Genomic DNA, 56,447 nt, shown 5'->3' on the forward strand with positions numbered 1-56,447 from the left:
AAATGGTCGGGGTCGAACTCCCGGCCTTAAAAGTCGCAAACGGTTCCGAACCGACACTGCTCCCCGACCATTACAGGGAATGGAAACAAAAGTGGGAGGTGGCTAGAAACGCAACGCAAAAGCAAAACGAACGCGCCACAGAGGCTGAAATGGTCTCTGAGACCTTGCAAGATATTCCGGTGCCAATGAGCCCAAGTGTCAGAAAATTCGCTGAGCGCTATGAGAAGCTGGTAAGCTCGCCTCGATTGTTCGAGCAGCATTTCAAGGCTAACCGTGAGTTTCTGAAAAAAGCCGGCATTTCACCGTTTACTGAAAGCGGTGCCGACGACGATCAAAAGGATGACCGCGAATAGCGTACCTGGCGGTCAAGTCGATCGGGCTTTCCTACTCGTCTACCGCCGGCACCTTGGCGCGGACGCCGGGCCCATTGCCATCATCGGGCAAAAACGTACAGCCGGCCGCTTCAAGAGCACTCACAACGGCTTGGATGTGCCGGATATTACCCGACACTGTTGCACGCGCCTCCATCCGCTTCACCGTCTCAACCGACACACCCGCCTTTTCGGCGAGCTCTATTTGTTTCCAGTTAAGCAATGCCCGCGCGGCCCGCACCTGACCTGCTTCAACCATTTTTATCCCCCAAAAAGTTATACCTAGTATCACAATTGACACTCAGAGAGTCAATTTAGTATCTTTCAAGAGTGGCGGGGCCACATTGAGTCGGTCGATGTATTTCGTACCCTAACCGTCTTTCTATCACCATGAACCTTCAGGCTACCAGCTCATCGAGTTGGTGACGGGATATTCTGCGCTCGAAATTGGGGACAAGTACACAATGAACGCTATGGCGATTAAACTGAACGAGCGGGGCGCGATTGCCTTTGGAAACCTCAAAATGTGCGTTTCCGGAGTCTACGGTTCTCAGCGGTCACCAGCCACGGCCGAGTCATTCGCATGCCGACTGGCGGATGACTGGAGCTTTTTGCAGCCGCGGCATATTTTTGTCGGCTACAACGGCCAGACTTGGTCGCGACGCCTGCAACCTCTCGGGGACGTTTTGGACTGTTTTTGCAAGGAAAATGGCGTTACCCTAATAAAAGTGGCCACTGCCAGGTTCCAATCCAGAGTTGCTGGTCATCCGAGCACGAAAAATGAGCTATTCGCTCTGTTAAAAAATGCCGGGCCGCGGAGCATCCACGAGGCCGACGTTATGGCCCTTCTCGAATTCGGTTGTAGCTATCTGGCCGACCTGGCCGCAGCGGGAGGTTTGAAGCAATGACTGACTCCATCCACATCGGCCGCACGCCCACCGGAAAGCCAATTGCGCTGCCGCTCCGATTTGGCAATCGCCATGGTCTTGTGACGGGCGCCACCGGCACCGGCAAGACGGTGACGCTCCAGGCGCTCGCCGAGGGCTTTTCGAAAGCGGGCGTTCCCGTCTTCGCCGCCGACGTCAAAGGCGATCTGTCCGGCATCGCGGCCTACGGCGATCCGCAATCGACAGCCGCACAGCGCCACGGTGCCTTCCAGCCTCACCGATGCCCCGTGACCTTGTGGGACATCTTTGGCGACCACGGCCTGCCGATCCGCACATCGGTGCAGGCCCTTGGCCCCGAATTGCTGGCCTCGATGCTCCGTATCAACGAAACACAGCACGGCGCGCTGGCCATCGCCTTCCGCCGCGCCCGCGACAATCAGGAATTCATCCTCACCCTGGACGACCTGCGCTGGCACCTCAACGAAATGATCGACCTGCGCGAAGACATCTGCAGGCTCTACGGCAATGTCACGGCAGCATCGATCGCCGCCATCCAGCGCTCAATCCTCGCCCTCGAGGCACAAGGCGGGCACCACCTCTTTGGCGAGCCGCCGTTCCGCATCGCGGATTTTCTCCGCACCGAAAACGGCCAGGGGGTGGTCAATCTGCTGCATGCCGACCGATTGATGGAAGCCCCAAAGCTCTACGCAACCTTCCTCTTGTGGCTGCTCACTGAGCTCTTTCGGGAGTTGCCCGAAGTCGGCGACCTCGACAAACCGAAGCTGATTTTCTTTTTCGATGAATCGCACCTGCTTTTCAACGAGGCGCCGAAACCGCTGCTACAGCAGATCGAGCGGCTTGTCCGGCTTGTCCGGTCGAAAGGCATGGGCGTGTTCTTCGTCAGCCAGTCGCCAGCCGATATCCCCGACACGGTCCTGGCCCAGCTCGGCAATCGCGTGCAGCACGCCTTGCGGGCCTACGCGCCGCGGGACCAGAAACTGATCAAGGCCGCCGTTCAGGCCTTCCGACCGAACAAGGAGGTTGACGTCAAGTCCGAAATCATCGGCATGGGCATTGGCGAAGCGCTCGTCTCCGTCATGCTGGACGATGGGATTCCGTCACCTGTCGAGAAGGTCCGCATCACGCCGCCGCAGTCGCAGGTCGGGCCGATTTCCAATCTCGAGCGAGACATGCTGACCGCCGGCAATCCGCTGCGCCTCACCTACCCGGCCAGCGTCGATGCCAAGGCGATGCAGCGGCAATTCACCGATCGAATGCGAAACCTGCATGGCCTGGCGCCGATCCAATGGAGCGATGAGGCATGGCCGGAAGACGGCTGGAAGCAATTCCTTCCGAACATCGTCCCTCGGCCGGCGCAGGTCGCCAGGCCATGGCGCCGTCAGCTGGCGCAATCGGTCTGCTGCCTGGCGGTCGCCGTCGGCTGCTTTTGGTGGATCGGATTGTTTTAGGGATGTTGCGATTTGCCGGGTTTGCAGGATCCTCGATCGCACACAAGATGTGGGTCGCCTTCTCAAATTGTGCAGCATTTTCAGACGTTAACTTTTGCTTAATGCTACATCTTGATACTGCATGCACACAGATAATACGGTCTTGAGTCCTGTCCATCCGCCCCAATGTTCGCAGCTCGGTTTGGAACAGGTCGTTCGGCGTGATACAAATTTTTACAACTTAACCGGAGACCCAAAATGGCTGAATGGTTATCGATTGACGAAACTGCAGAACTGACCCGGTGCTCGCGGGCGACGATAAATCGCCGTCGTACCGATCCTGATTTTCCCCTTCCGTTCGCAGTCGGCGGGCGGGTGTATTTCGTTCGGGAAGATGTGGTCGCCTGGATGGCCAAAAAGCAAAACGCGCCGCGCCGACAGAGGATCCACCGGGACATTGGTGACAAGGTAGCCGCCTGACCAAGATGCGCAGGTTTTACTAAACATAAAAAAAACCCGGTCGCGGATGGCGGCCGGGTTTTTACTTGTAACCTAAAACTATTGCCTTATGCGCTGCAACGCTAACGGCAATGAAGGAATTCTGATGCAGGAACTTACTACACGTTTTCTTCTGTCGTCGCAAGGGGTTCAGCCACAAAATCTGGGAGAAGCGGCGGACCATTTTGTCTCGATGCTGGATTACAAAGCCCTCTGGCCCTGCCCTTGGGACAGCTGCTTGCCAGTGAGGGTTCTAATCGAAGACCGGGACCGGCGTTGCCACGCGAGCCGCGGAGCCCGCTTCCACCCTGATGGCCTCGCTGAGGCGTTCAAGGTGGCAGAAACTGTCGTTGCAGTTCTTTATCGCCGCCCCCTGCAAGTTGAGCCACTCGGCCACTGGCGTGCGTCAAACGAGCACACGTCGGCAATTGACGACATCTTAGCGACCTCTCAGTTCGCAGTGTTTATCAAGACCACCAACGACAGGTTGAGCTACTGGGCACAAATGGCGCGAACGCACGCACCGGCAAGCTGCGTATTTCAGTATACCGACCTCGACGGTGTTTCCGAAATCATCTCCCGCCGGAGGGCGGCGGCATGAGGGAAACGAAACAAACTCCGGGCAAGCTCGCCAACGCTCTCGCCCTCGCGGAACAGGGGTTCCGCATTTTCCCGCTGTCGCCCCGTTCCAAGAAGCCGCCGCGCGACTTCGCCTGGAAAGAGGAGGCGACCACCGACCCCGATCGCATTCGCGAGTGGTGGAAAGCCGACGCGAATTACAACGTCGGTGTGGCCACCGGCGGTGGTACGATCGTCGTCGATGCCGACACCAAGGAAGGCGCACCTGGACTCGCCAGCCTCGAAATGCTCGAGCTGGCTTGCGGGATGCCGAAGTCGTTTCGCGTCCAGACGCCGTCGGGCGGCATGCACGTCTACCTGCGCGTTGATCAGACCCATCGCAACCGCGTCCATTCGATCCCCGATTACCCCGGCATCGATATCCGCTCGGACAACGGCTATGTCGTCGGGCCCGGCTCGGTAGTCGACGGCAAGCCCTACGTCGCGATTCCCGGCGCGATCGAACCGGCCGGCGCCGAGGTCGAGGCCGCCCTCCTGGCCAACGCGCCGACGCACACCGTCGCCGACAGCAAAGCGCCAGCCGTTGAGCTTGATTTGCCCGCCCATGTCGAGCTGGCAAAGGAATACCTCGTCAACCGGGCGCCGGAGGCCGTGGAAGGCGCCGGCGGCAACGAGACGACCTACACCGTCGCCGCACGTTGTCGCGAATATGGCCTCACACAGGAGGCAACTCTCGAAATAATGCTTGAGCACTGGAACGAGACGAAAGCCTTTCCCGCCTGGCTGCCGGCCGACCTGCAAACTGTCGTGGCCAACGCCTATCGGTACGCCACAGGATCGTGGGGTGGCGGGATGGCTGTTGCGGAATTCGACGTGGTCGATCTGGGGGAACCTGTAAAGCGGTTGCTTCATAACGCACAGGTCACAGCAGGCGCCGCGGCTCGCGGGATGCCGAAGGGTGTCCTCGATTATTCTGCGATGGAAAGTTTGGTGACCCCAGAATGGTTGATCGACGGGTTGATCATGGAGAACCGGTCATCGCTCTGGTTCGGCAAGTCGAACGCGTTCAAATCTTTCCTCGCTATCGACGCCGCACTGTCAGTTGCGACCGGCCGGCCTTGGCACGGCCACCGGGTTAAGCAGGGCCGCGTGCTTTACGTCGCAACAGAAGGCGCGTTTGGCGTCGGCAAGCTCCGTGTACCCGGCTGGTACGAGCACCACGGTGTGCCGCGAGAAGAACGCGGCGCCTTCTTCATCGACACCAACGACAACATGCTCGACGACCCCAACGCCTACCGCTTGCTCGCCGATCGCTGCCGGCTACTAAGTGTCGATCTCCTGGTCCTCGACATCTTCGGCGGCACTATGAAAGGGACAGAGGTAGAAGACACCACGGCCAGGGCTTGGGTCAGGAACATGGTCAAGCTGCTCGGTGAAGGCATTACGGTCTTGACGGTGGCGCACACCGGTTGGGGCGACCACACGCGGGCCCGCATGCACACCCATTTCTGGGGCTCGTTCGACAGCCGCATCAAAATTGAAGGCGACAAGGACAAGTTGACGAGCGTGGCCAGCATCGATCGCCACAAGGACTCAGACAGTCGCGGGAAGTGGTCTTTTAAGCTGCAACCAAGCCACGACACCCTCGTTCCGGAATTCGACACGGCCGCGACCTCTATAAAGCCTCCGCCGACTGGCCAGGCCAGGGTCGCACTTTCTATATTGGAAAAAGCGATCGCCGAAAACGGAACGGCCCCAGATTGGGTCGGTGGTCCGGAGGGCAATGTCCTCCCGATCAAGGAATGGCGAAGAGCTTGCAACGGCTCCCTCTCGGCAGGTCGCGGCGAAAGTGCGCATCGGAACGCTTTCAAACGCGCGACAGACGAGCTCATCAGCGCCGGTCATGTTGAGAACTACGGCGAATTCGTCTGGGTTTCAGCGGTTTTTTAGGACCGCACACACCGCACATGAGCGCACATTGGGTAGGCGGCAGCGATGTCGCCTATTTTGATGTGAGAATAACCCGGCGGCGCAAGTCGCACATGAACCGCACATATTTGCGCCGCAAATCCGACCTCTATAAACATCTGAAAATGTTTAGTATTTCGAGATTCATCCCCAAACCGCACACAATCGCACATGACCGCACATTTCGCATATTGTGCGAAGGGCCGTAGCCGGCAGAGACCGCACGTACACGCACATGTCCCTATAGACATGTGCGTATGTGCGCTGCCCGGCGTGTTTATTCTGAGCGAATATAAAAATCGTTTTCAGCGATCAGCGACTGGCCCGAGTCGCTGGTTCGCAGGAATGCTCCGGGCCGAACGGAGTCCCAGTACGGTGCCAGCTATCTGAAGACCGGCGAAATCGTTTCAAGCGGGCAAGCAGCGCCAAAAGCCTGGCCCGGTCGTCGCGCAGTAGTGCGGTCTCCGAACGGGCTCAACAAGTGGCGTCTGCCCAACCTCGCGGCCGATCTCTCGACTGCCTGAAGACGGCAATGGCGGACGCGGGCACACCCAGGTCGACGCGCCCTCCGGGGGACTTGGTTGAGTCGCACACCTGTGGTCTGGTCACGGCAATGGCTCGCCTCACTGCGCAGGTGCGCGCAGGCCCACCCGCTTTGCGAGCCACAGGCGGGCACTGGCACGCGCACACCGCGGTCGGGCCTATCGGTCATGTCAAATCCGTTATGCTCTCTGCGAGCCGCCCCGCCCCGCTCTACCCCGCTATGAAGAACGTCTAGGGACCGTATGCACGCCCCGCCGCCCGCGAGGCGCGGCCTCTCGGTGTCTCGCCGAATTTATTTTTTTTCTAGGGGGGTCATCACCCCAAATGCGATTTATTTATTAAATTCAGCGCGTTGCTCACTTCCGAGGGCAAATTTGCATCGATAACGGCAGGATTTCCCGTCCACGGCGGGTTCTGGCGGCGGAGGCGACGAAAACGGCATTTGCGATTTTTCCCGCTGAAATAACCCCGCTCGCTAGGGGTTAAGGTTTATTCGCAGAAATTCACGAGGCGTGGGCCGCTCCGGCTTGTTTTACGATTTTCGTTGACTTTGGCGGTCACACTTTGGCACCATATCGACGCGATTATGTCAGGCCCCATGGCCGGTCGCTGATCAAAGATAGAGATGTGACGCACCACTCCGCCCTGATCCGGCCGAGGCGTCCAAAGCAACCCCGACTTTATCAAATCAGCGAGCATGAAATGTACATCGGAGCACGCGCCGTCCCGACCGACGACGGCTATTTTGGCGAATATCGACTGTCACGAAAGTCTGATTGGCAACGCGTCCGGGCGAACGATCGCGACGTCGTTTTCAGCCACTATCGAGAGGCCGCCGCGGTAGCCTCCCGTGTCGGACAGGATCGTCACGCCGCCGAAAATCATCACCTGGCCGAAAGTGCAACAGCGTGGGGGCGCCAAGGTGGCCGAATGATAAGGCCGCGATGATAGGGTTCCTCGTAGGACAAGGTTTCGCCCCCGCCGCGATTGCCGAAATTCTCGACGATGGCACCTCCGCCCACACGATTGCAAACATGCAGCGCCGATGGCGCCTGTCCGTTGGCGGTGGAAAGGACTACCTAGATCTGTGTCTCCCCCTTGGGAGCCGCCGGAAAGCGGATCTCGCGGAGCTTGCACGGAAACTGGACGTGACGCCGGCCGAGGTCGTTCGCCGTGTTCTGGCAGCTTTTCTCGACGGGCATGACGTTGAGGTGGCTGATCGGCCCAAGAGTTTATCCCCAACCACCTAGGAAAACGAGAAAGAACGATGGATTTCGAAGCGCGATCGGTGGTCCGTATGGGCGGCCACTACGGTGAGTTTCGCCTTTCCCCGCATTCCAGTTGGCGCCGCGTAAAATTTCGCGGGCGGGATGCTATTTTTGCGAGTGCTTACGAGGCCGAGGCGCAAGCGTGGCGTGCGGCTAGGGATTTGGCCAGCCCGCGCGTGCGCTCGGAATGTTACGACCTGCAGCCGTCGGCACGCGAAACTGCCGACCAGCTTTTCCGACCAGCGGCGGCAACGAGGAAGTACCAACCATAACATGAGCCTACAATGTCAGCCGAACTGTCAATGAAGGCCGGTTTCAATGTTCGCAGCCCCAGCAGCACAGCAAACGCCGGCTGCGTCGAGACCATCGCCGTGACACATCATGACACAGGATGGACTCGCATGATGTAGAATGACCTAAGTATCTGATTATATTGAATATTATTTGATTTTTAAGGTTCATTATGCTACATTCATCAAAGTTTTTTGAGGAATGTAGGTTTGGCAAAAACACTCATCGGTCAGCTCATCTTTCGTCTTCGTACGGAAGGTCTGGGCGAGGCGCAGAAGGTCACTGATGCCATGCGCCAGGTGGAAGCCGCCAGCATGCGACTGGCAAAGTCCGGTTCGACGCCATGGGGCGTCGGCTTCCAGCGCCAGTTGGACAAGCTGAAGCTCTCTGCGCAGGAGATGAAAGAGGTTGAGCGGTCGTGGATTCACCTCCACGACACGATGAAGTCGCGAAACATGGCCGACGCGCTTCAAAAGAACTCGATCGCACATTGGAAAACGAACACCGTCTCGGTCTTGGCTCAAGGCCGCGCCGAAATGGATCGCCATTTCCAGGAGGCGGAAAAATCTGCTCGCAGCCACGCCAACCGGATGAGGGACATTCTGAAGCCAGGCTTAGCGATGCTGGGCGCGTACACCGCGCCCTATCTCATCGGAAGTCTAAGCTCAGAAGCACTTTCCGCTTCGTCCGAACGCCGTCGCGAAATCTTCCGTCAGCGCATGGCCGGCATCCCTGAGAAGGATCGCGGTCAGCTCTTCGATCGCTCGGAGGAGCTCGGCAAAAAATATCCGTCTATCCCGATCACCGGCATCATGGAGATGTCGCGAAGCGCCTACAGCGTGATGGGCAACACCGAACGGGCGAACGCCATCTTGGAGAAGATGGTGGAATCGCTCGTCGTCATGCAGAGCGCCCGCGGCCCCGACGCCGCTGGCCAACAGCTGATCGGCCTGATCCGCGGTCTCGACAACCTCGGCATCAACAAAGACGGACAGGTCGGCATCGACGACGTCATGAAAATGATCGACGCAGCTACCCGTGCTGCGCAGGTCGATCCCGATTTTGACCCCGCGACATTTTTCGAATTCGCGAAATCCACGAAAACGGCCGGCCCGGCACTTTCGCTGGACTTCTTGGCACGTGCGCCCACCTACATCCAAGACGGCACCAGCGGCAACGCATTGGCCATGGCCTTCCGAGCCTTCGCGCTGGAGGCAGTTGGCTCCGCCGGCGGCAAGAAGTACCTCGCGGAACGCGATCGACTTGGGATCCGGCAAAACGGCAAACTGGTCGATGGTGGGATGTTCGGTGCGAACCCCGATGAATGGGTTCTGAAATATCTGATTCCGGCTCTTCAGAAAGACGGCGTGGATCTGAGCGATAACACGGCGGTATCGGTCGCCATCGGCAAATTGTCCGGCAACACGACGGCGACGGGTTTCATAACCCGCATCGTTACGCAACGGGCGCAAGTCGAGCGCTGGCTCAAGATGATGGACGAAGCAATGGGCACCGGCGCCGCGAAGGACGTGCGCGCCGAAGACCCGTTTGTGGGCTGGGAGTCGTTCAAGAAATCGCTGGAAAACTTGTCGGCGGCGCTTACGCCGATCGATACGATCAACGCCGGCTTGAACAGCCTGGCCAACGGCATCAACGCTCTTTCGGCTGTCGCCAAAGACAATCCCGCGCTTGCGGCGCTCGGCATGGGCGTTGCCGGCGCCGGGCTGTACGGCGGCGGTAAATTCGCCCTCGGCGCACTGGCCGACGTGTTCGGCTTGAAGTCCAGCGCTATTGCGCTTGACGGATCTGCGGCAGCCCTGACCCGCGCCGCCATAGCCCTCGGCGGCTCGGCGGTGACTGACGGCACTCCGGACCTGAAGAAGGGTGCGAAAGGCGGGTGGGCCAAGCTCAGCGGCGTTGCTGCGGTCAGCATCATGGGCGCATGGGCGCTGCTCACGCAGGGGCTGGGCGACACACCCGGCGAAACGTTCGACGACCAGGTCAAGAACCAGAAGCAGTACCGGGAATTCATCGAACGGTTGTTCGGCATCGGCAACTCGACAAACCCTGCGGGCACGCCGGAAGTTCAGAGCGGCCTGGCCCTCGACAACGCTCGCCGTTCGCGAGAGGCCGGCCTGCCAGCGTCTACCGACACGATGCCCGGAAAGACTGCGGATGACCTGGATATTGGTCGCGGGGCAATTGAGGCGTCTCGGGCGGCTGGCCAGGAAATCCAGCAGAACCTGACGGTAACAGCTTCGCCGATAGTGGATACCGCGTCCATGGAGCGCGCCCTTGGCATCGCCCGCGCACTCAAAAACGAGATCGTTTCCGCAGGCGCCGCGGCCTCACGCATCGATCGCAACGTGGGCGCCGAGATGCGCCGCAATTTCGCCGATACCAGCGGCGGTGGAGGTTTCTAATGCTCGCCGCCCTAACGATTTTGTCGTCCCTGGTTGCGGCTACTTTGGCCGGCAACTTGCTGCGCCCCTCGAACGAGGGTTGGCAAACAAAGTCCGGCGCCGCTGTTTTCGCGATCGCGGCGTTTTCATTGCTTTTCCTTGCGCTTCACGCGCTGCTCGGAGTTTTCGGAGGTCTGGTAATTTGATCCGGTCCACGCACGGAATTCCATTTGCAATGTTGTCTGAAGAGCTCGAGGCGCTGTCGATCGCAATTGGCGGCGCTAAGCTCGTAGAAAGCCGCCTCCCCCATAAAGTTGCGGGTGGCGAACGGCTTGGCATCGATGACGGCGTCGGAAAACTTTATGCCCGCGGCCCGCTGTTCAAGAAGAAATCATGGCTGACTGACGCATTCGGGTATGCGACGTACGAGCAACTGAGCCGCGACCTTCAGGTCGCCCTCGACAAGAAGGAAGTCGAGTCCATCCTGATTTATGTGGATTCGCCCGGCGGCGAGGCCAGCGGCTGCGACGAGCTCGCGGAGGCGATATTTGCGGCTCGAAAGGTCAAACCAGTTGCAGCGTACGTCTCGGGGATGGCGTGTTCTGCGGCGTTCTGGCTGGCCAGCGCGGCCGGGAAAATAACCGCGTCAGAATCCTCGATCATCGGCAGCGTGGGGGTTATCCTGAGTGTCGAAGACCGGACGAAAGCCGACGCGATGCGAGGCGTTAAAACTGTGCAATTCGTCTCGTCGCAGTCACCTGGGAAGCGACCGGATTTGAATTCCGACACCGGCCGCGCAAGACTGCAGAAAATGGTTGACGATCTTGCAGACGTGTTTGTCGCGGCCGTTGCGAAGCATCGCAACATCACAGCCGCTGACGTTGCGAAGTGGAGCGGCGGTGTTGAAATCGGACGGCGGGCGCAGGCCGCTGGCATGATCGATGCTATCGGACTGGTCGAAGACGCCGAGCGCGGCCTTAGAAAGGCACCGATCCCGATCTCGACAAAACTGCCCGCCAAGCCGGTGGCGACAGCCCATCGGATAGTAGTTTCGCCGCCTCCCCTGGCCCCGCAGCTTTCGGTCGCCGAACGGGCTCGTGTTGAAGCCGCAGCCAAAGCCGAGGCCGCAGAACTCGCCCGAATTCGCGAGATTTTCAGGACAATCGCAAGTGCGGAGACTGCTTCGTACTACGCCTACGACACCCGCATGTCTGCAGCAGAGGCAAGAGCCGATTTGGAAAGAAAGGCCATCGAAAAAGGATGGCAACTGGCAGCACAAAACGCAAATCGAGCATTTTTTGGAGACAGCTGAACATGGATCTCGAACATTTCATCCCCGCCCGCCGCGGTCGCCCGCCGAAAGTGAAGGACGAGGGAAACCGTTTAACCGCACTAGAGCAGGCGATGCAGCAGCCTTTGCCGCCGGAAATTTTCGAGGCCGCGAAAACCCTCGTTGCTGCGTACGAGGTTGTGGACGCCCTGGTCGGGGAATATCGCAAAGTCAGCGAAAGCGCACGTATCCCTCCGGATATCCGGCAGAAAAACGCAGAACGCGCGTATGAACAGGCTCGTGATTTCGCCGGCTATGCGCGCGATGTCTTGGTGGACGCGAGGCGCGAGCTTCGCGACAAGCTTCAGGAATTCACCGAAATCAAGACGGCGATGTTCGCTGACCGCCGGAAAAAAGAGCTGGAAGCGGCAGTTGCTGCAGCGCAGAAGTCTGTTTCTGATCGGGAAGCAGACGTTCAACGCGCGCATGAGCGCCAAGAGGCCGCAAGGATTGCACGCGACCTCGCCAGCGTCGACCCCGTTGCAGCAGCACAAGCGGCGCTCGTCAGCGCGCTTACGCGTCGTGAGGCCGCCGCCATGGGCGCGGAGGCGGACAACGTGCCGTCGCTTGCGGAAATCGAGAAGCTGCAGGCGGCACTCGACAGTGCAAAAAAGTTCAACGATACATCGATCGAGTTACGAGTGGAGGCGCTCAAAAGCGAAATACTGCGCCAAGCTGAAAAAGTGCGAGTTGCACACACGGCGCTGTTAGAGCGCCTGCACCCTTTTCGCGAAAAATGGCTTGAAGCGGCTAATACTCAGATTGCCGAAGCCGCCACAATGCTTGCGCAAACCCAACAGTTGGCGGAATTGTTCAACGGTTACGCGGGTGTCCCCGCGCCCTTCCAGCATGCGCGCCTCGGCGGCGCTGGTACAGCTACTGGCGACCCAACCCTGAAGGGTGCCGAAGATGTCCTCAGCGTTTTCGCCACCATTCGCGCCGGCACGCAGCGGCTCAACCCATACCTTTAATTATTCACCCGTCACTTTAAGGCGCGACACCTGGCGAGCCGCCGGCCCAAGAAAAGGTCGGCGGCTCGCATCAAACCCGACATTCTTCGTGGAACCCTAAATGACTCGCCCCGCCCTCATCAAAAAATCGGACCTCATGCGCGCCGCCGAGGCCGCGAAGCAGTCCGGCTGCCGTGTCGAGTTCAGGATCGGCGACACGACCATCGCAATCATTCCAGAAGATCTCTCGAGACGCGACGACGGTATTGAATATGGACGGCCGATTCTGTGAATATGAGGGTATGCCCAGAAAAACCTTCCCTTACGTCCATAAACAGCTGACCCGCCACGGGCGGTGGGTCTTCTATTTTCGCCAAGGGAAAGGGAAGCGTACGCGCCTCCCCTGCCCAAGCGACCCGACATTCAAGAAAGCGTACATGGCCGCCCTGTTCGGCGGCCCTGTCAAGACTGAGAAGACGCGCCCCGACACCCTCAAGTGGCTTTGGGAGCGCTACACCAACGAGAGCGCCAGGTGGGCCGGCTACAGCCCCGCCACGAGGAAGCAGCAGAGCCTGATCATGGCTCAGGTGCTGAAGACTGCGGCCAAAGCCAACCTGGCCGCCATCACGCAAGACGTCGTACAGGCTGGCCTGGACAAACGTCATGAAACTCCAGCCGCCGCCGGCAACTTTCTGAAGACGATGAAGGGCCTTTTCAGTTGGGCGAGAAAAATGCGGCTGGTCAAAGTCGATCCGACGATCGGCGTCGAGCCCATCAGCTACAAAACCGAAGGCTTCCCGGCCTGGACAATCGAAGACGTCAAAGCGTTTCGTTCCACACACCAGACCGGAACGCCAGAGCGCCTGGCGATGGAGCTTATGCTGCTGGCTGGCCTGCGGCGTTCCGACGTGGTGCTGGTCGGTCGGCAGCACATCACAGGTCGTGTCCTGTCGCTCTCCACTGCCAAGACCGGCACACGCATCAGCATCGAGCTTCCCGATGACCTGGTGACGATGATCGACGCAACACCGCGGCGGGGCCTGCACCTCGTTGAGAATGCAAATGGCAAGCCCTTCACCAAGGAGAGCTTTGGCAACTGGTTCCGCATCAAATGCGCGGACGCCCACGTCACGAAGTCCGCGCACGGTCTCCGCAAGCTGAGCGCAACACTGGCCGCCGAAGGCGGAGCGGCAACACACCACCTCCTGGCCCAATACGGATGGAAGAACATCGCCACAGCAGAAATCTACACGAAAGGCGTCGACCGGAAGCGCCTCGGGATTGAGGCCAGCCGCATCGTTGCGGACCAAATCCAGAACATAGCATTCCCTCACCCAAATCCCGGTGAGGGCGAAGCCGACGAGAAGACGAGCAAAAACAACGTCTTATGAGGTCAAAAATGGCCTCTCATCGCCCACCATTTCTTCCCTTTGAATACATCTGCCTTTGACTTATCCCGATTGAATTCGGGCATAATCGCTTATTTCGCTGCAGAGCGTATCAGGACCAGCGCTCGCAAAAAGCGTCGACATCGTTCGACTGAAAATCGGCGAGTCGCTCCAGGATGGTTTCGAAAGGCCAATCCCACCAGGACATGGCGGACAGTTTCTCGGCGATGGTTCGCGTGAAGCGTTCGCGAATGAACTTCGCCGGCACGCCGCCGACGATGGTGTAGGGCGCGACATCCTTAGCGACAACCGCACCCGCTGCGAGAACGGCACCGTCGCCGACGGTGACGCCGGGCAACACGATCACCCCATGCCCTATCCAGACGTCGTTGCCGATGATGGCGCGATCCGACTTGCGTCGCTCGAAAAAGGCGTGGTCGCGCACAGCGTCCGGCGAATAATATTCCGGGCAATAGGTGAAGCGATGCATCGACGGGCGGTCCATCGGGTGATTGGGGGCGCCTATTCTGACCTCTGCGGCGATGGCGCAGAATTTTCCGATCACCGCATCGCTGATCATGCAGCGTTGCCCCAGATAGGAAAAATCCCCGAGTTCGACGGCCTGGAGTGCCGTATCCTCCAGGATCTCGCAGCATTGTCCGACGGTCGCGTCCCTGAGGCTTGCCGTTGGATGAATGACGGTCTGGGCGATTTTGGGACGATTGGGCTGCGCGTTCGAGTGCATTGTCGGTCTCCACATCCCTCCCGCCTATCCGGCTTCGATGAAAGATGTGTGACGCCGTCGCCAAGCTAAGTAGCAAGCAAACAGAGCCTGGCCGGAGGCTCAAATCCGTTTCGCCGGAGCTAAAACGGAAAAGACCGCGGGCACCCTCGTCGCCCGCGGTCTGTATCGCCCCCGCCGCCGAGTTCGATGTGCACGTTATGCTCAATTTTATGCTTCACCGCAATTACGAGAACTTACCCCTCACAATAAGCTAACCCGTTCTGGCAGCGCACCGCGGCCGGGCAAAAATGCCTATAGGGAAGGCAAAGCCATCTGTTCCGTTGGCGTGCAGGCGGCCTCGAATTCCTTGATCGTCTCGACGTCGTTGTCGGCCGGCAACACGGCATCGGCGCCGACGACGTCGGTCTGGGCCTCGTCGTCCGTTGGGAATGCGTAGGACTCGATGAAAAAGGCGATCTTGCCTTTCCAGACGTGGCGGCCATCGATCGGCCGGCACACCATCGCCTGCTCGAAATCGTTCTGGAGCTGTTCCACCGACGGTGCGATCTGCGGCATCGGCGACATTGCAAGCGCGACCATAAAGGCAGCCATCATGGCTTCGTTCCTCGAATCAATCTTCGCAGCTGCAATAGCATGCCCTTATATGACGACGAAACGAGAAGACGCCGCACCAGCCGCGGTCGTGGCAGAAAATGGCACAGTGATGCAACCTTGCATGCCAAGCCTTGGCATGCCGGTGTCAACGCCGGAAACGCCCGTCTTTGCTGCGCTTAGTGCCGCGCTTCCGACGATGCCTGGCTGGAGGCGCTGTAAGGGGCATCCTTGAAACCCTCCAGGGTCTGCTGGCCCTTTTGCGTCAACGACGCGACGGCTTCGCGGGCATTCTTCTTGCTCAGCTCCACAAGACCGCGGCGCACGAGGGCAGACATCGTTCGGCGATGCACGCAAGGAATGGGCGTCGGCCTTTGCCCCCAAAATTCCGGATGGCTCTTCGCATCACGCAAATGCGCCCAGTAACCGGAAAACTGGACCAGTTCTCCCTTCGACAAGATTTCGAGCGCCTCGATTTGCACCTGCGACAGCGACGTCATGTTGCTCTCCCTTTTCGCGTAGAGCTAGAGTCGCGAACGGTTTCGTCAACCGTGTCGACCCGCATCATCCGGCCGGCAAGGCGCCGGCACGACGTACTGCAACGATGCATTCTCCCATGCCGGCAAAAGCGGGAACAGAAATGCCCCATGGCCGTTACATTTGCGATGAGGAAAAGACATGGCTAGATATTATTTCGACATTCACAATGGCTCGGGGCCGGTCACCGACAGCGATGGGCTGGAGATGGAATCCGCTGCGCGCATCGAAAGCGAAGTGGCCCGTATCCTGACAGGAATCGCCCGAGACGAGTTTGCCGCCGCCGTCGATGGCGAAGTCGCCGTCGAGGTGAGAAACGAAGCCGGTACGGTGGTTTTTTACGGCTCCCTCACCTTCCAGGCAAAATGGACAGGCGTGGGCGGATAAAGCATTCCGGATGCAAAACGGCAGCGCTTTTTGCTGGATTGGCTCTACGGGGCGGAAGGACAAACACCAGCCTTCCACGCTGCCCATGGGCCGTGTGTAAAAATCTCTTGTCATTTGGCGCGACAGTCCAAGATACACATCCCGTTGCCCGCCACACCAGCAGGACAAAAGGCTAAACCGTGTTGTCTGTCTATCAAGCCGCCGAAAATGTCAGCGGAAACGCGGCCTGCGCACGATATTGATCAACAGTTCCATCGCCGTGGCATATTCGCCGAACAAGGCCCGCAGCCGTCTCTCGTTCTCGAGATCGAGATTGTATTGTTCGCAGAAATCCCGGATCGGCCAGACGTGGCGCAGCGTGGTGACGTCGATGACATTAGGATCGATGTTATACGACATGGGTTCCTCCCTGATCCATCGCGTGAAACCGCGCAGGAGAGAAATAGTTCCATCTGCCATGCAAATTATTCGACCGCGGGATTTCGGGCAGCCGGACAGCCTGTTCAGACCGGCAACATGCCGGTCACTCCCTCGGCGTAGCAGCGATCGCCACCCGGTTCCGTCCGGTATTCTTGGCCTCGTAAAGGGCCCTGTCCGCGCGCGAAATGGTCAAATCGACCGCATGTTCCGAAGCCAGGCGCATCGCCACGCCAAGGCTCACGGTCACGGAAAGCGCAACGCCGCTGACCTCGAAAGGTGTGGCATACATGGCGCGACGGAGGCATTCGGCCGTCTCCACCACCGTCTTGGCATCGTCGTAGCGCAAAAGCACCGCAAACTCCTCGCCGCCAAGACGGGCAAAAAGATCGTCCTTGCCGATGACGCTGCGGCAACGGCGGGTGAATTCTTCCAGGACCAGGTCGCCGGTCCCATGGCCGAAGGCATCGTTGATCTGCTTGAAATGGTCGATATCGAGCATCAGGATCGCGTGCGGCGCAATGGCCTGCGCGACGTTGTAGCGTTTTTCCGCTTCACGGAAGAAGCGGCGCCGTGTCATCGCTCCCGTCAGAGAATCGGTATCGGCCAGGCGCTGAAGTTCCTGAGCGTAGGCGCGTTCGCTGGTGACGTCGAGGAACAGGTTGATGTTGAAGTTGCCGATCGTGCGATGGCGGAACTGGATCGTCCGTTTCGAACCGTCCTTGGCGGTTACCTCCAGATCGAACGGCGTCATCTCGCGATTTTCCGCCCGGGCGGCGGCAATCGCACTATCCCAGGTCTCCCTGGCAAAGCGGCGATAGCTGGGATCGGGATAAGCGAGCCTCCACCAATCCTCCGGCGTCGGCAAATCGCTTTGCTCATATCCGAAGAGTTCGACACATTGCGCATTGGAAAACTGGATCTCGTCGTCGAGATTGCCGATCTCGAAACCGAAAGGGAGCCAGTTGAGCAGCGAGATCAGATTTTCCTGCCAGCTTGCCAAAGCCACCGCACCGCCGATGGGGGCGTCGCTGATGGTAAAGAGCCTGAGCGCCTCGCCTTCCACGACAACGGTCGTCAGGCGCATCAACAAGGATCGTGGTTCGGATTTGACGATCGCATTCAGGATGAAGGGTTCGCCGGGCGTCCCGATGGCTGCGTTGCTCCAGATGTGGTCGGTGAACTGGGCGCATTCATCACCCAGCAGATCCGCCATCGGCCGGTTGGCCAGCGCATCCACCGTCAATCCGAAAAAAGACGCCGCGCTCTGGTTCCCGAAACGAACCGTTCGTTCATAGCGATCGACGACGAGAACCGCAGCGCCGATGCAGTTGATCCAGAAATCGATATCTTCCCGCGTCCGGCCGAAATCATCCGCCTCGTCCGCCGGCCGTATCCTGATCTCGGACCGACGTCCGGCATTGTTCGAATTGCTCATTCCAAAATCATCCCGGTGCCCAGGAACGGACAATTCAAGCGAGGCATGGTTATTCGCCCCCGGCGGCCAGGCGGAAGACGTCCTGTTTACCGTTTGCTTTGCATTCCTGGCCCAACTCGACTTTTGAAGAATAAACTATGGTTGTCACCAAACAGTATATTCATTCTATCGCATTGTCATGCGGTTGCTGCACCGGCGAAAAATAGAGAAGATCCGGGCGTACGGGCGCGGCATCAGCGGCCTGTCGGAACGAACCAGGCCGCAGGCCGTCTTTCACTCTCCTCGGTTGGCTTGCGCCGCAGCTTCCTCGGTTCGCCGCTTCAGCGTCGTCAACAGCCGGAACGTCACGATGACGGCACCGCCGGAGATGGCGGTCGCAACGAAGAACAGCACGGGGTAGCCGAGCGCATCGGCGATCATGCCGGCTATCATCGAGCCGAGCAGGTAGATGATGATCTGGGCGCAGGAGAGAATGGTAAAATCGGTGCCCGGCTGGTCCTTCGAGGCAACGGCCATGAAGAGGCTGTAGAGCGCGACGATTTCCATGTAGCGGATCAGCGTCTGGAAACCTGCGGCGCCAAGCAGGACCCACAGCCCCGAAAGATGACCGGCGGCATGCAAGCTGAACAGCAGGAAACACAAGGTCCGCAGGCCACCGAGCAACAGCAGCGTGCCACTGGCTCCCGTGCGCAGCACCAGCATCGCCGCAATTGCCGATCCGGCAATACCGGCGGTGGCTGCCGAAATACCGCTGAGATAACCGATCGAGGACAACGGCAGGCCGGCATCGACGAGATAGGACCCCTCCATCGATTTCACCAGGCCCTCGCTTGCCCGGTAGATCAGTGCAACGGTCAGGGCGGTCAGCGCTTCGGGCCGCTTGATGAAAGCCTTGAGCGACGGGCGTTTTGCCGGTTGGAAAACAGCCGTATTGGCGTCTTCGGGCATGAAGGCGATTGCCACCAGCGGCAGCGTCGATATCGCGGCGATGGTCAGGATCATCGGCTGCCAGCCGATCCACTCGTAGAGCACCAGCGAGAAGGTGCCGCCGACGATGACGCTCGCCGCCACGGCGCCGCCCTGGATGGCATTGCCGACGGCGCGGTCCTCCTCCCGCAGGGCCAGCGTCGCGTAGCCGTCCGTCGCAATGTCCTGTGTCGACGTCAGGATGGCGATGACGAGGCCGATGAGGAAGATCGCCAGTACATTGTTCGGTTCGACGAAAATCAGCGAGACGATCGCCAGCACGGTGCCGAACTGCGTCGGCAAGATCCAGCTTCGGCGATGACCGATCGACATCAGCTTGATGCGATCGACCAGCGGCGCCCAGAGAAACTTGATCGTCAGCGGGATCATCAGCACCGCCAGCATGCCGATGGCCGTGCGCGAGACGCCGAGTTCGCGCATGATCGGCGGGATTGCCGCCACCAGCAGGTAACCCGGAATGCCCTGCGCCAGATAAAGCCCGGCGAGAACGGCAAACAGCCGCATCCGGCGCCCGGAGAAGCGAGTGGCCCCGGCCGGCTGTTGCAAATCGGCGGCGCTCATGCGCGGTGTCCGGAAGCATCGAGGTGATCGGTCGCGAAACGCATCGCTTCCTCGCCGTCGCTGGTCACATGCACGGGAATATTCCACAGGCGGGAGAAGGATTGCTGCGAGCGCGGATTGGGCGTTTCGCGCACCAGCGCCACCGCCCGGCAATGGGTTGAAATCTGCGTCCGCGTTCTTTTGGCCCAAGCCGCCTGGCGCAATTCGCCCTCGCGCGACAGATGCACATGACCGGAAATATCGACCACCATGGCGTAGGGCCTTTCGATCTCGCCGATGCGGTCGAGGGCAGCAAGATAGCTTTCCTCGTCCGTTTCGGCATAGGGGGGACAGAGATGGAGATGGATGATACCATCTCCCCGGATCGAAAAGCTGATCATCAGAAGGTGATCTTGTAGCTCAAGGATACGGTGCGTCCCTCACCGTTGACGACGTTGTTGCGCGTCGCGCTGGCGGTCGGGTTCATGTAGTCGCGGTCGAAGAGGTTTTCGATGCCGAAGCTCAGTTCGCCCTCTCCCACCTTCTTGCTCGCCATCACGTTGACCAGCGCCGCACCTTCGATCTCCGGAACATTGGTGATCTTGTCGCGACCGCTGAAGAACACCACTTCGCCACGCAGGTTCAGGCCGTTTTCAAACACGTAGGTACCGTAGACCATGCCGCGGAACGGGGTGGCGATGCGGTTGTTCGGCAGCCAGCTGTCGATGTCGCCATCCCGATTGGCGTCGTAGCGGCCCTCCTGGTAGGAGAGCACGGTGCCAACCGTGAAATTATCGGTCGCCTGCCACCAGCCGGTCGCTTCCAGGCCCCAGATCTTTTCCTTTTGCTGCGAAACACGGTTTGAGGCGACGTCGTAGTTGACGCCGTCATCCGAGGTCGAAACGAAGGCCGACAGCGATCCGCCAAAATCCGTCCAGCCGCCGCGCATGCCGATTTCATAATTGTTGACGACCTGCGGATCGGGCGCGATCGAGGCATAGCTGACCGTATAATCCGGCGCCCCGGCACCCGGGCAGGCAAGAGCGCCGTAGGCATCGCACAGTTCCGCCGACGAGTTGGCGCCGGCGCGGCGAGTGAATCCGCCGATATCGGTCAGCGAAAAGCCCTGGGAGAAACCGGCAAAAGCCTGCAGCTCCGGCGTCAGATCGAACGTGCCGCCGAGGTTGAAGGTCCAGTTGTCATACTCGAACGAACCGCCGATGACGTCGATCGCCGGATAGGGCCGGTTGATGTAGAATATGCCCGGCCGGTTGAAATCCGCGACGTTCAGGAAGAAGCGCTCGTAACGCACGCCGCCCTGGATCTCCAGTCGATCGGTGACGGGCGCCTGAAGCTGTGCGAAGGCCGCGACGGAATTCTGCCGCATCGGGCTGATGATGTCCCAGCCATTCTGGATCTTCTGCGTCGTCTCGTCATGCAGGAAGTCGAGACCCCAGGTCAGCACCATGTCCTGCCAGATCGAATCGAGCGGCGTGGCGACGGTGGCGTTGATGCCGGTGCGCTTGCTGTAGAGCGTGCCCTGGGCGTAGTCGGCTTGCGGATTGCGCGGATCGCCGGAGTAATAGACCTGATTGTTGACGGCGGTATCGAAGCGGGTGAAGGGGAAGCGCTTCTCCATGTCGTTGTGGAAAGCCTTGACCTCGAGGTCGCCGAGCGCAAAGGCCGAATCGGTGTAGCGGGCGTTGAAATATTTCGAATCTTCGGTCACCGGCTTGCCGGTATAGGGGCTGGTGAAATCGGGAACCGCAGGCCTGGCGAGGAAATTGGTGAACCAGTCGGGGTCCTGGCTCATCTTCACCAGCTCAGCCGAAATTTCGAACCTCCGGCTTTCGTCCTCGAAGCCGAGACGGGCGTAGAGATTGCCGAAATCGGTGCGGTCACCGCCGCCCTGCCCCAGCATGGCGTCAGACGGCAGTTCGCGGCCGTCGCCGTCATAGGTGCGGCGCACCTTGCGGCCACTGGCCGAGAACAGGTAATCGAAATTGCCGAGCTTCTGGGTGGCCGAGATGGAAACTTCCGGCGCGGCCGATTCGCCCAGATTCTCGGTGAAAGCGCGAACCTTGGTCTCGACGGTCACCGAAGCCTTGTCGGTGGCATCCTTGCGGGTGATGAAGTTGATCGTGCCGCCCGTAGCACCCGAGCCGTAGAGGCTGCTGGCGCCGTTGACCACCTCGATACGCTCGACCTTGGCCAGATCCACCAGCGCTAGCACGCGGGAAACGTCACGCAGCGGCGTGTTGCGCGCCACGCCGTCGACCAGCACCAGCACTCCACGGCCGCGGAATGTCTCGGAAGCACCTGATAACGTCTGGTTGGATACGGAGAAGCCCGGAACGAGTTTGGAGACCAGCGCCGAAGCGTTGGCAGCCAGCTTCTTCTGCTGCTCCAGTTCTTCACCCTCGATGACCATGACCGAGCCGGGAATGCTCGATACCGGCCGGCTGGTGCGGGTGGCGGTGGTGATTACCAGCGGCTTCAGCTCCGTGGCCTCGCCTTCCGTCGCCGGGTCCTGGGCAAAAACGGGCATCGCAAACAACGGCATCAGGGCGAAGCAGGTTCCGGCAAGCAGAGCGGCGTGGCGCATCGAGATCTCTCCATTCGACTCGTGGATGCGGAAAACCTCACCCGCGAAAAGCAGGCCTCTGGTTTGCCACGTTCAAGTCGGTTAAACATGTCTATACCAGTCAGGTTTACCCAAGCGAGACCTTGGCGACTTGGCCGGAGACGAAAGCCACCACGCCTACAGCGAACTTGCCGGAAAGCAGGCACCGGCGTTGCATTTTTGACACATATTTAACGATACCTTTCATGACCGAACTGATCAGCCCTCAACATCTCGACACCGCCGGCCTTGCCGAACGCGAAAGCCGTGCGCTGACAAGGACGATGCTGTCTTCGATCATCGGGCCAGTGGAAATCGATGCGGCGGCGCTGGCCGGCAGCCGCGGCATCCAATGCGCCTTGCCGCAACTTGCCGTCATGACGGCATTTTTCGCTCCCGCCCCATTACGGATCACCGGCACCGGCCGGGCGAAAAGCGGGCGTGCGCTGATGGTGCGCAGCATGGAAGGGCCGCTTGCCGTGCATCAGGGAGACCGAACGGTCGAGGTCGATATCGGCGATTTCCTGTTCGTTTCTGGCGAGGAGCCGTTCGAATGGTCGCTGCCGTCGGGCGGGCGACTCGATTGCGGCAGCCTGCCGCTGGCGTCCTTCCGACTACCGGCGCCACAACTGCAGCGTATCCTGCTGCGACCGGTGCCGAAAAACTTTCCGCCGCTGCAATTGTTGATCACCTACGGCGCCTACCTGCTGATGCGCGGGCCGCACGGCCCCCGCGAAGCGGAGATGGCGAACGTGCATTTCCACGAGATCCTGCCGCTGGTGCTGGCCTATCTCGATGCCGAGGCGAGCGTGCCCGGCAGCGACCGCATGCAAGGCATCAAGGCCTACATCGATGCGCATCTTTCCGATCCGGAACTCGACGTCGCCACGCTCGCCGGCCTCAACGGCGTGACGCCACGCTCCATCCAGAAAATCTTCCAGCAGGAAGGGACGACGTTTTCGCGCTATCTGCTGGAACGACGCCTGGCCATGGCGCAACAGATGATCGGCCGCAGCGGCGAAGACCGGCCGATCAGCGCTATCGCCTACGAAGTGGGGTTCGGCGACCTCTCCTATTTCAACAAGGCCTTCCGCCGCCAGTTCGGCCAGGCGCCGTCGGAACTGCGCAAGGGGGCGCGGCGGTAGCCTCGTACAGCCCGGCGATTACACCGGATGCTGCTGCACACTCAGGCCGCCATCGATGGTCAGGCAGGTGGCATTCATGAACGGGCACTCGTCGGAGATCATGAAGACGGCGGCAAGCGCGATTTCTTCCGGCGTGGCGATGCGGCCGCCGGGATGCAGGCGCATGGTTTCCGCCTTTGCCGCTGCCGGGTCTTCAAAACTGTTCCAGTAGTCGATCACCTTCTGCGTCGCGACATAGCCGGGTGCCAGCGCATTCACGCGGACATTTTTCGAGGCGTACTCCAGACCGAGCGACTTGGTGAGCCCCAGCAGCGCATGTTTGGCCAGCGGGTACGGAAAGGTGTGCGGAATGATGGTGAAGGCATGCGTCGAGGCGATGTTGAGGATGACGCCGCCGCCCTGCTCGATCAGCCCCGGAAGCACCGCCTTGCAACAGTTCCACGCGCCCTTGAGATTGATGTCGAAGCAGCGCTGCCATTCCTCATCGGTGGTCTGCAGCGGTTCGGCGAAGACGTTGACGCCGGCATTGTTGACCAGCGCGTTCAGCATGCCGATCTCGCGATCCGCCTGCTGGACCGCGGCGCGCATGGCGAGCAGATCGGCGATGTCGCCGGCCATGAAACCGAGCGTCGCACCCTTTTCCCGCAACCGCTCCGCCGCCTGTTGCAACAGGACGCCGTCGCGATCGACGAGGAAGAGATGCGCGCCCTCACGGGAAAACGCTTCGGCCATGGCCAGGCCGATGCCCTGGGCCGCGCCGGTGATCAGGATGCGTTTGCCATTCAGCCGCTCGGCCATGGTCTTCTCCCCAAGCTTTCGTTGACCGCGCCGACCGTCAGCCGCGACGGCCGACGGCGGTGGAGCGCAGGTTGTCGAGCAGGACGGCGATCAGCAGGATCAGGCCGCGCACGACATATTGATAGAAGGCCTGTATGTTGAGCAGGTTCATGACGTTTTCGGCAATGCCCATGATCAGCACGCCGACGATGACGCCGGTCATTGCCGCCCGGCCGCCGGCTAGCGACACGCCACCCAGAACGCAGGCGGAGATGACGGAAAGTTCCAGTCCCGTAGCGGCATTCGGCTGACCCGAGGTGATGCGCGAGGCGAGCAGCACGCCGGCGATGGCGCAGACGAGGCCCTGCAAAGCAAAGATCCAGATGCGCATGTTGATGACGTTGACGCCGGCGAGCCGCGAGGCTTCCGGATTGCCGCCGATGGCCAGCGTGTTCTTGCCGAAGACGGTGCGGTTGAGCACGAAGCCGAAGACGACGAACAGGGCGATCATGATCCAGATCGGCGTCGGAACGCCGAGAAATTTCGACAGGGCGAGCTGATAGAAAGCCGGATCGTTGATGCCGACAGCGCGGCCATCCGAGGCGATCAGCGCAAAGCCGCGGACGATCTGCATGGTCGCCAGCGTGGTGATCAGCGCGTTGATGCGGAATCGGGCGATGACGACGCCGTTGATCAGGCCGACCACGCCGCCGCAGACAAGCGCGGCCAGCAGGCCGAGGATGATCGAGCCGGTGGCATTCGACGCCATGACCGCCACCATGCCGGAAAAGGCAACCGTCGAGCCGACCGACAGGTCGAAATCCCGCGAGGCCAGGCAGAACATCATGGTGCAGGCAACGATACCGATGGTGACCACCGATTGCAGCAGGCCAAGCATGTTGCGCTCTGTCAGGAAGTTCGGGACGGTCAGCGACACGATGACGAAGGCAAGCGCAAAGATGACGACCAGGCCTTGTTCGCCGAGAAGAAGTTTTTTGAGAGAGGACATCGTCGAAACACCTTTGTCAGGATTGGGCGGCGGCAACGGGGGACGTATCGGGCAGAGCGGCCGCCAGGATGCGGCGCTCGTCGAATTCGGCACGCGGAATATCGGCAGCGACCCGGCCCTGGCACATGACCATGATCCGGTCGGTGATGCCCATGACCTCGGGAAGCTCGCTCGATATGACCACGATCGCCATGCCGCCGGCAGCGAGGTCGTAGAGAATTTCGTAGATTTCGGACTTGGCGCCGACATCGATACCACGCGTCGGCTCGTCGATGATCAGCACCTTGACGCCCTGTTCCGACAGCCAGCGGCCGAGGATGACCTTCTGCTGGTTGCCGCCGGAGAGGTTGATGATGTCCTGCTTGCGCGACGGCGTGCGCACCTTCAGCTTGGCAATGAAGGTATCGGCAAGATCGGCCTCCTTGCGCGGGCTGAGGATGCCGAAGGGCGAGAAATGCCGGCGTGATGAAATCGCGATGTTTTCCTCGATCGAGCGCCCCTGCACGATGCCGTCATGCTTGCGGTCTTCCGGGCAGAGCACCATGCCGGCACGGATCGATTGCGGCGGGCTGTCGGCGGCCACCTTGACGCCATCCACCTCGACCGAACCGCTGCGGCGATTGTCGGCACCGTAGACCAGCCGGGTCATTTCGCTGCGCCCTGCCCCGATCAGGCCGAAGAAGCCGAGGATTTCGCCGGCGCGGACGTCGAAGCTGATCGGCACCGGCAGTTTCGAACCCGAGAGCTCGCGCACCTTGAGGCGCACGGCACCAGCTTCGCGCGGCTTGTAGCCCCAGATGTTGCTGATCTCGCGCCCGACCATCTCGGAGATGATCTGGTCACGCGTCACCTGGCCGATATCGGAATGATGGGCAGCCAGCTTGCCGTCGCGCAGCACGGTCAGGCTGTCGCAGAGCCGAAAGATCTCGTCGAGGCGATGGGAGACGTAAAGGATGATCGTGCCCTTCGCCTTGAGTTTGGCGATGAGGGAAAAGAGAATTTCGCTTTCGCGCGAGGAGAGTGACGAGGTCGGCTCATCGAGCGCGATGACGCGGGCGTCCAGCATGACGGCCTTGGCGATCTCCACCATCTGGCGCTCGCCGATCGAGAGCTGGCCGACCTTGGTGGAAGGATCGACATCGATGCCGATATCGGCAAGCTTCTGCCGCACCGTTTCGATCAGGGTCCGGCTGTTGATGACGCCGCCCTTGCCCGGGAAGCGGCCGAGCCAGAGGTTTTCGGCGACCGTCAGTTCCGGAACAAGCTGCAGTTCCTGGTGGATGACGATGACACCTGCCTGAAACGCGTCGCGAACAGAAGAATAGTTCTGGGGCTGGCCGTCGATGCGAATCTCGCCGGCATCGGCCGACTGGTCGCCCGAAAGCAGGCGGATCAGCGTCGATTTGCCCGCACCGTTTTCGCCCATCAACCCGTGCACGGCGCCCTTGCGCACCGAAAAAGAGACGTCCGAAAGCGCCTGAACCCCGGGATATCCCTTGGAGATCCCGTTGAATTGAAGAAAATCCGTCATGATCTGATCCGTCCGGCCAATCGTCATCCGGCGGCTCGGGAAACGAGCCGCCGGACCATTCACATCCTGGGAGGATGTTATTCGATGCCGAGGTCCTTGCGAACCGCCTGGTAGTCGTCGCGCAGGGCAAGCTGGCCGGCGGTCAGGATCAGCTTTTCCGGCTCCTTGCCGTTGGCGATCCACTCGTACATGTTGAGCGCGGTTTCATAACCATGACGCTTCGGCGAGATGATCACCGTGCCGAAGAAACCGGTCGCGGTCGGCTTCTTGAACTCGTTGATGGCCGAGTCCGCACCGCCGATGCCGACGCCAACGACGTTTTCAGCGGCAATGCCGACGCTTTCGGTCGCACGCACGGCGCCGAGCACGGCTTCGTCGTTCAGGCCGACGGCAACCCACTGCTTGATACCGGCATTCTTGTTGAGAACCGTGGTCGAGGCGTTGAGGGCGGCTTCCGTATCGGTCTTCGCCTGCGGCGCGTCGAAGATGTTCGCGGCAGCAAAGCCGTTGGCCTTCAGCACCGAGAGCGCACCTTCGACACGGTCGACGGCGGTCGGAAGCTGGTCGTAGGACACGCGGATGACGCCGACTTCAGCCGGGTTCCAGCCGCGCTTCTTGACCTCGTCGGAGATCGCCTGGCCGACGGCCTCGCCGATCTTGGTGGCCGAGATGCCCATATGGGCAACGTCTTCGAGCGGATTGCCGTCGGCGCCGACCAGGCGGTCGTCAACGGTCATCAGCTTCAGTTGGTTGGCTTCCGCCTTGGCGACGATGCCGGGGCCGAGCTTGACGTCCGGGGTGCAGATGATGAAGCCCTGGGCGCCCTGCGCACCGAGGTTGTCGATGGCCGACTGGACTTTTTCGCCGTCTTCGGCGCCGATCTTCACCAGCGTGAAGCCTTTTTCCTTGGCGGCGACTTCAGCGAACTTCCATTCGTCCTGGAACCAGGGCTCTTCCGGCTGCTTGACGACGAAGCCGATCTTGACGTCGGCAGCAAAGGCCGACGTTGCGGCGATCACGGCAACGGTACCCGCCAGGATGGCGGCTTTGAAAAAGCGCATTGTCTCTCTCCCTAATTGGACTGCTCCCTTGCAGTGATCATTGGATAAGATAAATCATCATACCAGTCAATTGCCTGTGTATGATGATTGATGTATTCAAGTCATATGATTGTGGAGGAGCCGCTTCGGCGGCTGTCGCCTTGCATCGGTTTTTGGGATAACGATCGCAGTAACCGGCATACGGTTGCTTCGATCGGGGATGGAGAGACGAAGGGTGGAATCAGGAGTGAACTTGCGGGAGACCACCGGCACGGAGAAACCGGCGAAACGGCCCCGCGTGCAAAAGAACATCACCGCCGCGATCGCGCTGGAAATCTGCGAGGAAATCTATCCTGCCGGCAGCCCGCTGCCGCGCGAAAACGACCTGTGCGACCGTTATGGTGTCAGCCGCACCGTCATTCGCGAATCGTTGAAAATTCTCGAATCGAAGGGCATGGTTCGCGGCCGGCCACGCATCGGCACCATCGTCGCGGACAAGGACGACTGGAACATCCTCGACCAGCAGGTGCTGGAGTGGATCGGCCCACGCATCATGGATTTCAACCTGCTCGGCTGCATTCTCGAAGCCCGCCGCGCCATCGAACCTTATGCCGCCGAACTTGCGGCCGAACGGGCGACCGCGCAGGAGATTGCCGACCTCGAACACGCCTGGCAGCAGATGCGCGACGTCGAAGGCGACATCAACGGTTTTACCGAAGCCGACGTCGCCTTCCACACGACGCTGTTGAAGGCCAGCCACAACCAGGTCTTCCGCCAGCTTTCGGCGATCATCCATGCGGCGCTGAAATTTTCGCTGCACGCGTCCAACGAAGCGGTGGAGAAGCGCGACGAAGCCGTCGACGTGCACCGCCAGCTCGTCGAAGCTTTGCGGCTGCGCGACAAGGCGGCAGCGCGCGACTGTTCCAGCCGCATGCTCGACCTTGCCGCCCGCGACCTCGCGGCGGCCCTCAAGCATCACCGGGATGCCGCGGCCGCGGCGGTTTGATCGCGGCCGGCATCTCGTTTCCATTTTGCCCACAGAAAGCCTGATCCATGAAAATCACGAAGCTGACCACCTATATCGTCCCGCCGCGCTGGCTGTTCCTGAAGATCGAGACGGATGAAGGCATCACCGGCTGGGGCGAACCGGTCGTCGAAGGCCGGGCATTGACCACGGAAGCTGCCGTGCACGAACTCGCCGACTACCTGATCGGCAAGGACCCGATGCTGATCGAGGACCACTGGCAGGTGATGTATCGCGGCGGCTTCTACCGCGGCGGCGCCATCCACATGTCGGCAATCTCCGGCATCGACCAGGCGCTCTGGGACATCAAGGGCAAGGCGCTCGGCCAGCCGATCCATGCCTTGCTGGGCGGCCAGGTGCGCGACAAGATCAAGGTCTATTCCTGGATCGGCGGCGACCGCCCCTCCGACGTCGCCAACAATGCCCGCGAGGTCGTCGCCCGCGGCTTCAAGGCGATCAAGCTCAACGGCTGCGAAGAAATGCAGATCGTCGATACCAACGAAAAGGTCGAAAAAGCGGTCGAGACCATCGCCATCATCCGCGAGGCGATCGGCGCGCATATCGGCATCGGCGTCGATTTCCATGGCCGGGTGCACAAGCCGATGGCCAAGGTTCTCGCCAAGGAACTCGAACCCTACAAGCTGATGTTCATCGAGGAGCCGGTGCTTTCGGAAAATTACGAGGCGCTGAAGGAGATCGCCAACCATTGCTCGACGCCGATCGCGCTCGGCGAACGGCTGTTCTCGCGCTGGGACTTCAAGCGAATCCTGTCAGAGGGTTACGTCGATATCCTGCAGCCGGATCTCAGCCACGCCGGCGGCATCACCGAATGCCGCAAGATCGCCACCATGGCGGAAGCCTACGACGTGGCAATCGCCCCGCATTGCCCGTTGGGACCCATCGCGCTCGCCGCCTGCCTGCAGGTCGATGCCGTTTCCTACAATGCCTTCATCCAGGAACAGAGCCTCGGCATCCACTACAACAAGGGCAACGACATCCTCGACTACATCTCCAACAAGGAGGTGTTCAAGTATGCCGACGGTTTCGTCTCGATCCCCCAGGGCCCGGGCCTCGGCGTCGAGGTGGATGAGGCCTATGTTATCGAGCGCGCCAAGGAAGGCCACCGCTGGCGCAACCCGATCTGGCGCCACGCCGACGGCAGCGTCGCCGAGTGGTGATCGTCATCGCCGCCGCGCGATTTTTCACGCGGCGGCGCAACCAAGCGGGATGCCATCCGTTATTGTACCGATACGCCATCACAGGGGTCTTCGGCGATGCGTCAGCTCATCCGCGTTCTGCTTGTTTTTTCCGCCTTGTCTTCCCTCGCCTTTCCCGTTGTCGCCCAGGAATTCCAGCTGGAAGACTTTTTCGTCGGGCGCACCGCCGTCCATGGCAACCTGTCCGGATTAGCCGGTGGGGAACGCCGTTTCAGCGGCAGCATGAGCGGCCAATGGTCGAACCAGGCCCTGCTGCTGCGCGAGGACTATGTCTATGAAGATGGCGAACGACGCCGTGGCATCTGGCGGATCAGCAAGGTCGAAGCCGGCCGCTACATCGCCACCTGCACCTGCATCAACGGCAAGGCGATGATCCGCGTCAAAGGCGACACGGCCCGGTTCACCTACGATGTCGACATCGGCGAAACGCCCGGCGAGAAGGTCGTGCGCGCCAGCGACCGCATGACACGCATGGCGGACGGCACGGTGATGATTTCCTCCCGCATGGGCCGCTATCTTTTCCCCGTCGCACGACGCGAGACAATCTTCGACAAGCGACCATAAAGCAATTCCAGCAAAAGTGCGCAGCGGTTTTGCTGGAATTGCGTTCGAACAAAAGGGCGGAGCGTTTTCGCGATTCGAAGAACAGCGGAAATGTTCCAAAGGCAGCACAGTTTACAGCGTGATGATGTCGGCTGCGCCGGCAAGCTCCTGCCGCGCCAGGTCGACGACACTTTTCTGGTGCGTGAAGAGAATCGTCTGGAAGGTCCCGCTCGTCGCCACCAGCGCCTTGAGGCCGGACGAGGTGCGTTCGTCGTCGAAGGTCTGGAAAATGTCGTCGACGATCAGCGGCGCCGGTTCATTGCGGCTGGCGTAATCCTCCAGGAATGCCAGGCGCAGGGCGAGGAACAACTGGTCGCCGGTGCCTTCGCTCAGGCCATCCAGCGGCACTTTTTCGCCGCCGGCACGCTCTGCCAGCAGATGCAGCTCATCCTTCTCGTCGTAGTCCTGCACCAGCCGCGAGAATCGCCCGCCGGTCAGCACCGAAAAATGCGCGCCGGCGCGTTGCATCACCGGATCGGCATGGCGTTCGCGATAACCCTCCATCGAATGGGCCAACAGGCCGGCGGCGAGTTTCAGCACCACCCACTGGCGTGCCAGATCTTTCGCCTCGGTTTCCGCCGAGAGTTTTTCAAACACGGCATATTCAGCGCTGACACCGGTTTCCAGCGCTTCGCGCTCCTTGCGATTCTGCGTCTGGCGGGCGACGAGTTCGCCGTGACGTTCAAACTGGCCGTTTTCCGCCTCGGTCAAGGTTTCGATATCCAGTTCCGCCTTGATGCGGTCGAAACTATCCAGAGCGGCGCGGACATCGGTTTCGCTGCGACCTTCTGCCTGCGCCAGAAACCGCGAACGGCATTCGCGCAGGCGTTCAGCCAGTCGGGCGCGATCTTTCAGGCGACCAAGCGCCGTTTCGGCATCGGCCTGTTCCGGCAGGCGCTGCGCCAGTGCCGAGAGGCGCATCTCCCCTTCAGAGAACGCCTCGCGGGCGCGTTGCAGGCGAAGCTCCGCATCCGTCAGCGCGCGGCCAAGAATCTTGCGCTTCTGGGAGGCGTTGCGGGCGGCGATGGCCATTTCGTGCAGGTTTTCAATCGCCAGGTCGGCACCGACATGTTCAAGCGACGGGTCGACGGCGACGGCAATCGCAGCCACCTTGTCTTCATAGTCCCGGATGTCGCGCCGCATGCCGGCAACGCGGCGGCGGCGGTTTTCCCGCTCCAGCAAGGTTTCCGGCAGCGATTTCCACGCCTCCAGCGTCGCGACCGCCATGTCGATAGCAGCAGAGCCACCTATCTCGGCAACCTGTGCCGCAAGGCCGATGGCGGGCGCGGCGGCGGCAAAGGCGGCCTGCCATGCCTGCAATTGCAAAGCGACATCGGCGGCCTGCGTCGTCAGCCGTTCCAGGCGCTGGCGGGCGGCGTTGCGTTCGCCTTCGCGGGTGCGGCTTTGCGACCAGCGTTCGGAAAGCCCATCGAGATGACGACCAATGGCCTGCGACAGCGCGCCCACCGGCAGGCGCGCAGCATCGATGCCCAGGGCATCGGCAATCGCCGTCAGCGCCGGTTCGACGCGGCTCTGCTTCAACTCGATTGCCGCAAGCTGGTCCCGCAGCGGATCGATGCCGACACGTTCCTTGACAAGCCCATCGATGGCCCGGCGCCATTCCATTGCAGCGGCAGGATCGGGAAAAGCCAGACCGTGAACAGCCAGCCCGGAGCTCTCGATGATCTCGGAAAAACTTTGTTGCGCCCGCGCCAAAGCCTCCCCGACCACGTCGAGGCGCTCCCGCGCTTCGGCAAGCCGGTGTTCGATACGGTTCTGGTGCAGCCTGTTTTCCGCATGGCGCGACAGCCGGTCGGCGTGGGTCAGCGCCGTATCGGCCAGTTGATCGGCATGGGTCACGAGGCCGCTCAGCACCGTCAGCTCATCCGCCGATGGAGAACGCCCCTCGCCCAGCGCAGCCAGGCGGCCATCGCGTCGATCACGGGCCGCGGCAATCTGCTCACGGGTGACCACGGGTCCGTCCCGTTCCGCCTCGCGCAGGCGCTCTGCAATCTCGGCAGCTTCCGCCTCGAGCGCGGTTGCCTTTTCCGCCGCGCTGTTGCGGGCCAGCGTTGCGGCCTCGATGGCGTTGCGTTGCGCTGTCAGGGTTGCGATGTCCGGCAACGGTGCCGCCAGCACCGCCGCCAGATCCCGCACAGGCGGCCGCAGACGCAAGGCCGCCGCACGCAGGTTTTCTTCTGCCCGCTCCGCCTGCACCCGCAGAACGTCGCCGCGTGCGATATCGGAGATATCCGTAGACAAGGCCCCGAGCTGGTCGAGATAGGGTTTCGGATCGATCAGCCGGCCACCGTCGCCCTCGACATCCAGCGCGGCCAGACGCTCGCGCTCCTCCGCCTCCCGGCGCTGCAGGTCGGCGCGGCCCCGCGACAATGCCTGGCCTTCCTCGACAAGCCGGCGCATGCGGACAAGATCGGCGTCGGAAGGCTGGCGCTTTTCCAGTTCGGCAGCGCTCTCCAGTCCAAGCCGGCGCGCGAGCTGGGTCAGTGTCGCATCATAGGTGCCGACTTCGCGATCGATCGCCGGCAGGTCCCGCATGGCTGCCGAATAGCGACCGGTCTCGGCAAACAGGTTGGTAATTTCCGCTGCGGCCTCAAGGACGGCGGGTTCGACATGGATCTGGCGGATCTCGTCGCCGAGACGGCCCGTATCCTCCTCGGCCTTGCGCACCTCGCCGGCAAGCACGGCATGCGCATGCAGGGCCTCGGCAAGATCTTCGGCGAAATCCGCCGGCAGGCCGGCGAGATCGCCAAAGGCGGCAAGCTCCTGCAATTCGCCGTCGATGTCGACGATCAACGGCTGCAGTTTTTTCAGCGCCCGCAGGCGCTCCAGTTCGGTCTTGGTCTTCTTGCGGTCGGATTGCAGTGCGGCAATCTCGCCGTCCAGCTGTTCAGCTTCGGTGACAAGCCGCTTCCAGTCACCAGACTTCAGCTCATTTTCCCGTTCGGCGCGCCGGGCCTGGTCGTGTCGGTCGGTCGCCTGGTAAAAACTGTGGTCCTGCTTCTTGCGTTGACCGAAAATCCCACCGGCCTCGTTCTCCAGCGACTGCCGAAGCCGCGTCAAGCCGAGCAGGCCGGAAGCGGCGGAAAACAACAGGGTGCCGATCTCGCCGCCGCTTTGCAGCATGGCAGTGCCGCCGTCGCGCAGATCCGCTGTGTCGAGGCCGAAAGCACGTTTGAAGATCTCGCGGTTCAGGGTGCCGAGGAACGGCGCCAGCGCATCCTCCCGCAGCGGGCTTTCCTTGTCGTCGCCGGAGAGAAGCGTGTTGCGGCTGCCGCGGCGACGGCGGAAACCGAGAGTTTCCCCGTTGCGGGCGCAAAGCGTGGCACCGATGCGCAACTGCGCTGCATCGTGCAGAAAACTGTAGTGTGCTGTCGCCCGCGGAAAACCGAACAGCAGGTCGCCAATCGCCGACAAGGCGGAGGATTTTCCTGCCTCGTTCGGCCCATAAATCACATGCAACCCGGCATCGGGCCGGAAGGTCAGCGAACGGTCGGTCAGCGCCCCGTAGCGCAGGATATCCAGGCGTTCGAACCGCATCTCAAAGTCCTCCGCCGCCGGCGCGTGCCTTCAAAAGCTCGCGTGCCTCGGCCAGGAGTTCGGCCGCGGACACATCGAGCGGCAACTCGGCCGCGGCAGTGCCGCCCGGCAGCTTGGCGGTGATCTCGCCGATCAGCGCTTCGGCGGCGGCCAGCAATTCCGCAGGCGCAACATCTTCGGGCAACAATTCTTCCAGATCGAGCATGCCGTGATCGGTGGCCACCGCCGTTTTCGGCGTTTCCAGCCGCAGTTCCAGCTTCTCCAGCCAGATTTCCTCGTGGCCGCGATGGCAGGCTGCCTGTACTTCGTCGCGGACGTCCTGTCGCCGGGCAAGCAGTTCGCCCTGTATCAGGCTTTCGCCGGAAAGACGGACGCGCAACGCCAGCGGCTTGCCGTCCATCCCGGCGACGACGGGATCCACCGACAGCTCGATGCGACGCAGGATCGCCGCCAGATTGTCCTCGGCTGCGACGGCGACGTCCAGCTCGGCAAAACGCGCTTCATCGACGATGAGCCGTTCATGGGCGACCCGGCCATCCTCGACGCTTACGAACACCGCGCCCTTGGCGCCGCGTTCGCGAATGCTCCTGCCCTGCAGATTGCCGGGAAAGATGACGACCGGATCGGTGGCCACCACTTCGTAATCGTGCACATGGCCGAGCGCCCAGTAATCGTAGCCGCGCGACCGGAGATCGTCCACCGAACACGGCGCATAGGGTTCATGCGGCTCGCGGCCGGTGAGCGAGGTATGCAGCACGCCGATGTTGAACCAGCCCGGGACCGGCTGCGGATAGGCCAGCACGAGATTGTCGTGAGCGAAGCGGTTGGCAAACCCCTGGCCGTGCAGCGCCACCTTCAATGCCTCGATACGGAAGCTCTGCGGTTTGGTCGTCGAGAATTCGTGCACGTTGCGCGGCAGCGTGATCGTCTTGGTGATGACGCTTTCGGCATCGTGGTTGCCACGCAGCAGATAGACGGGGATGCCGGCGCGCTCCAGCCGCGCCATTTCGCGGTTGAAGAACAGGCCGATCTTGTTGTCCTTCCAGTCGCCGTCATAAACGTCGCCGGCAATGACGAAGAAATCGACGCTTTCCGCAAGCGCGCGGGAAACAAGCGTGGAAAAAGCCTTGCGGCTCGCTTCGACGAACAGAGCGGCGATCTCCGCGTCCTTCAGGGCCAGCCCCTGGAAAGGGCTGCCGAGGTGCAGGTCTGCAGCATGGATAAAACGGAAAGACGTCATCAGCTCTCGTGCAACGATCGGATCGTTTCCATTTAGGAAATAACCCTGCCGAAAGATATGGGGAAGAACCGCTATCCTGTGGGATTTTCATATCGACCGTGCCATAGCTGCTCGAAATCCAGAAACACAGGGAGATAGCGATGAGACATCACGCATTCGGCCGCATGCCCTTCACGGTCAGCGATATCGGCTTCGGCGCATGGCAGATCGGTGGCGCCTGGGGCAACGTCAGCGAGGCGGACGGCCGCGCCGCACTCAATGCCGCCCTCGACGCCGGCATGACCTTCATCGACACCGCCGACGTCTATGGCGACGGACGCTCCGAGAAGATCATCGCCGACGTTCTAAAAGCGCGTGGCGGCGAGCGGCCGATGGTGGCCACCAAGGCCGGCCGCCGGCTCGCCCCGCATGTCGCCGACGGCTACACCAAGACCAATCTCGAAGCCTTCATCGACCGCAGCCTCAAGAATCTTGCCGTCGACAGCCTCGACCTGGTGCAGCTGCATTGCCCGCCGACCGAGGTTCTCTATCGCCAGGAGGTTTTTGCCGGTCTTGAGGAATTGCAGAAAGCCGGCAAGATCAAGGGTTATGGCGTCAGCGTCGAAAAGGCCGAAGAAGCCCTGAAGGCGATCGAGTTTCCGGGCGTCGTCAGCATCCAAATCATCTACAACATCTTCCGCCAGCGCCCCGCCGACCTGTTCTTCAAGGAAGCGAAGCGCAAGAACGTCGCGGTGATCGCCCGCGTGCCGCTGGCAAGCGGCTTGCTGTCGGGCAAGATCACCCGCGAAACGGCGTTCGCCAGCGACGACCACCGCAACTTCAACCGCAACGGCGAAGCCTTCGATGTCGGCGAGACCTTTGCCGGCGTGCCCTTCGAAGTCGGCCTGCAGGCGGTGGAAGAGGTGCGCAAGCTGGTGCCCGCCGGTGCCAGCATGGCGGCCTTCGCGCTCAAGTGGATCCTGACGAACGAAGCAGTGACGGTCGTCATTCCGGGTGCGCGCAATGCCGAGCAGGCAAAGGCGAATGCGGCAGCAAGCGACCTTGCGCCGCTCTCCGCCGACGTGATGGCTGCCGCCAAGGACATCTATGCACGGCTGATCGCGCCGCATGTGCATCATCGCTGGTAGCAGCGGAGCGCGTAACGCTGCCTCACCCGCGAAAACCATAAGCCAAAAACAAAACAGGCCCGGCGTCGAAAACGCCGGGCCTTTCCATTGCCTGTTCGCAACGATCTTAGTTGGTGCCCTGCAGGTTGACCGGGAAGAACAGCGTCTCGCCCGAGGAGTCGTCAACGCCGTCGTTATCGGTCACGGCATAGGCCTTGCCGCTCTTGTCGAAGGTGAAGCCTTCAAGCTTGTCGACGACGTAGCCGTTGGTGGCAGACTTCAGGTCCGGGATGAAGTCGTGGGCTTCATGCTTGGCAACGACCGGCAGTTCGCCACCGATCGGGGCAGCCTTGAGGTCGGCGATGGCAACGCGGTAGAGCTTCTTCAGCTTGGCAGCGTCGCCGATCAGGTTGTCACGCTCGATAATGTAGACGTAATCGCCATGGGCGGTGATCTCGGAGAGACCAACCCAGCCGCTTTCCGTCTTTTCGAGCGGATAGTGCACGGCGCCCCACTCCTTCGAAGCGGGCTTGTACGAGACGAGCTTGGTGAAGCCCTTCTCGCTCTTGCCCCATTCGCGCTGAACAGCCAGCCACAGGGTCAGGTCGTCGCCCGAACCGATCGCGGCGACGCCTTCGAAGCCGAAACGGGTCTCGCCCTGCAGCAGCTCAGCCGGGAGAGCGATTTCCTGCTTGATCTCGCCCTTGGCGTTGACGTTGTAGAGGGCGTGCGGCAGCAGCTTTTCGCTGTTGCCTTCCGACGCCAGCCAGTAGCCGCCCTTGCCATCCAGCGTGATACCTTCGATGTCGAGCTTCTGGGCCGGCTGGCCATCGCGCTTGACGTAGAGGACGTTGGTAATTTCGGCCGGCTTCTTCGTGGCGTCGATGGTGAAGATCGACGGCTGCATGCCGTACACCGAGTCGCTGACGGCATAAAGGATGCCGTCCTTCTCCGCGTCGCCGACGAGGCCGGAGAGCGCGCCCCAACCGATCGGCGCACCGTCGACGATCGACGACTGCAGCATCGGATAAGCCTTCTCACCTTCGGCAAACTCATAGAGCATGACGTGCGAGCGAGCGCCGCCGTCTTCGCCGAGATCGACTTCGTTGGCAGTTGCCAGCAGGTTACGGCCCGGGATGGCGACGGCGCCTTCCGGAGAAATGCCCGACGGCAGCAGCTGGGTCAGGACAGGCTCGGCGCCGGTATCCTTGTAGACGCCGACGATCGAAGCGCGCTCGGCGAGAACGAAGAAATACTTCTGGCCGCCGAAGATGCCGACTTCCAGGCCTTCAGGCTCGACGCCCTTCGCCTTCGAACGCTTCTCCGGATAGTGGCCGATCTGGGCGATCGCATGCTCGAAGCTGCTGCCGGCTTCGTAAAGAACCTTGCCGGTCTTGTCGAAGATGGTGAAACCGCGCGAGCCGCCTTCGTAGTCACCTTCGTTGGCGACGACGATACGGTCGTTGTCGAGCCACTTGACGGCGTCGGGCTCGCGCTTGCGGCCTTCCTGCGTGTCGGTAAACTTCAGGGCGCCGTTGCTCTTGGTATCGATACCGGTCAGGTCGACCGCACCGGCCGAGAAATGGCTCTTCACGTCGCCGGTCTTGCCGTCGATGATGACGATGTGGTTGTTTTCCTGCAGTGTCAGGGCGATTTCGCCGTTGTCGTTGATGGAAACGAATTCGGGTTCCGGATCTTCCGGTGCAACCTCGGTCAGGCCCGTCAGGGTGATGTGCTTGAGCGAACCGCAATCGACAACGCCGTCCTTGACCTGGACGATCACGAGATCACCGGCCGGCATCTGCGGCAGCACGCCGTCGTTCAGGTCTTCGTCGCGCTCGTTTTCGATGGCGATGGCAGCAAAGGTCTTGTCATGCGACAGCGCGATCGAGTCCGGCTGGCCGCCGAGATCGCAGCTTGCTTCTTCCTTCTGCGTCGCGATGTCGACGATGGAGAGCTTGCCGGACGGCTTCTGCTTGCTTTCGGAAGTGTTGACGGCAACGAGCGCCTTGGCGCCGGCGACAGTCACGGAGGTCGGCTCGCCGCCCATCTGCAGCGAACCGCCGGCCTTCGGAGCCTTGGCGTCGGTGATGTCGATGAAGCCGATCGCCTTGAACGGGCTGTCGGAATAGATCAGCGTATTGCCGTCTTCGGTGGCGGTGATGATTTCAGCAGACGTCGCGGCTGCCTTGTCGGCATCGGCGGGAATGTTGTTGGCAACGGCAAAGGAAGAAATACGATTGAAAACCTGCTCGGCACTTGCCGGAACGGCGACCGATGCCAGCAGCGCAGCCGTCAGGGCCGCATGGGAAAAACGGATCGTCATAGGGGAAACCTCCTGTTTCCGTGAAAGGGAACGGGAGGCTTTTGCGTGACGCACATGACAGGGGGATGACAGGTGCGGCAAGAATGCGGCGCCAATAGAAAAAGGCCCGAGGCGGTTCCTTCGGGCCTTCTTGAGCGTTTTCAGGATGTCCGGAAGACGGCTCGCATGGCCGCCTCTGCCGATACCTGCAAATCTATCAGCTGTTGACAGCGTCCTTCAGGCCCTTGCCGGCCGTGAACTTCGGCACGTTGCGTGCCGGAATGTCGACTTCAGCACCGGTCGAGGGATTGCGGCCCTTCGATGCTTCGCGACGGGAAACGGTAAAGCTGCCAAAACCCGCGAGGCGCAGATCGCCACCCTTCTTGAGTTCAGCCTGCACGGTTTCGAAAACAGCGTCGATGGCGGAAGTCGCGTCAGCCTTGGTCAGCCCTGCCTTTTCGGCGACTGCGGCTACGAGTTCATTCTTGTTCATGTTTCCACCCCTTTCTGGTTGGTTGAAACGTCTTGGGTATAAGGGCGCGCAGAATAGCCAAGCATCGGCGCGCCGCAACTCTAAAGCCCCGCAAAACCCTGAAAAGCAAGCACATCCGGTTATTTTTCACAAAAAAAGGCCGGCAAAAATGCCGGCCTTCTGCGGTTTTGGTGCCATTTTGGCATTAGTGTGGCCAAATGGCCGTCAATGCGCGATTACCTGGCCATCATCGGCGCCTTCGACGGTGGCGATGACAGGGGTCTCGACAACGCCGTCCCACTCGATCGGCTCGGGCACTCGGGTCAAGGCATGCTGGAGAACCTCACCCATGCGCGACACGGGAATGATCTCCATGCTGTTCTTGACGTTGTCCGGAATGTCGGCCAGGTCCTTTGCGTTCTCTTCCGGGATCAGCACCTTCTTGATGCCGCCGCGCAGGGCCGCGAGCAACTTTTCCTTCAGGCCACCGATCGGCAGGACGCGACCACGCAGCGTGATTTCGCCCGTCATCGCCACGTCCTTGGAGACCGGGATGCCGGTCATGATCGAGACGATGGCGGTAGCCATGGCGACACCGGCCGACGGACCGTCCTTCGGCGTCGCGCCTTCCGGCACGTGCACGTGGATGTCCGACTTGTCGAAGCGCGGCGGCTCGATGCCGAAATCGACGGCGCGGGAGCGGACGTAAGACGCCGCAGCCGAGATCGATTCCTTCATGACCTCCTTCAGGTTGCCGGTAACGGTCATGCGACCCTTGCCCGGCATCATGACGCCTTCGATGGTCAAAAGCTCGCCGCCGACTTCCGTCCAGGCGAGACCGGTAACGACACCGACCTGATCTTCACGCTCGGCTTCGCCGTGGCGGAAGCGCGGAACGCCGAGGTAGTCGTGGATGTTCGCCGCCGTGACCTCGACCGACTTCGTCTTGCCCTTGATGATCTCGGTCACCGCCTTGCGGGCGAGCTTCATCAGTTCGCGTTCGAAGCTGCGGACACCGGCTTCGCGGGTATACTGCTGGATGACCGCCATGAGCGCATCGTCGCTGACCGAAAACTCATGCGGCTGCAGCGCGTGCTCCTTGATGGCCTTCGGCAGCAGGTGCCGCTTGGCGATTTCCTTCTTCTCTTCCTCGGTGTAGCCGGCAATACGGATGATTTCCATGCGGTCCATCAAGGGCGCCGGGATGTTCAGCGTATTGGCCGTCGTCACGAACATGACGTCCGACAGGTCGTATTCGACTTCCAGGTAGTGGTCCATGAAGGTCGAGTTCTGTTCCGGATCCAGCACCTCCAGGAGAGCGGACGACGGGTCGCCACGGAAATCCATGCCCATCTTGTCGATTTCGTCGAGCAGGAAGAGCGGGTTGGACTTCTTCGCCTTCTTCATCGACTGGACGACCTTGCCGGGCATCGAGCCGATATAGGTGCGGCGGTGACCGCGGATTTCGGCTTCGTCACGGACGCCGCCGAGTGCCATGCGGACATACTCACGGCCGGTCGCCTTGGCGATCGACTTGGCGAGCGAGGTCTTGCCGACGCCCGGAGGGCCGACGAGGCACAGGATCGGGCCCTTGATCTTTGTCGCACGCGCCTGGACGGCGAGATACTCGACGATGCGCTCCTTGACCTTGTCGAGGCCGAAGTGATCCAGCTCAAGCACCTTCTCGGCGTTGTTGAGGTTGGTCTTGATCTTCGACTTCTTGCCCCACGGAATGCCGAGCAGCCAATCGAGGTAGTTGCGCACGACCGTGGCTTCCGCCGACATCGGGCTCATGCTGCGCAGCTTCTTCAGCTCGGCATCGGCCTTTTCACGGGCTTCCTTGGAGAGCTTGGTCTTGGAGATGCGCTCTTCCAGTTCGGCCATCTCGTCGCGGCCGTCTTCGCCGTCGCCGAGTTCCTTCTGGATCGCCTTCATCTGCTCATTCAGGTAGTATTCGCGCTGGGTCTTCTCCATCTGGCGCTTGACACGCGAGCGGATGCGCTTCTCGACCTGCAGGACGGAGATCTCGCCTTCCATGAAGCCGAGCGCCTTTTCCAGGCGGCCCTTGATGCTGGTGGTTTCCAGCATTTCCTGCTTCTCGGTGATCTTGATGGAGAGGTGCGAGGCAACCGTATCGGCGAGCTTCGAATAGTCCTCGATCTGGCTGGCGGCGCCAACCACTTCCGGGGAGATCTTCTTGTTGAGCTTCACATAGCTCTCGAACTCGGACACGACCGACCGGGCCAGCGCCTCGATCTCGACCGGATCGTCTTCCGGCTCTTCGAGAACCTGGGCATTGGCTTCGTAAAATTCTTCGCGTTCGCTGTAACCCTCGATGGTGGCGCGGGCGCGGCCTTCGACGAGAACCTTGACGGTGCCGTCGGGCAGTTTCAGCAGCTGCAGCACATTGGCGACCGTGCCGATCTTGTAGATTTCGGAAGGCGACGGATCGTCATCGCTGGCATTGATCTGCGTCACGAGCATGATCTGCTTGTCGGATCCCATCACCTCTTCAAGGGCGCGGATCGACTTCTCGCGGCCGACGAACAGCGGCACGATCATGTGCGGGAACACTACGATGTCACGCAGAGGCAAGACCGGGTAGGCGGCGCTTTCCTTGGCGACAGACGCTTTTTTCGTCATTATCATTTCCTTTCCATAGCCCCGTTTCCGGGCTGCTTTGCCGAATGTTTGAAACCGCTTCGGCAAAATTCTGTCCGCTTACAGGTGGAGTGTGGCTGCCCTCTTTTCAAGGCTCGCCCGGCTCTCTCCCGGTTATTGTGACAGTCATTTTACAACGGGAACGCAAATTACAAATTACGCATAAAACCTGTCGCGTGGCTTACGGGAGCGACTGAAAGACAATCAATTTTAGCCCTTCATTATAAACAGCGAAACCCCCGGCACTTCAACCGCCTGACTCGGCACAGTCTTGCGAGACTAGCATCTCGCGGAAGCGAGCACCACGAAAAGGACGGGCACGGCAAAGAAAAAGGGCCTGCACCAGCAGACCCTTTCGATTTCATTGCATATGGCCGTTACGACCGCAGGGGCCGCTACGATCAGGCCGAAGCGTTCGCCTTCTCTTCGTGGCGTTCCGCGTAGATGTAGAGCGGACGGGCATTGCCGCGCACCACGTCTTCGGAGATGACCACTTCGCGGACGCCTTCCAGTTCCGGCAGTTCGAACATGGTGTCGAGCAGGATCTTTTCCATGATCGAGCGCAGGCCGCGTGCACCGGTCTTGCGGATGATCGCCTTCTTGGCGATTTCGCGGAGCGCATCCTCGTGGAAGGTCAGTTCGACGTCTTCCATCTCGAACAGGCGCTGGTACTGCTTGACGAGCGCATTCTTCGGCTCGGACAGGATCTGGATCAGCGCATCCTCGTCGAGATCTTCGAGCGTCGCCAGAACCGGCAGACGGCCGATGAATTCCGGGATGAGGCCGAACTTGACCAGGTCTTCCGGCTCCAGCTCGCGCAGGACCTCGCCGACGCGGCGATCTTCCGGTGACTTAACCGTCGCGCCAAAGCCGATCGAGGTCTTCTCGCCACGGGCGGAGATGATCTTGTCGAGGCCGGCGAAAGCGCCGCCGCAGATGAACAGGATGTTCGTCGTGTCCACCTGCAGGAATTCCTGCTGCGGATGCTTGCGGCCGCCCTGCGGCGGAACCGAAGCGACGGTGCCTTCCATGATCTTCAGCAGGGCCTGCTGCACACCTTCGCCCGACACGTCGCGGGTGATCGACGGGTTGTCGGACTTGCGGGAGATCTTGTCGACTTCGTCGATGTAGACGATGCCGCGCTGCGCCCGCTCGACGTTGTAGTCGGCAGCCTGCAAGAGCTTCAGGATGATGTTTTCGACGTCTTCACCGACATAACCGGCTTCGGTCAGCGTCGTCGCGTCAGCCATGGTGAACGGCACGTCGATGATGCGGGCGAGCGTCTGGGCGAGATAGGTCTTGCCGCAGCCGGTCGGGCCGACGAGCATGATGTTCGACTTCGCCAGTTCGACGTCGCCGCCCTTGGAGGCATGGGCGAGACGCTTGTAATGGTTGTGAACCGCCACGGAGAGAATGCGCTTGGCCTGCTTCTGGCCGATGACATACTCGTCGAGAACCTTGATGATGTCCTGGGGCGTGGGAACGCCGTCGCGGGACTTGACCATCGAGGATTTGTTTTCCTCGCGGATGATATCCATGCACAATTCGACGCATTCATCGCAGATGAACACGGTCGGTCCGGCGATCAGTTTCCGGACTTCGTGCTGGCTCTTGCCGCAGAATGAACAATAGAGGGTATTCTTCGAGTCCCCCCCGTTGTTGCCGCTGACCTTGCTCATATCACTTTCCTTCCAGCACGCCGTCGCTTCGCCTGTCGCGAAGCGCGGTCCACTCTACCGCTCGCCGGCGAAACCTCGTTCGAAGTCGCCGGCCAAGAGCTATCAGGGAGACTGTTCGTCGGACCGGGCAACACCGCACGACCCATATCCAGCGACAATCAGCACCCACCGAACACGATGCTATGTCATAAAAATTCAACATAGCATTAATAGGTACTATTACAGCCCCTACCGCCAGTTTAAACCCACCCATTCATCACAAATGGGATAGAACTGTGGCGGCCGGGACGCATTTCCTATGCAAAACTCAGGCCGAATCGCCTTCGAGTTCGACGCGCGACGTCAGAACCTTGTCGATCAGGCCCCACTTCAGAGCTTCGTCGGAATCCATGAAATGGTCACGATCAAGCGTCTGGTCGACTTCGTCGTAGGTGCGGCCGGTGTGCTTCACGTAAACCTCGTTGAGGCGGCGCTTCATCTTGAGGATGTCGCGGGCGTGACGCTCGATATCGGACGCCTGGCCCTGGAAACCGCCCGACGGCTGGTGCACCATGATGCGGGCATTCGGCGTGGCGAAACGCATGTCCTTGTGGCCGGCGGCGAGAAGCAGCGAGCCCATGGAAGCGGCCTGGCCGATGCACAGCGTCGAAACGGCAGGCTTGATGAACTGCATCGTATCGTAGATCGCCATGCCTGATGTCACGACGCCGCCAGGAGAATTGATGTAGAGCGCGATTTCCTTCTTCGGATTTTCGGCCTCGAGGAAAAGAAGCTGGGCGCAGACGAGCGTCGCCACGTGATCCTCGACCGGGCCGGTCAAGAAGATGATGCGCTCTTTCAGCAGGCGAGAATAGATATCGTACGACCGTTCGCCGCGGTTCGTCTGCTCAACAACCATTGGCACCAACGCCATGGCGGTATCGACTGGATTGCTCATGTACATCCTTTGTATGCTCTTTCCCGCAGCGGCCCGCCGCAAAAGGAATCATTTGGAAACTGTGTCAACCCTTACATAGAGTGTCCACGCCCCGCACTTCAAGACGGAGCCGTCTTTATCGTTAAACCCCACCTCCGCCTGCCTGCCGACGCAGGCGACGCATGCGCGCTTTGTGGCAGGTGCGACATTAATTCCCAGTTATGGCAAGGGATACCCCCATGTTTTCGTGGTGCTAGGGTGAAGGATGTATGAAGCGGCGACGCTACAGGCCGGGCCTTGCGGGAAACGTGCCGATACGTGGCAGAAAAAATCTCCCGAACGCTCAAAAAATCAGTGTCTTATCGCAACAGGAATTTAAGCACTGGCAAGTAGTCCTAGGGTGAACCGCACGCCATGGGAGGCCAAGGACGGTGATAGACGTAAAGACCGGCCTGATTTTCTGGTCGGTAGAAGCCCTTGCCCTTTCCGCGATCTTGCTGTTCGCGTGGCTCCATGACCGGGGCGCCAGGGCTTACATTCTCTGGAGCGCCGCGTTCACGGCGCATGCCCTCGGCGTGCTGCTCGTCGCCGCACGCGGAATGATTCCCGATTTTCTCTCGATCGAAATCGCCAATGCGCTCGCCTTGACATCTTATGCCTTCGGCGTTTCCGGCGTGCGCAGCATCGATGGCCGGGACATCCGGCCGATCGCAGTGCTGCCGACAGCGATCTGGATCTGCGGCATGTTCGTTCCCGCCATCCGCGAGAACCTGGGTTACCGCGTCAGCCTGTACAGCATCGCCTCGGCCAGCGGCTGTCTCCTTCTCACGCTCTCCTTGTGGCTGCCGGGTATCGGCAAACTGCGGACGAGACGTTCCCTTGCCGTCATTTTTTCCATTCAGGCTGCCGTTTCCCTGATCGTCAGCGTACAGATGATCATGCGTCCCGCCTCTACATTGCAGGAGGTCAGCACGGCTCCCCTGACCGGCTTCACTGCCGCCCTGACCGTCGTGCTGAGCGTGATGTTCGGTGCCAAGATGTTGATCGAGCGCTCCGAGCAGCGGCTCCGCGACCTTGCCGCCGCCGACATGCTGACCGGCGTCCTGAACCGGCGCGGCTTTTTCGGCCGTTTTGCCTCCGTCCGGTCGGAGGCCGAACGCGCCAACCGGCAACTGGCGCTTCTGCTTTTCGATCTCGACCATTTCAAGCAGATCAACGACCGCTACGGCCACCAGGCCGGCGACGAGGTTCTGATCGCCTTCTCGCGCCTGGTGACGCAGAAGATGGCCGGGTGCGGCGCATTCGGGCGACTCGGCGGCGAGGAATTCGCAGCGGTGATGCCGGTCGATACCATTGCCGAGGCCAAACGCCTGGCGGAGAGCATCCGAACCGAACTTGGCGCCTTTCCGATCCTGTGTGCCGGCGGCAGCGTTTCCGCCACCGTCAGCACCGGCCTGATGCTCTGCGCGGCCAAGGAAGCGACGATCGACATGATGATCCGCGATGCCGACAAGGCTCTCTATGGTGCAAAAAATGCCGGCCGGAACCGTGTGGTCGTCGCATCCGCCAACGCCGAGGCCGCCGACGAACCGGCAATGGATACGGACGCCCAGGTGGCAGCACTGCAGCGGGTCGCGGCAGCGGCAAACCCCGTCAGCACCTCCGACCGGCCGAAACGGACCTCTTTAACCCGACGTTGAAATCCGCTAGGGATGGCGATCATGTCTATCTCCCCCTCCCTGCTCTCCATCGATCCCGCCACGCGACACGTCTCGCTCGACGGCCGGGACCCCGCATTCTATTCTGATCCGAACCGGGTCTATGCCGCGTTGCACGCGCAATGTCCCACCTTTTACTGGCAGCAGCAGCGCAAATGGTTCTTCACCGGCTACGACCATGTGAACACCCTTCTGCGCGACCGCCGCTTCGGCCGGCAGATCCTGCATATCGCCACGCGAGAAGAGCTCGGCATGCCGGCGCCGCTGCCGCACACGCGGCACTTCGATGCCGCCGAGGCCTATTCGCTGCTGGAACTGGAGCCGCCGGACCACACCCGCCTGCGCACGCTGGTCAATCGCGCCTTCGTGTCGCGGCACGTGGAAAAGATGAAGCCGGAAATCGCCGCCCTGTCGCATGCCCTGATCGACCGGTTCGAGAAAGACGGCGAGGTAGAACTGTTGTCGGCCTTTGCCGACGTCATTCCGGTCACGATGATCGCAAGGATGATCGGCATCCCCGAAGACATGGGGCCGCAGCTGCTCAAGTGGTCGCACGCCTATGTCCGCATGTACATGTTCGGGCGCACGCAGGCCGATGAATACGCCGCCGACCAGGCTGCAAAAGAATTTGCCGACTACGTGCGCAGCATGATCGCCAAGCGCCGCGCCGATCCGCAGGACGACCTGCTGAGCCACATGATCCATACGGAGCACAAGGGGCAATATCTCACCGACGACGAACTGATCTCGACGACGATCGTGCTGCTGAATGCCGGCCACGAGGCGACGGTGCACCAGATCGGCAATTCCGTCAAAGTCATCCTCGAAAGCGGTTACGATCCGGCCAAGCTGTTTGCCGACGACCAGAGCACCGAGCGCACGGTGGAAGAATCGCTGCGCATCTGCGCCCCGGTGCACATCTTCCAGCGTTATGCCCTGGAGGATGCGGAACTGGACGGCATCAGCTTCAAGCGCGGCGACACGGCGAGCCTGATCCTCGCAGCCGCCAATCTCGATCCGCAGAAATTTTCCGATCCGCTGACCTTCAAGCCGGACCGCAAGGAAGCGCCGAACCTGTCGTTTGGCGCCGGCATCCATTTCTGCATCGGCGCGCCGCTTGCCCGGCTCGAACTGAACATCGCCCTGCCGATCCTGTTCGGACGCCTGCCGGGACTGAAGCTTGCGGGTACGCCGACGGTCAAGGACGTCTACCATTTCCACGGTCTCGACCGGCTCGACCTCAGCTGGTAAGCCGGCTCCGCGGAAAGCCCTGCCGCTTATGCGGCCGGGCTTAAAGCCGGATCACGTAATCCTTGCGAGTCGTTTCAAGCACTTCCCAGGTTCCCTTGAAGCCGGGCTTGACGATCAGCCGGCTGCCTGCCCTAAGGTGAATCGGCTCGCCGCCCTCCTCCGTCAGCACAGAATGGCCTTCCATGACGTGGAAATACTCCCATTCGTCGTAGGAGACATGCCATTTGCCGGGCGTCGCCTCCCAGATGCCTGAATAAACGCCGCCTTCCGCTTCATCGATGTTCCAGGTGCGGAACTGCGGCGTGCCGGAGATCACTTTTTCCGGCGCCGGCGCACCGGCTTCCACGGCAACGCCGGCGAGATCGAAAGTCAGGAACGTGGTCATGAAAACTCCATCGGTGTGAGACGGACAGACTCCTTTGCAGAGTCGCCCGAGATTGGGGATCAGAGCCTGCCGAGCGACTGCTCCAGGTCGGCGATGATATCGGCGGCATCCTCGATGCCGATCGACAGGCGCACGACGTCCGGGCCGGCGCCGGCTAGGACCTGCTGGTCCTCGGTCAGCTGCCGGTGGGTCGTCGAGGCCGGATGGATGACCAGCGACCGCGTATCGCCGATATTGGCAAGGTGCGAGAACAGCTGCAGACCTTCGACCAGCGTCTTGCCGGCCTCGTAGCCGCCTTTGACGCCGAAGGTGAAGACGGAACCGGCGCCATTCGGCGAATAACGCTGCTGCAGGGCATGGTTGGGATCGTCTTCGAGGCCGGCATAGTTGACCCAGGCCACCTGCGGATTGCCCTTCAGCCACCTGGCGACAGCCAGCGCATTGTCGCAATGGCGCTGCATCCGCAAGGGAAGCGTCTCGATGCCGGTCAAAAGCAGGAAGGCATTGAACGGCGAGATCGACGGCCCGAAATCGCGCAGGCCCAGCACCCGGCAGGCGATGGCGAAGGCGAAGTTGCCGAAGGTGGCGTGCAATATCATGCCGGCATATTCCGGGCGCGGTTCCGACAGCATCGGATAGTTGCCGGATTTCGACCAGTCGAAGGTGCCGCCATCGACGATGATGCCGCCCATGGAATTGCCGTGGCCGCCCATGAACTTGGTGAGCGAATGCACGACGATATCGGCGCCGTGTTCCAATGGCCGGATGAGATAGGGGCTTGCCATCGTATTGTCGACGATCAGCGGGATGCCGTGCCTGCGCGCCACCTCGGCGATCGCCGCAATATCAACGAAGGTCCCGCCGGGATTGGCAAGGCTCTCGATGAAGATGCCGCGGGTGCGCTCGTCGATCTGGCTCTCGAAATTGGCCGGATCGGCAGGGTCGGCCCAGTGCACCTGCCAGCCGAAACTCTTGAAGGCATGACCGAACTGGTTGATCGAGCCGCCGTAGAGCTTCCGCGCCGCGATAAAATTGTCGCCCGGCTGCATGATCGTGTGGAAGACGAGCAGCTGCGCGGCATGGCCGGAAGCGACCGCCAGCGCCGCTGTGCCGCCTTCGAGCGCCGCAACGCGCTCTTCCAGCACCGCCTGCGTCGGGTTCATGATCCGGGTGTAGATGTTGCCGAACTGCTGCAGGCCGAAAAGCGCCGCCGCATGGTCGGCATCGTTGAAGACGAACGAGGTCGTCTGGTAGATCGGGGTCGTCCGCGCGCCGGTGGTGGGATCGGGTTGAGCGCCGGCATGGATGGCGAGCGTGTTAAAACCCGGGTTGTCTTTCGGCATGGAATCCTCCCTTTTTGTCGGGCGGATATTAGCCAATTCGATCCGGATGTTAATCGCTAAGTTGCCGGCGCCTGCCGCCGCTTCTCCGTCAGTTGACGAGGCGGGGATATTCGATGGCCGGGCAGCGGTTCATCACCACCTGCAGGCCGGCGGCTTCCGCCTTTGCTGCGGCCTCGTCATGGCGAACGCTCAGCTGTCCCCAGATGACTTTCGGTTTCTGCGGCAACGCCAGCGCATCGTCGACGATATCAGGCAGGTATTCCGCCGCCCGGAAAACGTCCACCATGTCGATCGGCTCGGGAATGTCGGCAAGCGTCGCATAGACCTTTTGACCGAGAATTTCCTTGCCGGCCTGACCCGGATTGACTGGAATAACCCGATATCCACGGCCGAGCAGGAATTTCATGACGCCGTAGCTCGGACGCTCGGCATTCGGCGATGCACCGAGCAAGGCAATCGTCTTCACCGAGGTGAGAATGCCTCTGATATAATTGTCGTCATACCGATCATGGTTCATGAAACTTTTTCCTCTCCGCCTTCGTTGAGTCGGAAAACATCTTTTCGGGTAATATGCGATCCCAATGGAGATATAAGTGCCGCTCGCCGGAAAAGGACCCATCCGATGAAAAAAATCGCCGTTACCAGAACAGTTGTCATCGCCGTCATGGCTTTTACCATGTCGGAACAGGCGCACGCGATTTCCCGCTACAATTCGATGTCGATGAGTTGCGCGGAAGCGCAGGCGACGGTGCAGCGAGAGGGGGCCGCCATCCTGCGCTATCCGTCGAAGCGGGTCGCCGGCCTGACGCTTTACGATCGCGCCGTGCGCAACCGCGCCCAGTGCGGCAATTACGAGGTCGCCGATATCAAATCCCTGCCAACGTCGGACAATCCCAAGTGCATGATCCGCGTCTGCGTTCCCAAGACCGACGATGACTGGTGGTTGCGCCCCTGAGGCGAACGTTCTATGTAAGTCCTGTGTTTGTATCCTTATTGTTCGCTCCATTATTAGAAGCATCTCATGGTTGCTCTTGCAAGATATAGCGACCGGTGGGTGTATTTTGATTTTGATTCTAAGGTAGCGTGCGGAGACGGCCGTGTGTATCGGCCGTAAAATTGGCGTTTCACCGGCGTTTCGAGGAATCCGATTGCGCCCGCACAAATTTTAGGCCAAACGTGCGCCGATTTTCGGCATCCGGGCGCTCGCCCCCATTAGGTTCTCCCTCCATGTCTGCGGACGTCATCGTTCTTGTGCTGTTCGGCGCATTGTTGCACGCGACGTGGAACGCCATCGTCAAGGCCGGGGACGACAAATCGCTGGGCGCTGCGATGATCTCCGCCGGCGCCGGTGTCTCGGCGCTGCCGTTCCTGTTTTTCCTGCCGCTTCCGGATGCCGCTGCGGTGCCGTTCATCCTCGCATCCGCAGTCCTGCAGTTCGCCTATTTCCAGCTGGTAGCCGCAGCCTACAAGGCAGGCGATATCGGCCTCGTCTATCCGCTGATGCGTGGCGTCGCTCCCTTGATCGTCGCGGCCACCAGCGGGCTGATCCTGAGGGAACATCTGAGCCTCGGCACATATATCGGCATCGCGACGATTTCCGCCGGTATTCTGACGCTGGCCTTCGAGGCACGTGCCGGCGGTCGCACCGCGATCCTGCTGGCTCTCGCCAACGCCGTGGTCATCGCCACCTACACCTTCGTCGACGGCATTGGCGCCCGCACCGCCGGAAACGCTGTTTCTTATACGCTGTGGATGTCGCTGCTGCCGCCGGTGCTGCTATTTGCATGGGCCTTTTCCCGGCGTGGCGTCGCACCCGTGCTGACCTATGTCCGCTTCAACTGGGGGCGCGGCCTGCTGGGCGGCGCCGGCTCCATCGCCTCCTACGGGCTTGCCTTGTGGGCGATGACCAAGGCGCCGGTCGCCACCGTCGCGGCGCTGCGCGAAACCTCGATCCTGTTCGCCATCGTCATCTCCGTCGTCTTCCTGAAGGAGAAGGCGAGCATCTGGCGCTACATCGCCGCCGGCGTCATCGCCTGCGGCGTGCTGGTCATGCGGCTCGGCTGATCACTCGCCCTTCCATTCCGGATGGCGCTTTTCGAGGAAGGCACCGATGCCCTCCTCCGCATCCCGCGCCAGCATGTTCTCGACCATGACATTGGCGGCGTAGTCGTAGGCCTCCTCCAGAGGCATGTCGACCTGGCGGTAAAAGGCTTCCTTGCCGATTTTCAGCGTCAGCGGCGATTTCCCGGCGATCACCGCGGCGTATTTGTTCACCACCTGCGTCAGGTACTGCTTCGGCACGATGCGATTGACAAGGCCGAAATCCTTGGCGGTAGCAGCGTCGATGGTCTCGCCGGTGAGCAGCATCTCCATCGCCTGCTTGCGGTGGGCGGCGCGCGAGACGGCCACCATCGGCGTCGAGCAGAACAGGCCGATATTGACGCCCGGCGTGCAGAAGGTCGAGGTGTCGGTGCAGATCGCCAAGTCGCACGAGGCGACAAGCTGGCATCCCGCCGCCGTCGCAAGGCCGTCGATCTCGGCGATGACGGGTTTTGGCAGATGGGTGATCTTCAGCATCAGCGCAGCGCAAAGGCGCATGGTCTTTTCGAAGAAGGCCCGACCGCGATCGGCATCGCCGCGATGCGCCGTCATTTCCTTGAGGTCGTGGCCGGCGGAGAACAGTTTGCCGGCGGCGGCAATGATCACCACACGGACGGCGTTGTCGTCGGCAGCCCTGTCGAGCTCGGCGGAGAGGGTCTCCATCAATTCGATCGACAGGGCGTTGGCCGGCGGATTGTTGAGCGTCAGCCGCAGAACGCCGCCGGCAAGATCGACGGTCACCAGCGTGCCCAGCGTCTCCGACGCATCATCCTTCTTGAACGAAACAACCTCAGCCATGCCGTCTTCCTCCTTGAGCTTTGCTCTTCTTACTGCCATGGAAAGCGCGAGGAAAGCCAGAGCGGAGCGGCGACATGATACCGGTGATGACCATCGACGAACTCCATGCCTTCCTGGAAACGGATTTTCCGCAGATCCATACGGATGGGCGCGTCTTCACCATTACCTCCGTCGAACCCGGTCTTGTCCGCATGCGTTTCGATCCGTCAGAGCGGCATCTGCGCCCCGGCGGCACCGTCTCCGGCCCTGCCCTGTTCACGCTCGCCGATGTCGCCGCCTATGCCGCCGTGCTCGCCCATATCGGCCCGGTGGCGCTGGCCGTGACGACCAATCTCAACATCAATTTCCTGCGCCTGCCGAAGCCGCAACCCGTCACCTGCGATTGCCGGATCCTGAAACTCGGCAAGCGGTTGGCCGTTCTCGATGCTTCGATCTACCAGGAGGATGCCGGCAAACTGGTGGCACACGCCACGGCAACCTATTCGATTCCGCCACGATAAATTGTGGTATCAAAATACCCCATAATCAAGCCATTGATTTTATTATATTAATTTTTCGACTTGCCAAATAGGCAACCTTGACGGTTCTTTGCCGCGCCAGTATAAGCCGCCATGAATTGCGAACCTCTCGCTTTCGAGCGTCGTCGCATTCGTTTTGGATAGGTTCTTCCCTCCAATCAAGCAACAAGAAACGCCCCTCGCCTCACCGCGACGGGGTTCAGATAGAGAGTAACACTATGGCTACCTTCGTTCAGAAGCCCGCTGAGGTGGAAAAGAAGTGGATCATCATCGACGCCGAAGGCCTCGTTGTTGGTCGCCTCGCCACCATCATTGCTAACCGCCTGCGCGGCAAGCACAAGGCAACCTACACCCCCCACGTCGACGACGGCGACAACGTCATCGTCATCAACGCGGAAAAGGTTGCCCTGACCGGCAACAAGTATGCCGACAAGAAGTACTACTGGCACACCGGTTACCCGGGTGGCATCAAGGAGCGTACGGCTCGCCAGATCATCGAAGGCCGCTTCCCGGAGCGCGTCATCGAGAAGGCCGTCGAGCGCATGATTCCGCGCGGCCCGCTCGGCCGTCGCCAGATGAAGAACCTGCGTGTATACGCTGGCACCAATCATCCGCATGAAGCCCAGCAGCCCGCCGTCCTCGACGTCGCCAAGCTGAACACCAAGAACGTAAGGAGCGCCTGATCATGGCCGATCTTTCTTCCCTGAAGGACCTTGCCTCGACCGAGACTGCCGCTCCGGCTCACGTCCGCAAGGTTGATGCACAGGGCCGTTCCTATGCGACCGGCAAGCGCAAGAACGCCGTCGCCCGCGTCTGGGTCAAGCCGGGTTCCGGCAAGATCACGGTCAACGGCAAGGAATTCGGCGCCTATTTCGCCCGTCCGGTCCTGCAGATGATCCTGCGCCAGCCGATCGTCGCCGCTGCCCGTGACGGCCAGTTCGACATCGACGCGACCGTTGCCGGCGGCGGCCTTTCCGGCCAGGCCGGTGCTGTTCGTCACGGCATCTCCAAGGCACTGACCTACTTCGAACCGGGCCTGCGCTCGGTCCTGAAGAAGGGCGGCTTCCTGACCCGCGACAGCCGCGTTGTTGAACGTAAGAAGTACGGCAAGGCCAAGGCCCGTCGTTCGTTCCAGTTCTCGAAGCGCTAATCGCTTCCAGATTACGGACTATCGAAAAGGCGGGGCTTGGCTCCGCCTTTTTGTTTTTGGGCATTTTCCTGTTGCCCCTCTTGCCGTCCGGCAATAATATTCCGATATGGAATATATCGTCGAATATACTGATGAATTCGGAAGCTGGTGGGAAAAGCTCGGCGAACGCGAGCAGATCAGCATCGACGCGCATGTGCAGAAGCTGGAGCAGCGAGGCCCCAACCTGCCCTTTCCCTATTCGAGCGCCGTCAACGGCTCTCGGCATCCCCATATGCGGGAGTTGAGGGTGCAGAGTGGAGGGCGGCCGTTGCGGATATTCTACGCCTTCGATCCGCGGCGGATGGCCATTCTGCTGATCGGCGGCGACAAGACCGGCGACGGACGCTTTTACGATCGCATGGTGCCGATCGCGGACGATCTCTACGCTACGCACCTAGAGGAATTGGCGAAGGAGAAGAACGATGACCGGTAGACATTCTTTTGCCGAACTGCGCAACCGTATGACGACCGAAGCCCGATCAGCAGCGGAAGCCGAAGCTTTGCGTCTCGAGGACGACATGAATCTTGCCGAGTTGCGCAAGGCGCTCAAGCTTTCGCAGGACGAAATCGCCCAGACGTTGCAGATCGGCCAAGGATCGGTCGCCAAGATCGAAAAGAGGGCGGACATGTATGTCGGTACGTTGCGCCGTTTTATCGAAGCGATGGGCGGCGAACTTGAAATCGTCGCACGATTCGGATCAAACACGGTCAAGATCAAGAATTTTTCCGATATCTCCGACGAAAAACCACTCTGAAAGCGAACGCACCTTGGCCAAGACCATTGACCACGCCTTCACCGCCAAGACGCTGACCTCGGCGGCCACCGATCCGACCTATGCCGGCACGCTGTCCTTCATGCGGCGGAGATATTCCAAGCAGGTCAAGGGCATGGATGCCGTTGTCTGGGGCATTCCCTTCGATGCCGCCACGTCCAATCGTCCCGGCGCCCGTTTCGGGCCGCAGGCGATCCGCCGGGCCTCGGCGATCTTCGACAACGATCCGCAATACCCCTTCTCGCGCGACTTGTTCGAGGCGATGTCGGTTGTCGATTATGGCGACTGCCTGCTCGACTACGGCAATCACTGGAAGACGCCGGCGACAATCGAGAAGGAAACGGCCAAGCTGCTCACCGGCACCGATTTCCTGCTGACGCTCGGCGGCGACCACTTCATCACCTGGCCGCTGCTGAAAGCGCATGCCGCCAAGCATGGGCCGCTCGCCCTCGTGCAGTTCGACGCGCACCAGGATACCTGGTTCGACGATGCCAAGCGTATCGACCACGGTTCCTTCGTCGCCCGGGCCGTGCGCGACGGCATCATCGATCCGGCACGGTCGATCCAGATCGGCATCCGCACGCACGCTCCGGAGAATTTCGGCGTCCGGATCGTCTACGGCCATGAGGTCGAGGACATGTCGGCCGCCGATATCGCCGCGACGATCCTGTCGCATACGGCGGGTGCCCCCGCCTACCTCACCTTCGACATCGACTGCCTCGATCCGGCCTTCGCGCCGGGAACCGGCACGCCGGTCGCAGGCGGGCCGTCGAGCGCCAAGATCCTCTCGGTGCTGCAGCGGCTGAAACAGCTCGACATCCGCGGCGCCGACGTGGTGGAGGTGGCTCCCGCCTACGACCACGCCGACATCACCGCCATTGCCGGGGCAACGGTGGCGATGTATATGCTCGGCCTGCGCGCCGAGCGGCTGGCCCGCTCGCGTTAACAAACTGAATCAGAGGCCTGTTATCCTGATTCCGCAACCTTTCCCAAACCTTTGAAAAGGCAGGAACACTCATGAAACCGAAGATCTTCATCGATGGCGAACACGGAACCACGGGCCTGCAGATCCGCACGCGCATGGCCGATCGCCGCGATGTCGAGCTTCTGTCGATCCCCGAGGCCGAACGCCGCAATGCGGCGCTGCGGGAAGACCTGCTGAACAGCGCCGACATCGCCATCCTCTGCCTGCCCGACGACGCCGCCAAGCAGGCGGTGAGCATGCTTTCCGGCAACAACCAAGTGCGGGTCATCGACACCTCGACGGCGCATCGCGTCGATCCGGATTGGGCCTATGGTTTTGCCGAAATGGACAAGGCGCAGCCGGCAAAGATCCGCGCCGCCCGGCTCGTCGCCAATCCCGGCTGCTATCCGACCGGCGCCATCGGCCTTCTGCGGCCGCTGCGGGCGGCCGGCCTGCTGCCGGCGGATTATCCGGTGAGCGTCAATGCCGTGTCCGGCTATACCGGCGGCGGCAAGCAGATGATTGCCCAGATGGAAGACCCGGAAAACCCGGATGCGATCTCCTCGCCGCATTTCCTGTACGGCATGCCGCTGAAGCACAAGCATGTTCCGGAGATGACGACGCATGGGCTTCTGAACCGCGCGCCGCTGTTCTCCCCCTCCGTCGGGCGTTTCCCGCAGGGCATGATCGTGCAGATTCCGCTGTTTGCAGCCGATCTGCCCGAGGGCACGACGCTGGAAAAGCTGCATGCAGCCCTCACCGATCATTATGCCGGCCAGGATATCGTCACTGTCGTGCCGCTGGCCGAGAGTGCCGCGATGCCGCGCGTCGATGCGGTCGAACTGGCGGGCAAGGATACGATGAAACTTTTCGTCTTCGGCACGCCCGGCGGTGCGCATATCAATCTTGTCGCCCTGCTCGACAATCTCGGCAAGGG

Annotated in this window: 53 protein-coding genes (1 of these 53 running past the window's edge); 29 read left to right on the forward strand and 24 right to left on the reverse strand. The window is 61.0% G+C overall.

The features are described 5' to 3' along the window. Positions 1-353, forward strand: a 353-nt coding sequence (locus ACSQ3I_RS19120) for a hypothetical protein (protein WP_436001583.1), incomplete at its 5' end; no start/stop codon positions are given. Between the two features lie 31 nt (positions 354-384). On the opposite strand, the gene ACSQ3I_RS19125 is transcribed toward ACSQ3I_RS19120, so the two are convergent. Beyond that, the gene (locus ACSQ3I_RS19125; RefSeq protein WP_436001584.1) at positions 385-630 is read right to left on the reverse strand and encodes a helix-turn-helix domain-containing protein; all 246 of its coding nucleotides are present in this window, start codon (positions 628-630) and stop codon (positions 385-387) included. A 205-nt stretch (positions 631-835) separates the two neighbouring features. On the opposite strand from ACSQ3I_RS19125, the gene ACSQ3I_RS19130 reads away from it, so the two are divergent. From ACSQ3I_RS19130 to ACSQ3I_RS19180, 11 genes are all read left to right on the forward strand, one after another. Further along, positions 836-1,279 (forward strand): hypothetical protein, encoded by a 444-nt coding sequence (locus ACSQ3I_RS19130; protein ID WP_436001585.1) that lies wholly within the window; start codon positions 836-838, stop codon positions 1,277-1,279. Continuing rightward, positions 1,276-2,727, forward strand: a complete 1,452-nt coding sequence (locus ACSQ3I_RS19135) for a helicase HerA-like domain-containing protein (RefSeq protein WP_436001586.1) — start codon at positions 1,276-1,278, stop codon at positions 2,725-2,727. The genes ACSQ3I_RS19130 and ACSQ3I_RS19135 overlap by 4 nt, the downstream gene beginning before the upstream one ends. Positions 2,728-2,964: 237 nt before the next feature. Then, entirely contained in the window at positions 2,965-3,186 is a 222-nt protein-coding gene (locus ACSQ3I_RS19140) for a helix-turn-helix transcriptional regulator (RefSeq protein WP_436001587.1), read from the forward strand. Between the two features lie 124 nt (positions 3,187-3,310). Then, on the forward strand, positions 3,311-3,805 hold the full coding sequence (locus ACSQ3I_RS19145) for a hypothetical protein (protein WP_436001588.1): 495 nt from the start codon (positions 3,311-3,313) through the stop codon (positions 3,803-3,805). Beyond that, a complete protein-coding gene (locus ACSQ3I_RS19150) occupies positions 3,802-5,733 on the forward strand; it encodes a bifunctional DNA primase/polymerase (RefSeq protein ID WP_436001589.1) in 1,932 nt (643 codons plus the stop codon). The genes ACSQ3I_RS19145 and ACSQ3I_RS19150 overlap by 4 nt, the downstream gene beginning before the upstream one ends. A gap of 2,329 nt (positions 5,734-8,062) precedes the next feature. After that, the gene (locus ACSQ3I_RS19155) at positions 8,063-10,276 is read left to right on the forward strand and encodes a hypothetical protein (RefSeq protein ID WP_436001590.1); all 2,214 of its coding nucleotides are present in this window, start codon (positions 8,063-8,065) and stop codon (positions 10,274-10,276) included. Then, positions 10,276-10,461 (forward strand): hypothetical protein, encoded by a 186-nt coding sequence (locus ACSQ3I_RS19160; RefSeq protein ID WP_436001591.1) that lies wholly within the window; start codon positions 10,276-10,278, stop codon positions 10,459-10,461. Before ACSQ3I_RS19155 ends, ACSQ3I_RS19160 begins: the two co-directional genes overlap by 1 nt. 29 nt (positions 10,462-10,490) lie before the next feature. Beyond that, on the forward strand, positions 10,491-11,567 hold the full coding sequence (locus ACSQ3I_RS19165; protein WP_436001592.1) for a S49 family peptidase: 1,077 nt from the start codon (positions 10,491-10,493) through the stop codon (positions 11,565-11,567). A gap of 2 nt (positions 11,568-11,569) precedes the next feature. Continuing rightward, positions 11,570-12,556 (forward strand): hypothetical protein, encoded by a 987-nt coding sequence (locus tag ACSQ3I_RS19170; RefSeq protein ID WP_436001593.1) that lies wholly within the window; start codon positions 11,570-11,572, stop codon positions 12,554-12,556. A gap of 100 nt (positions 12,557-12,656) precedes the next feature. After that, on the forward strand, positions 12,657-12,827 hold the full coding sequence (locus ACSQ3I_RS19175; protein WP_436001594.1) for a hypothetical protein: 171 nt from the start codon (positions 12,657-12,659) through the stop codon (positions 12,825-12,827). A gap of 145 nt (positions 12,828-12,972) precedes the next feature. After that, positions 12,973-13,926 carry a tyrosine-type recombinase/integrase gene (locus tag ACSQ3I_RS19180; protein WP_436001595.1) on the forward strand — a complete coding sequence of 318 codons (954 nt, stop codon included), beginning with the start codon at positions 12,973-12,975 and terminating at the stop codon, positions 13,924-13,926. A 109-nt stretch (positions 13,927-14,035) separates the two neighbouring features. Here ACSQ3I_RS19180 and ACSQ3I_RS19185 read toward each other — a convergent pair whose 3' ends face one another. The 3 genes from ACSQ3I_RS19185 to ACSQ3I_RS19195 form a co-directional block, all read right to left on the reverse strand. Then, entirely contained in the window at positions 14,036-14,668 is a 633-nt protein-coding gene (locus ACSQ3I_RS19185; protein ID WP_436001596.1) for a DapH/DapD/GlmU-related protein, read from the reverse strand. Between the two features lie 291 nt (positions 14,669-14,959). Beyond that, the gene (locus ACSQ3I_RS19190) at positions 14,960-15,262 is read right to left on the reverse strand and encodes a hypothetical protein (RefSeq protein ID WP_436001597.1); all 303 of its coding nucleotides are present in this window, start codon (positions 15,260-15,262) and stop codon (positions 14,960-14,962) included. Between the two features lie 176 nt (positions 15,263-15,438). Then, the gene (locus ACSQ3I_RS19195) at positions 15,439-15,759 is read right to left on the reverse strand and encodes a hypothetical protein (protein WP_436001598.1); all 321 of its coding nucleotides are present in this window, start codon (positions 15,757-15,759) and stop codon (positions 15,439-15,441) included. A 178-nt stretch (positions 15,760-15,937) separates the two neighbouring features. Between ACSQ3I_RS19195 and ACSQ3I_RS19200 the strand changes: the two genes are divergently transcribed. Then, a complete protein-coding gene (locus tag ACSQ3I_RS19200; RefSeq protein ID WP_436001599.1) occupies positions 15,938-16,183 on the forward strand; it encodes a DUF6894 family protein in 246 nt (81 codons plus the stop codon). Between the two features lie 210 nt (positions 16,184-16,393). Here the strand turns inward: ACSQ3I_RS19200 and ACSQ3I_RS19205 are convergent, their stop codons facing one another. The 5 genes from ACSQ3I_RS19205 to ACSQ3I_RS19225 form a co-directional block, all read right to left on the reverse strand. After that, a complete protein-coding gene (locus ACSQ3I_RS19205; protein WP_436001600.1) occupies positions 16,394-16,582 on the reverse strand; it encodes a hypothetical protein in 189 nt (62 codons plus the stop codon). A gap of 124 nt (positions 16,583-16,706) precedes the next feature. Further along, positions 16,707-18,038, reverse strand: coding sequence for a diguanylate cyclase (locus tag ACSQ3I_RS19210; RefSeq protein ID WP_436001601.1), 1,332 nt, complete (start codon positions 18,036-18,038; stop codon positions 16,707-16,709). A gap of 273 nt (positions 18,039-18,311) precedes the next feature. Continuing rightward, entirely contained in the window at positions 18,312-19,586 is a 1,275-nt protein-coding gene (locus ACSQ3I_RS19215; protein ID WP_436001602.1) for a RhtX/FptX family siderophore transporter, read from the reverse strand. Continuing rightward, positions 19,583-19,966, reverse strand: a complete 384-nt coding sequence (locus ACSQ3I_RS19220) for a hypothetical protein (protein ID WP_436001603.1) — start codon at positions 19,964-19,966, stop codon at positions 19,583-19,585. Before ACSQ3I_RS19220 ends, ACSQ3I_RS19215 begins: the two co-directional genes overlap by 4 nt. Continuing rightward, positions 19,966-22,170, reverse strand: coding sequence for a TonB-dependent receptor (locus tag ACSQ3I_RS19225; RefSeq protein ID WP_436001604.1), 2,205 nt, complete (start codon positions 22,168-22,170; stop codon positions 19,966-19,968). Before ACSQ3I_RS19225 ends, ACSQ3I_RS19220 begins: the two co-directional genes overlap by 1 nt. A gap of 224 nt (positions 22,171-22,394) precedes the next feature. Here ACSQ3I_RS19225 and ACSQ3I_RS19230 point away from each other — a divergent pair, with 224 nt between their 5' ends. Next, on the forward strand, positions 22,395-23,333 hold the full coding sequence (locus tag ACSQ3I_RS19230) for a helix-turn-helix transcriptional regulator (RefSeq protein WP_436001605.1): 939 nt from the start codon (positions 22,395-22,397) through the stop codon (positions 23,331-23,333). Positions 23,334-23,351: 18 nt separating this feature from the next. On the opposite strand, the gene ACSQ3I_RS19235 is transcribed toward ACSQ3I_RS19230, so the two are convergent. From ACSQ3I_RS19235 to ACSQ3I_RS19250, 4 genes are all read right to left on the reverse strand, one after another. Then, the gene (locus ACSQ3I_RS19235) at positions 23,352-24,131 is read right to left on the reverse strand and encodes an SDR family oxidoreductase (RefSeq protein ID WP_436001606.1); all 780 of its coding nucleotides are present in this window, start codon (positions 24,129-24,131) and stop codon (positions 23,352-23,354) included. A gap of 37 nt (positions 24,132-24,168) precedes the next feature. Beyond that, positions 24,169-25,119 (reverse strand): L-arabinose ABC transporter permease AraH, encoded by a 951-nt coding sequence (gene araH, locus ACSQ3I_RS19240; RefSeq protein WP_436001607.1) that lies wholly within the window; start codon positions 25,117-25,119, stop codon positions 24,169-24,171. Positions 25,120-25,135: 16 nt separating this feature from the next. Then, the gene (gene araG, locus ACSQ3I_RS19245) at positions 25,136-26,650 is read right to left on the reverse strand and encodes an L-arabinose ABC transporter ATP-binding protein AraG (protein ID WP_436001608.1); all 1,515 of its coding nucleotides are present in this window, start codon (positions 26,648-26,650) and stop codon (positions 25,136-25,138) included. A gap of 77 nt (positions 26,651-26,727) precedes the next feature. Beyond that, positions 26,728-27,711: an arabinose ABC transporter substrate-binding protein gene (locus ACSQ3I_RS19250; protein WP_436001609.1), complete on the reverse strand. Its 984-nt coding sequence runs from the start codon at positions 27,709-27,711 to the stop codon at positions 26,728-26,730. A 199-nt stretch (positions 27,712-27,910) separates the two neighbouring features. Between ACSQ3I_RS19250 and ACSQ3I_RS19255 the strand changes: the two genes are divergently transcribed. The 3 genes from ACSQ3I_RS19255 (at position 27,911) to ACSQ3I_RS19265 (ending at position 30,495) form a co-directional block, all read left to right on the forward strand. Further along, on the forward strand, positions 27,911-28,696 hold the full coding sequence (locus tag ACSQ3I_RS19255) for a FadR/GntR family transcriptional regulator (RefSeq protein WP_436001610.1): 786 nt from the start codon (positions 27,911-27,913) through the stop codon (positions 28,694-28,696). A gap of 47 nt (positions 28,697-28,743) precedes the next feature. Next, positions 28,744-29,892 (forward strand): galactonate dehydratase, encoded by a 1,149-nt coding sequence (dgoD, locus tag ACSQ3I_RS19260; RefSeq protein ID WP_436001611.1) that lies wholly within the window; start codon positions 28,744-28,746, stop codon positions 29,890-29,892. A 96-nt stretch (positions 29,893-29,988) separates the two neighbouring features. Then, positions 29,989-30,495, forward strand: coding sequence for a DUF3833 family protein (locus ACSQ3I_RS19265; RefSeq protein ID WP_436001612.1), 507 nt, complete (start codon positions 29,989-29,991; stop codon positions 30,493-30,495). A 111-nt stretch (positions 30,496-30,606) separates the two neighbouring features. On the opposite strand, the gene ACSQ3I_RS19270 is transcribed toward ACSQ3I_RS19265, so the two are convergent. Beyond that, positions 30,607-34,092 carry an AAA family ATPase gene (locus ACSQ3I_RS19270; protein ID WP_436001613.1) on the reverse strand — a complete coding sequence of 1,162 codons (3,486 nt, stop codon included), beginning with the start codon at positions 34,090-34,092 and terminating at the stop codon, positions 30,607-30,609. A 1-nt stretch (position 34,093) separates the two neighbouring features. Then, entirely contained in the window at positions 34,094-35,332 is a 1,239-nt protein-coding gene (locus ACSQ3I_RS19275) for a metallophosphoesterase family protein (protein WP_436001614.1), read from the reverse strand. Positions 35,333-35,472: 140 nt separating this feature from the next. Here ACSQ3I_RS19275 and ACSQ3I_RS19280 point away from each other — a divergent pair, with 140 nt between their 5' ends. Beyond that, positions 35,473-36,459: an aldo/keto reductase gene (locus tag ACSQ3I_RS19280; RefSeq protein WP_436001615.1), complete on the forward strand. Its 987-nt coding sequence runs from the start codon at positions 35,473-35,475 to the stop codon at positions 36,457-36,459. 106 nt (positions 36,460-36,565) lie between these two features. Here ACSQ3I_RS19280 and ACSQ3I_RS19285 read toward each other — a convergent pair whose 3' ends face one another. The 5 genes from ACSQ3I_RS19285 to ACSQ3I_RS19305 form a co-directional block, all read right to left on the reverse strand. Next, positions 36,566-38,764: an esterase-like activity of phytase family protein gene (locus ACSQ3I_RS19285; RefSeq protein WP_436001616.1), complete on the reverse strand. Its 2,199-nt coding sequence runs from the start codon at positions 38,762-38,764 to the stop codon at positions 36,566-36,568. 196 nt (positions 38,765-38,960) lie between these two features. Then, a complete protein-coding gene (gene hupB, locus ACSQ3I_RS19290) occupies positions 38,961-39,236 on the reverse strand; it encodes a DNA-binding protein HupB (RefSeq protein WP_109462106.1) in 276 nt (91 codons plus the stop codon). A gap of 204 nt (positions 39,237-39,440) precedes the next feature. Then, complete coding sequence (gene lon, locus ACSQ3I_RS19295; RefSeq protein ID WP_436001617.1) at positions 39,441-41,858, reverse strand: endopeptidase La; 2,418 nt, start codon at positions 41,856-41,858, stop codon at positions 39,441-39,443. 419 nt (positions 41,859-42,277) lie between these two features. After that, entirely contained in the window at positions 42,278-43,555 is a 1,278-nt protein-coding gene (clpX, locus tag ACSQ3I_RS19300; protein WP_436001618.1) for an ATP-dependent Clp protease ATP-binding subunit ClpX, read from the reverse strand. 307 nt (positions 43,556-43,862) lie between these two features. Then, positions 43,863-44,492, reverse strand: coding sequence for an ATP-dependent Clp protease proteolytic subunit (locus ACSQ3I_RS19305; protein WP_436001619.1), 630 nt, complete (start codon positions 44,490-44,492; stop codon positions 43,863-43,865). A 410-nt stretch (positions 44,493-44,902) separates the two neighbouring features. Between ACSQ3I_RS19305 and ACSQ3I_RS19310 the strand changes: the two genes are divergently transcribed. Continuing rightward, positions 44,903-46,171 (forward strand): GGDEF domain-containing protein, encoded by a 1,269-nt coding sequence (locus ACSQ3I_RS19310; RefSeq protein WP_436001620.1) that lies wholly within the window; start codon positions 44,903-44,905, stop codon positions 46,169-46,171. Positions 46,172-46,192: 21 nt separating this feature from the next. Continuing rightward, complete coding sequence (locus tag ACSQ3I_RS19315; protein ID WP_436001621.1) at positions 46,193-47,440, forward strand: cytochrome P450; 1,248 nt, start codon at positions 46,193-46,195, stop codon at positions 47,438-47,440. Positions 47,441-47,480: 40 nt separating this feature from the next. Here ACSQ3I_RS19315 and ACSQ3I_RS19320 read toward each other — a convergent pair whose 3' ends face one another. The 3 genes from ACSQ3I_RS19320 to ACSQ3I_RS19330 all read right to left on the reverse strand — a co-directional run bounded on the left by ACSQ3I_RS19320 (position 47,481) and on the right by ACSQ3I_RS19330 (position 49,685). Next, positions 47,481-47,825 carry a cupin domain-containing protein gene (locus tag ACSQ3I_RS19320; protein WP_436001622.1) on the reverse strand — a complete coding sequence of 115 codons (345 nt, stop codon included), beginning with the start codon at positions 47,823-47,825 and terminating at the stop codon, positions 47,481-47,483. Positions 47,826-47,884: 59 nt separating this feature from the next. Further along, a complete protein-coding gene (locus ACSQ3I_RS19325) occupies positions 47,885-49,168 on the reverse strand; it encodes an O-acetylhomoserine aminocarboxypropyltransferase (RefSeq protein WP_436001623.1) in 1,284 nt (427 codons plus the stop codon). An 88-nt stretch (positions 49,169-49,256) separates the two neighbouring features. Next, the gene (locus tag ACSQ3I_RS19330; protein ID WP_436001624.1) at positions 49,257-49,685 is read right to left on the reverse strand and encodes a CoA-binding protein; all 429 of its coding nucleotides are present in this window, start codon (positions 49,683-49,685) and stop codon (positions 49,257-49,259) included. 105 nt (positions 49,686-49,790) lie between these two features. On the opposite strand from ACSQ3I_RS19330, the gene ACSQ3I_RS19335 reads away from it, so the two are divergent. Together ACSQ3I_RS19335 and ACSQ3I_RS19340 are read left to right on the forward strand one after the other, a co-directional pair. Beyond that, positions 49,791-50,123, forward strand: a complete 333-nt coding sequence (locus ACSQ3I_RS19335; protein WP_436001625.1) for a hypothetical protein — start codon at positions 49,791-49,793, stop codon at positions 50,121-50,123. A 272-nt stretch (positions 50,124-50,395) separates the two neighbouring features. After that, positions 50,396-51,232: an EamA family transporter gene (locus ACSQ3I_RS19340; protein WP_436001626.1), complete on the forward strand. Its 837-nt coding sequence runs from the start codon at positions 50,396-50,398 to the stop codon at positions 51,230-51,232. On the opposite strand, the gene ACSQ3I_RS19345 is transcribed toward ACSQ3I_RS19340, so the two are convergent. Further along, complete coding sequence (locus tag ACSQ3I_RS19345) at positions 51,233-52,066, reverse strand: enoyl-CoA hydratase (protein ID WP_436001627.1); 834 nt, start codon at positions 52,064-52,066, stop codon at positions 51,233-51,235. A 74-nt stretch (positions 52,067-52,140) separates the two neighbouring features. Between ACSQ3I_RS19345 and ACSQ3I_RS19350 the strand changes: the two genes are divergently transcribed. The 7 genes from ACSQ3I_RS19350 to argC all read left to right on the forward strand — a co-directional run. Further along, positions 52,141-52,566: a PaaI family thioesterase gene (locus tag ACSQ3I_RS19350; protein ID WP_436001628.1), complete on the forward strand. Its 426-nt coding sequence runs from the start codon at positions 52,141-52,143 to the stop codon at positions 52,564-52,566. A gap of 236 nt (positions 52,567-52,802) precedes the next feature. Continuing rightward, positions 52,803-53,267, forward strand: a complete 465-nt coding sequence (rplM, locus tag ACSQ3I_RS19355; RefSeq protein ID WP_109462116.1) for a 50S ribosomal protein L13 — start codon at positions 52,803-52,805, stop codon at positions 53,265-53,267. A gap of 2 nt (positions 53,268-53,269) precedes the next feature. Then, on the forward strand, positions 53,270-53,734 hold the full coding sequence (rpsI, locus tag ACSQ3I_RS19360) for a 30S ribosomal protein S9 (RefSeq protein WP_436001629.1): 465 nt from the start codon (positions 53,270-53,272) through the stop codon (positions 53,732-53,734). Between the two features lie 106 nt (positions 53,735-53,840). Further along, positions 53,841-54,206 (forward strand): type II toxin-antitoxin system RelE/ParE family toxin, encoded by a 366-nt coding sequence (locus ACSQ3I_RS19365; RefSeq protein WP_436001630.1) that lies wholly within the window; start codon positions 53,841-53,843, stop codon positions 54,204-54,206. Continuing rightward, a complete protein-coding gene (locus ACSQ3I_RS19370) occupies positions 54,196-54,528 on the forward strand; it encodes an XRE family transcriptional regulator (RefSeq protein ID WP_436001631.1) in 333 nt (110 codons plus the stop codon). Before ACSQ3I_RS19365 ends, ACSQ3I_RS19370 begins: the two co-directional genes overlap by 11 nt. Before the next feature lie 13 nt (positions 54,529-54,541). After that, the gene (speB, locus tag ACSQ3I_RS19375; protein ID WP_436001632.1) at positions 54,542-55,492 is read left to right on the forward strand and encodes an agmatinase; all 951 of its coding nucleotides are present in this window, start codon (positions 54,542-54,544) and stop codon (positions 55,490-55,492) included. Positions 55,493-55,563: 71 nt separating this feature from the next. Then, a protein-coding gene (gene argC / locus ACSQ3I_RS19380; RefSeq protein ID WP_436001633.1) for an N-acetyl-gamma-glutamyl-phosphate reductase crosses the window boundary here: on the forward strand, positions 55,564-56,447 show its 5' portion. It continues 49 nt past the right edge of the window; 884 of the gene's 933 nt are visible here — the first part of the coding sequence; it begins with the start codon at positions 55,564-55,566; its stop codon lies beyond the right edge, outside the window.

The organism is Rhizobium sp. LjRoot30, from assembly GCF_964253915.1.
Taxonomy (GTDB): domain Bacteria; phylum Pseudomonadota; class Alphaproteobacteria; order Rhizobiales; family Rhizobiaceae; genus Metarhizobium.

Bases quoted from the DNA above. Each gene is read 5' to 3' on its own strand.
- ACSQ3I_RS19150 (WP_436001589.1), top strand. From the start codon at position 3,802: ATGAGGGAAACGAAACAAACTCCGGGCAAGCTCGCCAACGCTCTCGCC.
- ACSQ3I_RS19255 (WP_436001610.1), top strand. From the start codon at position 27,911: ATGGAGAGACGAAGGGTGGAATCAGGAGTGAACTTGCGGGAGACCACC.
- ACSQ3I_RS19215 (WP_436001602.1), bottom strand. From the start codon at position 19,586: ATGAGCGCCGCCGATTTGCAACAGCCGGCCGGGGCCACTCGCTTCTCC.
- clpX (WP_436001618.1), bottom strand. From the start codon at position 43,555: ATGAGCAAGGTCAGCGGCAACAACGGGGGGGACTCGAAGAATACCCTC.
- ACSQ3I_RS19135 (WP_436001586.1), top strand. From the start codon at position 1,276: ATGACTGACTCCATCCACATCGGCCGCACGCCCACCGGAAAGCCAATT.
- ACSQ3I_RS19165 (WP_436001592.1), top strand. From the start codon at position 10,491: ATGTTGTCTGAAGAGCTCGAGGCGCTGTCGATCGCAATTGGCGGCGCT.
- araG (WP_436001608.1), bottom strand. From the start codon at position 26,650: ATGACGGATTTTCTTCAATTCAACGGGATCTCCAAGGGATATCCCGGG.
- ACSQ3I_RS19175 (WP_436001594.1), top strand. From the start codon at position 12,657: ATGACTCGCCCCGCCCTCATCAAAAAATCGGACCTCATGCGCGCCGCC.
- rpsI (WP_436001629.1), top strand. From the start codon at position 53,270: ATGGCCGATCTTTCTTCCCTGAAGGACCTTGCCTCGACCGAGACTGCC.
- ACSQ3I_RS19145 (WP_436001588.1), top strand. From the start codon at position 3,311: ATGCAGGAACTTACTACACGTTTTCTTCTGTCGTCGCAAGGGGTTCAG.
- ACSQ3I_RS19210 (WP_436001601.1), bottom strand. From the start codon at position 18,038: ATGAGCAATTCGAACAATGCCGGACGTCGGTCCGAGATCAGGATACGG.
- ACSQ3I_RS19320 (WP_436001622.1), bottom strand. From the start codon at position 47,825: ATGACCACGTTCCTGACTTTCGATCTCGCCGGCGTTGCCGTGGAAGCC.
- ACSQ3I_RS19220 (WP_436001603.1), bottom strand. From the start codon at position 19,966: ATGATCAGCTTTTCGATCCGGGGAGATGGTATCATCCATCTCCATCTC.
- lon (WP_436001617.1), bottom strand. From the start codon at position 41,858: ATGACGAAAAAAGCGTCTGTCGCCAAGGAAAGCGCCGCCTACCCGGTC.
- araH (WP_436001607.1), bottom strand. From the start codon at position 25,119: ATGTCCTCTCTCAAAAAACTTCTTCTCGGCGAACAAGGCCTGGTCGTC.
- ACSQ3I_RS19250 (WP_436001609.1), bottom strand. From the start codon at position 27,711: ATGCGCTTTTTCAAAGCCGCCATCCTGGCGGGTACCGTTGCCGTGATC.
- ACSQ3I_RS19205 (WP_436001600.1), bottom strand. From the start codon at position 16,582: ATGTCGTATAACATCGATCCTAATGTCATCGACGTCACCACGCTGCGC.
- ACSQ3I_RS19170 (WP_436001593.1), top strand. From the start codon at position 11,570: ATGGATCTCGAACATTTCATCCCCGCCCGCCGCGGTCGCCCGCCGAAA.
- ACSQ3I_RS19140 (WP_436001587.1), top strand. From the start codon at position 2,965: ATGGCTGAATGGTTATCGATTGACGAAACTGCAGAACTGACCCGGTGC.
- ACSQ3I_RS19125 (WP_436001584.1), bottom strand. From the start codon at position 630: ATGGTTGAAGCAGGTCAGGTGCGGGCCGCGCGGGCATTGCTTAACTGG.
- ACSQ3I_RS19370 (WP_436001631.1), top strand. From the start codon at position 54,196: ATGACCGGTAGACATTCTTTTGCCGAACTGCGCAACCGTATGACGACC.
- ACSQ3I_RS19225 (WP_436001604.1), bottom strand. From the start codon at position 22,170: ATGCGCCACGCCGCTCTGCTTGCCGGAACCTGCTTCGCCCTGATGCCG.
- ACSQ3I_RS19305 (WP_436001619.1), bottom strand. From the start codon at position 44,492: ATGAGCAATCCAGTCGATACCGCCATGGCGTTGGTGCCAATGGTTGTT.
- ACSQ3I_RS19230 (WP_436001605.1), top strand. From the start codon at position 22,395: ATGACCGAACTGATCAGCCCTCAACATCTCGACACCGCCGGCCTTGCC.
- ACSQ3I_RS19315 (WP_436001621.1), top strand. From the start codon at position 46,193: ATGTCTATCTCCCCCTCCCTGCTCTCCATCGATCCCGCCACGCGACAC.
- ACSQ3I_RS19325 (WP_436001623.1), bottom strand. From the start codon at position 49,168: ATGCCGAAAGACAACCCGGGTTTTAACACGCTCGCCATCCATGCCGGC.
- ACSQ3I_RS19180 (WP_436001595.1), top strand. From the start codon at position 12,973: ATGGCCGCCCTGTTCGGCGGCCCTGTCAAGACTGAGAAGACGCGCCCC.
- ACSQ3I_RS19280 (WP_436001615.1), top strand. From the start codon at position 35,473: ATGAGACATCACGCATTCGGCCGCATGCCCTTCACGGTCAGCGATATC.
- ACSQ3I_RS19130 (WP_436001585.1), top strand. From the start codon at position 836: ATGAACGCTATGGCGATTAAACTGAACGAGCGGGGCGCGATTGCCTTT.
- dgoD (WP_436001611.1), top strand. From the start codon at position 28,744: ATGAAAATCACGAAGCTGACCACCTATATCGTCCCGCCGCGCTGGCTG.
- ACSQ3I_RS19265 (WP_436001612.1), top strand. From the start codon at position 29,989: ATGCGTCAGCTCATCCGCGTTCTGCTTGTTTTTTCCGCCTTGTCTTCC.
- rplM (WP_109462116.1), top strand. From the start codon at position 52,803: ATGGCTACCTTCGTTCAGAAGCCCGCTGAGGTGGAAAAGAAGTGGATC.
- ACSQ3I_RS19195 (WP_436001598.1), bottom strand. From the start codon at position 15,759: ATGACGTCGCTGTCGCAGGTGCAAATCGAGGCGCTCGAAATCTTGTCG.
- ACSQ3I_RS19340 (WP_436001626.1), top strand. From the start codon at position 50,396: ATGTCTGCGGACGTCATCGTTCTTGTGCTGTTCGGCGCATTGTTGCAC.
- ACSQ3I_RS19160 (WP_436001591.1), top strand. From the start codon at position 10,276: ATGCTCGCCGCCCTAACGATTTTGTCGTCCCTGGTTGCGGCTACTTTG.
- ACSQ3I_RS19270 (WP_436001613.1), bottom strand. From the start codon at position 34,092: ATGCGGTTCGAACGCCTGGATATCCTGCGCTACGGGGCGCTGACCGAC.
- ACSQ3I_RS19190 (WP_436001597.1), bottom strand. From the start codon at position 15,262: ATGATGGCTGCCTTTATGGTCGCGCTTGCAATGTCGCCGATGCCGCAG.
- ACSQ3I_RS19350 (WP_436001628.1), top strand. From the start codon at position 52,141: ATGATACCGGTGATGACCATCGACGAACTCCATGCCTTCCTGGAAACG.
- ACSQ3I_RS19275 (WP_436001614.1), bottom strand. From the start codon at position 35,332: ATGACGTCTTTCCGTTTTATCCATGCTGCAGACCTGCACCTCGGCAGC.
- ACSQ3I_RS19200 (WP_436001599.1), top strand. From the start codon at position 15,938: ATGGCTAGATATTATTTCGACATTCACAATGGCTCGGGGCCGGTCACC.
- ACSQ3I_RS19365 (WP_436001630.1), top strand. From the start codon at position 53,841: ATGGAATATATCGTCGAATATACTGATGAATTCGGAAGCTGGTGGGAA.
- ACSQ3I_RS19330 (WP_436001624.1), bottom strand. From the start codon at position 49,685: ATGAACCATGATCGGTATGACGACAATTATATCAGAGGCATTCTCACC.
- ACSQ3I_RS19335 (WP_436001625.1), top strand. From the start codon at position 49,791: ATGAAAAAAATCGCCGTTACCAGAACAGTTGTCATCGCCGTCATGGCT.
- hupB (WP_109462106.1), bottom strand. From the start codon at position 39,236: ATGAACAAGAATGAACTCGTAGCCGCAGTCGCCGAAAAGGCAGGGCTG.
- ACSQ3I_RS19345 (WP_436001627.1), bottom strand. From the start codon at position 52,066: ATGGCTGAGGTTGTTTCGTTCAAGAAGGATGATGCGTCGGAGACGCTG.
- ACSQ3I_RS19285 (WP_436001616.1), bottom strand. From the start codon at position 38,764: ATGACGATCCGTTTTTCCCATGCGGCCCTGACGGCTGCGCTGCTGGCA.
- ACSQ3I_RS19185 (WP_436001596.1), bottom strand. From the start codon at position 14,668: ATGCACTCGAACGCGCAGCCCAATCGTCCCAAAATCGCCCAGACCGTC.
- ACSQ3I_RS19235 (WP_436001606.1), bottom strand. From the start codon at position 24,131: ATGGCCGAGCGGCTGAATGGCAAACGCATCCTGATCACCGGCGCGGCC.